At 69.1% G+C, this 51,068-nt stretch carries 43 protein-coding genes, 1 tRNA gene and 1 pseudogene; 17 read left to right on the forward strand and 28 right to left on the reverse strand.

Annotation, left to right across the window (positions count from 1 at the left end; all coding sequences use genetic code 11):
• Positions 1 to 119 (forward strand): annotated as a pseudogene (locus tag ABZ896_RS26750) (NUDIX hydrolase); the annotation flags it as partial.
• Between the two features lie 7 nt (positions 120 to 126).
• Here ABZ896_RS26750 and ABZ896_RS26755 read toward each other — a convergent pair.
• From ABZ896_RS26755 to ABZ896_RS26800, 10 genes are all read right to left on the reverse strand, one after another.
• Positions 127 to 690, reverse strand: a complete 564-nt coding sequence (locus ABZ896_RS26755) for an HD domain-containing protein (RefSeq protein ID WP_360934137.1) — start codon at positions 688 to 690, stop codon at positions 127 to 129.
• 1,088 nt (positions 691 to 1,778) lie between these two features.
• Positions 1,779 to 2,444: a hypothetical protein gene (locus ABZ896_RS26760; RefSeq protein ID WP_360934140.1), complete on the reverse strand. Its 666-nt coding sequence runs from the start codon at positions 2,442 to 2,444 to the stop codon at positions 1,779 to 1,781.
• 445 nt (positions 2,445 to 2,889) lie between these two features.
• Positions 2,890 to 3,924 (reverse strand): phosphotransferase, encoded by a 1,035-nt coding sequence (locus tag ABZ896_RS26765; RefSeq protein WP_360934143.1) that lies wholly within the window; start codon positions 3,922 to 3,924, stop codon positions 2,890 to 2,892.
• 64 nt (positions 3,925 to 3,988) lie between these two features.
• Positions 3,989 to 4,873 (reverse strand): aminoglycoside phosphotransferase family protein, encoded by an 885-nt coding sequence (locus ABZ896_RS26770; RefSeq protein ID WP_360934146.1) that lies wholly within the window; start codon positions 4,871 to 4,873, stop codon positions 3,989 to 3,991.
• 188 nt (positions 4,874 to 5,061) lie between these two features.
• Positions 5,062 to 6,489, reverse strand: coding sequence for a glutamine synthetase family protein (locus ABZ896_RS26775; RefSeq protein WP_360934149.1), 1,428 nt, complete (start codon positions 6,487 to 6,489; stop codon positions 5,062 to 5,064).
• Positions 6,489 to 7,928 (reverse strand): amino acid permease, encoded by a 1,440-nt coding sequence (locus tag ABZ896_RS26780; RefSeq protein WP_360934257.1) that lies wholly within the window; start codon positions 7,926 to 7,928, stop codon positions 6,489 to 6,491. The genes ABZ896_RS26775 and ABZ896_RS26780 overlap by 1 nt, the downstream gene beginning before the upstream one ends.
• 176 nt (positions 7,929 to 8,104) lie before the next feature.
• Positions 8,105 to 9,106: a hypothetical protein gene (locus ABZ896_RS26785; protein ID WP_360934151.1), complete on the reverse strand. Its 1,002-nt coding sequence runs from the start codon at positions 9,104 to 9,106 to the stop codon at positions 8,105 to 8,107.
• Between the two features lie 210 nt (positions 9,107 to 9,316).
• A complete protein-coding gene (locus tag ABZ896_RS26790; protein WP_360934154.1) occupies positions 9,317 to 9,511 on the reverse strand; it encodes a hypothetical protein in 195 nt (64 codons plus the stop codon).
• Complete coding sequence (locus tag ABZ896_RS26795) at positions 9,511 to 9,951, reverse strand: hypothetical protein (RefSeq protein ID WP_360934156.1); 441 nt, start codon at positions 9,949 to 9,951, stop codon at positions 9,511 to 9,513. Before ABZ896_RS26795 ends, ABZ896_RS26790 begins: the two co-directional genes overlap by 1 nt.
• A 109-nt stretch (positions 9,952 to 10,060) precedes the next feature.
• Entirely contained in the window at positions 10,061 to 11,299 is a 1,239-nt protein-coding gene (locus ABZ896_RS26800; RefSeq protein WP_360934159.1) for a helix-turn-helix transcriptional regulator, read from the reverse strand.
• A gap of 425 nt (positions 11,300 to 11,724) precedes the next feature.
• Between ABZ896_RS26800 and ABZ896_RS26805 the strand changes: the two genes are divergently transcribed.
• The gene (locus ABZ896_RS26805) at positions 11,725 to 12,531 is read left to right on the forward strand and encodes a haloacid dehalogenase-like hydrolase (RefSeq protein ID WP_360934162.1); all 807 of its coding nucleotides are present in this window, start codon (positions 11,725 to 11,727) and stop codon (positions 12,529 to 12,531) included.
• Here ABZ896_RS26805 and ABZ896_RS26810 read toward each other — a convergent pair.
• The 3 genes from ABZ896_RS26810 to ABZ896_RS26820 form a co-directional block, all read right to left on the reverse strand.
• Positions 12,509 to 12,976 carry a PPC domain-containing DNA-binding protein gene (locus ABZ896_RS26810; protein ID WP_360934165.1) on the reverse strand — a complete coding sequence of 156 codons (468 nt, stop codon included), beginning with the start codon at positions 12,974 to 12,976 and terminating at the stop codon, positions 12,509 to 12,511. The genes ABZ896_RS26805 and ABZ896_RS26810 overlap by 23 nt on opposite strands.
• 33 nt (positions 12,977 to 13,009) lie before the next feature.
• Positions 13,010 to 13,987 carry an asparaginase gene (locus tag ABZ896_RS26815; RefSeq protein ID WP_360934168.1) on the reverse strand — a complete coding sequence of 326 codons (978 nt, stop codon included), beginning with the start codon at positions 13,985 to 13,987 and terminating at the stop codon, positions 13,010 to 13,012.
• A gap of 84 nt (positions 13,988 to 14,071) precedes the next feature.
• The gene (locus ABZ896_RS26820; RefSeq protein ID WP_360934171.1) at positions 14,072 to 15,607 is read right to left on the reverse strand and encodes a helix-turn-helix transcriptional regulator; all 1,536 of its coding nucleotides are present in this window, start codon (positions 15,605 to 15,607) and stop codon (positions 14,072 to 14,074) included.
• Positions 15,608 to 16,513: 906 nt separating this feature from the next.
• Here ABZ896_RS26820 and ABZ896_RS26825 point away from each other — a divergent pair.
• The 9 genes from ABZ896_RS26825 (at position 16,514) to ABZ896_RS26865 (ending at position 25,327) form a co-directional block, all read left to right on the forward strand.
• Positions 16,514 to 17,518, forward strand: a complete 1,005-nt coding sequence (locus ABZ896_RS26825) for an NAD-dependent epimerase/dehydratase family protein (RefSeq protein ID WP_360934174.1) — start codon at positions 16,514 to 16,516, stop codon at positions 17,516 to 17,518.
• Complete coding sequence (locus ABZ896_RS26830; protein ID WP_360934177.1) at positions 17,515 to 18,228, forward strand: phytanoyl-CoA dioxygenase family protein; 714 nt, start codon at positions 17,515 to 17,517, stop codon at positions 18,226 to 18,228. The genes ABZ896_RS26825 and ABZ896_RS26830 overlap by 4 nt, the downstream gene beginning before the upstream one ends.
• The gene (locus tag ABZ896_RS26835) at positions 18,225 to 19,268 is read left to right on the forward strand and encodes a glycosyltransferase family 2 protein (RefSeq protein WP_360934180.1); all 1,044 of its coding nucleotides are present in this window, start codon (positions 18,225 to 18,227) and stop codon (positions 19,266 to 19,268) included. Before ABZ896_RS26830 ends, ABZ896_RS26835 begins: the two co-directional genes overlap by 4 nt.
• Positions 19,265 to 20,323, forward strand: a complete 1,059-nt coding sequence (locus tag ABZ896_RS26840; protein ID WP_360934183.1) for a glycosyltransferase — start codon at positions 19,265 to 19,267, stop codon at positions 20,321 to 20,323. The genes ABZ896_RS26835 and ABZ896_RS26840 overlap by 4 nt, the downstream gene beginning before the upstream one ends.
• Positions 20,324 to 20,340: 17 nt before the next feature.
• Positions 20,341 to 21,552: a polysaccharide pyruvyl transferase family protein gene (locus ABZ896_RS26845; RefSeq protein ID WP_360934186.1), complete on the forward strand. Its 1,212-nt coding sequence runs from the start codon at positions 20,341 to 20,343 to the stop codon at positions 21,550 to 21,552.
• A gap of 109 nt (positions 21,553 to 21,661) precedes the next feature.
• Complete coding sequence (locus ABZ896_RS26850; RefSeq protein WP_360934189.1) at positions 21,662 to 22,684, forward strand: NAD-dependent epimerase/dehydratase family protein; 1,023 nt, start codon at positions 21,662 to 21,664, stop codon at positions 22,682 to 22,684.
• Positions 22,681 to 23,436, forward strand: a complete 756-nt coding sequence (locus tag ABZ896_RS26855) for an HAD family hydrolase (RefSeq protein ID WP_360934192.1) — start codon at positions 22,681 to 22,683, stop codon at positions 23,434 to 23,436. The genes ABZ896_RS26850 and ABZ896_RS26855 overlap by 4 nt, the downstream gene beginning before the upstream one ends.
• Positions 23,433 to 24,332, forward strand: a complete 900-nt coding sequence (locus ABZ896_RS26860; RefSeq protein WP_360934195.1) for a glycosyltransferase — start codon at positions 23,433 to 23,435, stop codon at positions 24,330 to 24,332. Before ABZ896_RS26855 ends, ABZ896_RS26860 begins: the two co-directional genes overlap by 4 nt.
• A complete protein-coding gene (locus ABZ896_RS26865) occupies positions 24,329 to 25,327 on the forward strand; it encodes a glycosyltransferase (RefSeq protein ID WP_360934198.1) in 999 nt (332 codons plus the stop codon). The genes ABZ896_RS26860 and ABZ896_RS26865 overlap by 4 nt, the downstream gene beginning before the upstream one ends.
• Before the next feature lie 10 nt (positions 25,328 to 25,337).
• Here ABZ896_RS26865 and ABZ896_RS26870 read toward each other — a convergent pair whose 3' ends face one another.
• The 3 genes from ABZ896_RS26870 to ABZ896_RS26880 all read right to left on the reverse strand — a co-directional run bounded on the left by ABZ896_RS26870 (position 25,338) and on the right by ABZ896_RS26880 (position 27,553).
• Positions 25,338 to 26,168 carry an RNA methyltransferase gene (locus tag ABZ896_RS26870; protein WP_360934259.1) on the reverse strand — a complete coding sequence of 277 codons (831 nt, stop codon included), beginning with the start codon at positions 26,166 to 26,168 and terminating at the stop codon, positions 25,338 to 25,340.
• Between the two features lie 196 nt (positions 26,169 to 26,364).
• A complete protein-coding gene (locus ABZ896_RS26875; RefSeq protein WP_360934201.1) occupies positions 26,365 to 26,931 on the reverse strand; it encodes an ATP-binding protein in 567 nt (188 codons plus the stop codon).
• Positions 26,932 to 27,331: 400 nt separating this feature from the next.
• On the reverse strand, positions 27,332 to 27,553 hold the full coding sequence (locus ABZ896_RS26880; protein ID WP_360934204.1) for an integrase: 222 nt from the start codon (positions 27,551 to 27,553) through the stop codon (positions 27,332 to 27,334).
• Between the two features lie 90 nt (positions 27,554 to 27,643).
• Here ABZ896_RS26880 and ABZ896_RS26885 point away from each other — a divergent pair, with 90 nt between their 5' ends.
• Positions 27,644 to 28,282 carry a helix-turn-helix transcriptional regulator gene (locus tag ABZ896_RS26885; RefSeq protein ID WP_360934207.1) on the forward strand — a complete coding sequence of 213 codons (639 nt, stop codon included), beginning with the start codon at positions 27,644 to 27,646 and terminating at the stop codon, positions 28,280 to 28,282.
• 1 nt (position 28,283) lies between these two features.
• Positions 28,284 to 29,924, forward strand: a complete 1,641-nt coding sequence (locus tag ABZ896_RS26890; RefSeq protein WP_360934210.1) for a tyrosine-type recombinase/integrase — start codon at positions 28,284 to 28,286, stop codon at positions 29,922 to 29,924.
• 19 nt (positions 29,925 to 29,943) lie between these two features.
• Here the strand turns inward: ABZ896_RS26890 and ABZ896_RS26895 are convergent, their stop codons facing one another.
• From ABZ896_RS26895 to ABZ896_RS26905, 3 genes are all read right to left on the reverse strand, one after another.
• Positions 29,944 to 30,975, reverse strand: a complete 1,032-nt coding sequence (locus tag ABZ896_RS26895) for a fatty acid desaturase (protein ID WP_360934213.1) — start codon at positions 30,973 to 30,975, stop codon at positions 29,944 to 29,946.
• Between the two features lie 139 nt (positions 30,976 to 31,114).
• On the reverse strand, positions 31,115 to 32,023 hold the full coding sequence (locus ABZ896_RS26900; protein ID WP_360934216.1) for a hypothetical protein: 909 nt from the start codon (positions 32,021 to 32,023) through the stop codon (positions 31,115 to 31,117).
• Between the two features lie 65 nt (positions 32,024 to 32,088).
• Positions 32,089 to 32,856: a GntR family transcriptional regulator gene (locus tag ABZ896_RS26905; protein ID WP_360934218.1), complete on the reverse strand. Its 768-nt coding sequence runs from the start codon at positions 32,854 to 32,856 to the stop codon at positions 32,089 to 32,091.
• 117 nt (positions 32,857 to 32,973) lie between these two features.
• Here ABZ896_RS26905 and ABZ896_RS26910 point away from each other — a divergent pair, with 117 nt between their 5' ends.
• The 4 genes from ABZ896_RS26910 (at position 32,974) to ABZ896_RS26925 (ending at position 35,698) form a co-directional block, all read left to right on the forward strand.
• On the forward strand, positions 32,974 to 33,237 hold the full coding sequence (locus tag ABZ896_RS26910; RefSeq protein ID WP_360934221.1) for a hypothetical protein: 264 nt from the start codon (positions 32,974 to 32,976) through the stop codon (positions 33,235 to 33,237).
• A complete protein-coding gene (dapF, locus tag ABZ896_RS26915; protein WP_360934224.1) occupies positions 33,237 to 34,118 on the forward strand; it encodes a diaminopimelate epimerase in 882 nt (293 codons plus the stop codon). The genes ABZ896_RS26910 and dapF overlap by 1 nt, the downstream gene beginning before the upstream one ends.
• Before the next feature lie 271 nt (positions 34,119 to 34,389).
• A complete protein-coding gene (locus ABZ896_RS26920) occupies positions 34,390 to 34,968 on the forward strand; it encodes a hypothetical protein (RefSeq protein ID WP_360934227.1) in 579 nt (192 codons plus the stop codon).
• A 13-nt stretch (positions 34,969 to 34,981) separates the two neighbouring features.
• On the forward strand, positions 34,982 to 35,698 hold the full coding sequence (locus ABZ896_RS26925) for a hypothetical protein (protein WP_360934230.1): 717 nt from the start codon (positions 34,982 to 34,984) through the stop codon (positions 35,696 to 35,698).
• Positions 35,699 to 35,919: 221 nt separating this feature from the next.
• Here the strand turns inward: ABZ896_RS26925 and ABZ896_RS26930 are convergent, their stop codons facing one another.
• The 9 genes from ABZ896_RS26930 to ABZ896_RS26970 form a co-directional block, all read right to left on the reverse strand.
• Entirely contained in the window at positions 35,920 to 36,558 is a 639-nt protein-coding gene (locus ABZ896_RS26930) for a hypothetical protein (protein ID WP_360934233.1), read from the reverse strand.
• Positions 36,559 to 36,811: 253 nt separating this feature from the next.
• A tRNA-Thr gene (locus ABZ896_RS26935) sits at positions 36,812 to 36,885 on the reverse strand.
• Between the two features lie 107 nt (positions 36,886 to 36,992).
• A complete protein-coding gene (locus ABZ896_RS26940; RefSeq protein ID WP_360934236.1) occupies positions 36,993 to 38,558 on the reverse strand; it encodes an alpha/beta hydrolase in 1,566 nt (521 codons plus the stop codon).
• Between the two features lie 155 nt (positions 38,559 to 38,713).
• Entirely contained in the window at positions 38,714 to 39,922 is a 1,209-nt protein-coding gene (locus ABZ896_RS26945) for a DNA polymerase III subunit delta' (RefSeq protein WP_360934239.1), read from the reverse strand.
• A 201-nt stretch (positions 39,923 to 40,123) separates the two neighbouring features.
• On the reverse strand, positions 40,124 to 43,321 hold the full coding sequence (gene tmk, locus ABZ896_RS26950; protein ID WP_360934242.1) for a dTMP kinase: 3,198 nt from the start codon (positions 43,319 to 43,321) through the stop codon (positions 40,124 to 40,126).
• Positions 43,322 to 43,445: 124 nt separating this feature from the next.
• The gene (topA, locus tag ABZ896_RS26955; RefSeq protein ID WP_360934245.1) at positions 43,446 to 46,277 is read right to left on the reverse strand and encodes a type I DNA topoisomerase; all 2,832 of its coding nucleotides are present in this window, start codon (positions 46,275 to 46,277) and stop codon (positions 43,446 to 43,448) included.
• 246 nt (positions 46,278 to 46,523) lie between these two features.
• The gene (locus ABZ896_RS26960) at positions 46,524 to 46,721 is read right to left on the reverse strand and encodes a hypothetical protein (RefSeq protein WP_360934248.1); all 198 of its coding nucleotides are present in this window, start codon (positions 46,719 to 46,721) and stop codon (positions 46,524 to 46,526) included.
• Positions 46,722 to 46,934: 213 nt separating this feature from the next.
• Positions 46,935 to 49,592: a protein kinase gene (locus ABZ896_RS26965; protein WP_360934251.1), complete on the reverse strand. Its 2,658-nt coding sequence runs from the start codon at positions 49,590 to 49,592 to the stop codon at positions 46,935 to 46,937.
• 165 nt (positions 49,593 to 49,757) lie between these two features.
• The coding region (locus ABZ896_RS26970; RefSeq protein WP_360934254.1) for a methyltransferase at positions 49,758 to 51,068 on the reverse strand (1,311 nt) is incomplete at its 5' end.

The following is a 51,068-nucleotide window of genomic DNA, read 5'->3' on the forward strand; positions in this document are numbered from 1 at the left end:
ACGAGGCCGACGGCGTGCGTTGGGTCCTCCCGGAAGAACTCGACGGCCTCGACATCCACGCCAGCATGCGGGAGCAGATCGGCCACTACCTCTCCGGCGAATACCCCTACCTGGGCTGAGCCGGGCCTATACCGTCAGCCCGGCGGCCTCGGCTCGCGCCTGCACCCGCGCCACACTCTCGTGGATGCCGGGTGCGGCCCGACGGATGAACCGCCCGACCACACTGTCCGTGCCGTAGCGACCGAGGATCTCGTCGATCCGCGCGTACGCCGTCGTCGGTGATCCGTCGGGAGTGGTGGTCATGTCGCAGTACACCAGGGCATCCACCAGGACTTCGTCGTCCAGCTGCGGAAACTCCGCCTCCAGAATCTCCCGCAACCAGCGCTCCTCGGCTTCGAGCAGAGCGAAGGAGTGGTTGGCCACCAGCCGCATGACCCGCTCGTCCACCCCCGGCACCGTCCGCAGGTGACGAGCCCCGTCCAGAGGGTGGAAGCCTGTCAGCGCCACGGTCGGCGCGTATCCGACGTCGTGCAGCACCGCGGCCGCGACCAGCGTCTCGGCGTCATCTCCCAGGACCGGAGCCAGCGACTCGGCGCGGGCCGCCACCCCGCGACTGTGAGCCCATCGACGAGGCAGAGGCTCAGCGAGCAGGGACTCCGCCAATTGGTACGCCCAACCGACCACAGCCATGACAGCGAGCGTACCTGCTGATCACACAGCGGAGCAGGGATCAAATGTGTCGAGTCCGTAGTCGGTCTCACATCGGGAGGTCGCGCCTGACGGGAGACCATGAGACCAAGGGTTGTCCCGTAACAGCCGATCACTGAACAAATCCTATGAATCCCCACATAGATCTAATTGCTCAATCTTAACCGGTTTATGCGGGTTCGGCGTAACGTGAAAGGTCTCGTAATAGCTGTACGAATTAAACGCACTCGCATCCGCAACCTGCTCAAGACTGTCCCGCCTACGCACCCAATCGACCCCACCGGCATCAACGAACAAAAGATAGTCAGTGGCCATTAGCGCTCCGGATGGAACATCCAACCGAATTCTTTGACCTCCCTCGTCCCACACTTTAGAACCTGAAAGGTTGACACTCTGCAACGCGACTTGAGAACAAGGAGGCAAGGTTCCCAGGAGCACCCGGAGGGACGCTCTCAAGGGTGGTCCGAAGCCGTCATTATTTTCTTCACCAGGGAATACTAATTCAACGTGAACTTCAACGCTTGACACCGGGTCGAGAGATCGGTTCATAATTGTTATTTTGCGACTCCACGGACTGCCAGGGCCTTCCCCCAAATACGAGCTAACCTTCACTGCTTGATCACGCTCTTCCCTTCGCGCATCTTCACGGGACTGGGAGAGCTGATCCTCTGAAACCAAGGCCCCATAATAGGTAGCAATTCCGGTGAAGACGATTCCGCCAACAGCTGCCACTCCTGCAAGAACCGTCCCGAGCTGCACCCACCAATTAAGACTGCGCCATCCCCCGCGTCCAGTATCTTCGGCATCCTCCCTCTCCCGCGCGCGGACAGTTTGCGGCCGTGGCCGTCTCCGTGCCACCCTCAGCCTTGCCTGTCTCCCTGTATCGCCCCTCAACGCTCTCCCTCCCTCTCGAAAAACGGGCGTGACGGCCCATACGCCTTTTCTGTACTGCTCGCCAGTGGGGCGCCAATGCAGGCATCACAACGAAGGGCGGCGTCATTCCGCCGCAGCTCGCGCCCGACTGCCGCCCCATTATCGACTGATAACTCGGCTCATTTTGTTAGTCGTTGTTAGAAACCATGGATCTCGGCTGGTATGGAGTGATTGCCGTTCACCGTTGCCTCGCCGACCCTCAGCGACACCGAGAATTTTCCATCAAGGCGCTTTGATCGATTAGTACTTCCCTTATCGACCGGGAGAGTCACTGAGACGTGGGTGGGGGTGGGGCCGCCTCCACCCCACCCCCACGGATCGGAGGAGTCACTGACCACATGGAACCTCTTTGGGAATTCGATATGGATGAGCGTCGATTGCTTTGCCGACAGGGGGACGTTAGCTGGAAACTGGAATTCGAGGACGCCCTCCGCGCACCTCATGTCCAGCCGTCCTGTTGTTTCATAAGCGTATCCGTCTGAGTCCTCCACTGCCCCCTCGACTTCTTGGCGCCCAGCATCGTCAATCCGCGTGACCTTGATGACATCCATGATTCGATAGAAGGGTCCTTGGTCGTGGCACCCATGGACGGCCCGGTTCGCGAAGGTGACCCGTAAGCCAATCTGCTGAAGGGCATACGGGGTTGAAGAGTCGTTCAGGACAGCCACAGAGGCTCGGAACGTGGTCTCCTTCTGGGCTACCGAGATTCCTTGGATTTGCACGTCGTACGCGGCGTCACTGAACCCGAGAACGTCATGGCGCAGCGGCCTCCCGATGGTGGGGGCGAGCGGTATGGCGATCATGGTAGTGATCGTGACTAAGCCAACTGCCGCTGCGGCGATGCGCCAGCGGCGTCGCACACGCAGGGAACCGGCATCATCGCGAAGAGTCCAGGGAAAGATCGCTAGGCCAAGGGCGGAGCAGGCGATTGCGATCATCAATGCGATTGCCGATGCTGGGCGTTGTTGTGAAGCCGCGACCACTACTGATGTCAGTGTGCCGACTGTTGACAAAGCGATTACTGTCCAGTCGACACCGTTTCGCGGCACGCTCATTTGTACGCCCCCGTATTACGTGTTCCAGAGGGTGAATTGTGGCGTGCTCGAAGAGTGCCGTCTATCCCCTGTCGTGTCGATACGCCATTTCCGTGGGTGCGATCTTGCGCCAGTCTGGGGTACCAACTGCCGTGCATGCCGAACGCCTGGCTCGGGAGCGATGACTGCCGAGCCGGGACCCGAATTCGATGACTCACGCTCCTCCGAGGACGGTGAGCTCGTCTTCGAGGTTCTCAAGCTCACGGAGCAGGCGGCGGATCGCGACTTGGCGCTCACCCCAATGGCGTTTCAGGTCCTTCTCCGCCTCCGCTGACAGGTCGTACTCCGCGGTCGTGGCTCCGTAGAGACTGGACAGCATGTACAGCAGCGCGATCCGAGCGCAGGCGCGCACTTCCCGGATCGGGAGGCTGGGGTGCTCCGAGCGGTAGGCCCTGACCATCGCCAGGGCGCACGCAGCCCACTCGGGGCTGGTCGCGACGGTGCGCGGGTCGAACGCCGCCCTCCCCAGCTCCCAGGCCGGCGACGCGCCGGCGCAGCGGAAGTCGATGACGCCGGTGACGGCGTCGGCGAGGACGATCAGGCTGGTACGGGTCAGGTCCGCGTGCAGTGCCTGCTCCTCCAGTGTCTCGGGGAGGCGGGCTCGCAACCGGGGGACGTGGGTGCGCAGATCCTCACGCCGCTGGTCAAGGTCAACGCGCAGTTCGTCCAGACGGTCGTGGCCCTGGCGCCTGGCCCTGGCCATCACGGTGTCGCATCTGGCCACGGCGTCCTCGACGGACTCGGTCCGCCAACGGGTGTGCTGTACGCGCCTGGGCATCGGATACGCGGCGAGGGCACGGTGCATGCGCCCCATGACGACGCCGATGTGCTCGGCGAGCGGGATCGTCATCGCCGACGTGGTTACCCGACCTGGAGCCTCGTCGACGACGGCCCATGCGCTGCCTCCCGCGATGGTGACCAGGTTGTCGTCGGCATCGGGCCACACCCGCGGCACGGGGATCCGCGCGGCCCGGCAGTACTCCGACATGTCCCACGCGTTGCGCGCCGGGTCCAGGTCGGCCATCGAGCGGTACTGCTTGACGAACAGCCTCAGCCCGTCGTCCGTCAGGACTCGCCGGTTGATGGTGTCCGTGCCCATGTGCACCGGTTCGACGACAGCGGCGACCAGCCCGTACCTCTCTTCCAGCACTTCGGCGGCCAGCGTCTCGCCCCAGCCTGTTGCGTCCATTCAGATCACCGACCGCCGTGCGCAGGGGGACACTGGTCCGCGCCAACCGTTCCGGAGGAGGCGTTCACACACGCCACCCGCTCCACACGCTCTTGCCGGTCTCCAGGCGCAGGTTCTCCAGCATGGTGCGCGCCTCGTCGACCAGTCCGCTGTCGCGCTGCCTGATCCCCCAGTCCAGGCAGTCCAGCGCGTCCAGAGCCCCGTACGTCCGGCACGCGATCTGTTCCTCTTCGGTGAGTGGGCGGCCGTACCCGTGGTGGAAGGCGGCGTTCAGATCGGGGCGGTTGCACAGGACCCGGTAGCGCAGGCGACTCAGGTCGCGGTAGGCAGCGGACCGGAGTTCTGCGCGTTCGAAGTCGATGACCCGCAGTCGCTGCTCGGTCTCGTCCCACATCCAGTTCTTGGGCATGAAGTCGCCGTGCTGCGACACCAGGGGCAGGCGCGGAGGAGCCTCCCCGGCGAGCACGCGCACCATCGCGCGATCGTGTTCCGGCGCGTTCCCCGCCGTACGGTCCAGCAGTCGGGCGACCGCCTCCTCCCACGCCTCCTCGGCCGCTTCCAGCGTCGGCTCGTCGACCGCCGCGGTGTGGAACCGGGCTAGCAGTTCGCCGGCCTGTTCGTAGGCCGCCCTCTCCTGCTCCGCCGGCAGACGCAGCGTGTCGAGACCGCGGCCTGGCACGGCGGTGACCAGGACGGTAAGGGTCTGCGTGTCCGCCGCCACCAACTCCGGTGCGCGGCCCGCACCCAGGGCCACGGTCCACTTCTGGTACGCGTCCACCTCGCGCCGGTGGAGTTTCGGACCCGCATGGATCTTCCCGAACCACCGTTCACCGCCAGGTCCGTTGACCTCCCAGAGAGAGGGCCGGACCTCACCGGGCCGGGGGTGCTCGGCGACCACGGAGTACGTGTCGGTCGCCGCCTCCACCAGGCGGTGGAGTGCGATGGGCATGTCGGTCACGGTGAGGCCTTCCGCTCGCCAGGCCGCCCGGCTACGCCACGTTGAGTGACATGCCGGACGCCCTCAGTGTCCTGTTGTGGGTGGGTAGCTTGGCAAGGGCCACTGACAGTGCGGCCTGACCTGCTCATCTGCGGGTGAGTACGTCAGGGACCCGGAGATCCTTCCGGTCGAGGAGCGGGTCAGGCGCGCGCCAACCACCGCTGCCGCTCGGCATCAGTGACCAGGCCGTGATGGTGGTCGATCTCCAACTGGGCGAGGTGGGCGTAGTGGGCGACCACCTCGGCGCCGAGAGCGTCCTCCGCGAGGGCGCTGTTCCGGAAGGCGTAGAGCGCGTCCTGGAGCGTGGACGGCACCGCCACACCATCCGCTTCGTGGGCGTTACCCGTTGTGGCGACGCCGAGGACGAGATGGCGCTCGATGCCGTGGTCGACGGCCGCCAGGGCCGCCGCCAGGGCCAGGTACGGGTTGGCGTCCGCTCCCGGTACACGGATCTCCAGGTGCAGGCTGTCGCCGCGCCCGACGACACGGACCGCGCAGGTGCGGTTGTCGTAGCCCCACGTCATCGTGGTGGGCGCGCACGAACCGGACACGAACCGCTTGTAGGAGTTGATGTTCGGCGCGTACAACGGGGCCAACTCCGGCAGGGCGTCGACGAGTCCGGCGACGGCCTGGCGCGCGATCCGCGAAAGGCCGCCGTCGCCGGGCTCGTTGAGCTGGCTGACGCCGCCCCTCCACAGCGACACGTGCAGGTGGAGGCCGCTCTGTACGCCGGTTTCCGGAGCCGCCATGAACGTGGGCGCCAGCCCCGCGCTCGCGCCCAGGACCCGGACCGCGTGCTTGAAGAGCAGGTGGCCGTCGCAGGCGGCGAGCGCCCCGCCGTACGGGAAGGTGACCTCCACCTGTCCCGGGGCGCCCTCGGTCTTGATCGCCTCCAGGGGGAGGCCGGCCCCGGCGAGCGCGCGCTGTAGGCGGCGGAAGAACCGGTGGGCCCCCGGCGGGTGGTCGAGCGCGTAGTCGAGGTTCTCCGTCGTCAGCGGCCTCAGGCCTCGGGATCCGGATTCGGCGGCCTCCGCGTACGTGCCCTGGTAGAGCAGGAACTCGGTCTCCAGGCCCACCTTGACGTGCAGGCCGTGCCGGGCCAGACGCGTCAGCTGCCCGTGGAGGACCTGGCGGGGTGCGACCTCGATCGGTCTGCCGTCGTGGTGCACCGCGTCGCCCAGCACAACGGCGGTCCCCTCCATCCAGGGCAGTGTCCGCAGCGTCGACAGCGCCGGGCTGACGGCCAGGTCCTGGTAGCCGGTCTCCCACGAGGCCAGCGCGAAGCCGGGCACCGGGTTCATGTCCACGTCCGTGGCGAGCAGGTACGCGCAGAACTCGGCTCCGCCATGGGCGACGTCCCTGACGAAGTGCCGAGCGTCGTACCACTTCCCCTTCAGCCTCCCCTGGAGGTCGGGGGTGGCCAGCAGGACCGTCCGTATCCGGCCCGCCTTGACCAGGTTCCGCAGGTCGGTGAGGGACAGCTGCCCCTCCGAGCGTCCGCGCGGCGAGGAAGTGCGCCTGGTGGCGAGGCGTGCGACTGATCCGTTGTCGGAAGATGTCTCAACCATCAGACGACCTCGTCCTCGTAGGTGCTCGCCGAACGGTCGAAGTTCTCGGCGGGTACCCCGTACGACCGCTTCCCCTTGAACCGCCACGAGATCCAGGCCAGGACCAGGACGGAGACCAGCGCGACCGGTGCGTAGTTGAAGGAGTTGACGTTCACCAGCGCGTCACCCTCGGGACGGGTCTGCGGCAGGCAGAAGAGCACGGTCACGAAGCCGACCCAGACGACGGCAGCGGTGCCGACCGCCACGCCCCACCGGCCGAGGTTCCACGGGCCAGGCCGGAACAGGTGCCGGTTCTTGATCCGGAGGTAGATCGGTATCGCGTAGGCGGGCGTGATGCCGATGACGTTGATGCTCGTGATCGCCGTGTACGCGGTCGTGCTGTACAGGCTCGGCAGCGCGAGCACGAAGGGCACGGCGACCGAGAGCCATACGGCGGCGACAGGGGTCTGGGTGCGCCGGCTCAGGCGGCGCCAGGTGGTGGAGAAGGGGAGGGCGCCGTCCCGGGAGAACGCGAACACCATGCGGCTGGCGGAGGCGAGGCCCGCGTTCGCGCAGAAGAGCTGCGCCACGATGATCACCAGCAGGAGCGCCTTGGCGGCCGTCGGCCCGAGGGCGTCGAGGAAGATCTGGGCGGGCGGGACGCCGGTGGCGCTGCCCATGGTCCCGGCGTAGTCCTGGATCGCGAACAGCATCCCGGCGAGCAGTACGAAGCCGACGACCCACGACCAGAAGATCGAGCGGACGATGCCCCGGGCGGCGCTGACCTGCGCGTGCTCGGTCTCCTCGGAGAGGTGGGCGGAGGCGTCGTAGCCACTGAAGGTGTACTGGGCGAGCAGGAGTCCCAGCAGCCCGACGTAGAGGGGGTTGCTCCAGCCCGTGTGGTTGGTGAACTCGCCGAACACGAAGCTCGCCGGCTGGTGGTGGGAGGGGACGAGTGCCAGCGCCCCGACGATGACCGCGACGCCGCCGAGGTGCCACCAGACGCTGATCGAGTTCAGGATGCTGACGAGGCGTACGCCGAAGAGGTTGAGCGTGGCGAGGAGCAGCAGGATGACCCCGAAGATCATCAGCGTCCGTTCGGGGGTGGGGGTGAAGCCCCACTGGAGGTTGAGCCAGGCGCCTGCGAACAGGGCGGTGCCGTAGCAGCCGCCGGCCATTCCTCCCATCAGACCGAGGAGGTTGAGCCAGCCGGTGCCGTAGCCCCAGCGGGGACCGCCGAGCTTGCTGGCCATGAAGTACAGGGCGCCGGACACCGGGTAGGCGGAGGTGACCTCGGCGAGCGCCGCTCCGACGACCAGCACCATCAGGCCCACTAGGGCCCAGCCCCACAGCATGACGGCCGGACCACCCGTGACGAGCCCGAATCCGAAGAGGGTCATGCAGCCGGACAGGACGCTGATGATGGAGAAGCTGAGCGCGAAGTTCCCAAACGGCCCCATTCGTCGGGTCAGCACGGGCTCATAGCCGAGTTCCCTCAGGAACGCGTCATCGGACTTCTGCCTCTGGGCGCGGTGGTGTTGAGCTGATCGGGACACGGACAACCTCCGAAGAAGTGCAGGAGTTGAAAAATCGGTCAGGTTCATGCCAATAGGGCTGAATGGGCACCGGCAGGCGATCACGGGTGCGGCCCTGCGCGGGACCTGCGCCTCCGGGCGTAGGAGAGGGACTCAGCGCGGGCCCGAAGCAGCAGGGCCTCACCGGGGTCCGCCGCTGCCGCGCCGTCGTGCACCGAGGCCCAGGGCTCACGCGCCGCGTAGGGACCCATGACCTCGAACACCTCTGCCGCTTCGACGTACTGCTGGCCGGCCCACAACGCGTAAGCGAGATGGTTCAGATCGGCCACCGAGCAGAGTTCGGGAGGCGTCTTCCGAAACCAGTCGTGGAGAGCGTTCAGGGTGTACTCGATCGCGGGCTCCTCAGCCCACTGTCGCCGCCACAGCGGATCCACCCGAGCTCTACGCTGCTCGATCTGCGCGTACGCGGGCAGAAGCAGCAGCGGCGATCCGACGGGCCGCTGCCCTGCCACCGAACGGCCGAAGTCGACGACGGCCGCCAGGGACGAACCTCGCGGGCCGTCGAGGGAGAGCAGGAACTGCAGGACACGGTGGTAGGCCTCACGGTTGTACGGATCACGCTGGTCGACCTCATACAGGAGCCTCCAAGGACCGCTCGGCAGCATGGGCTCGGCGGACCTCATCCGGTGTTCCTGCCGCGACTGCCGTGTGTCGACCTGGGCGAGGGCAACCAGGCACACCCACGGCACGGGATCGTACGGAGCACGATGGGCCGCCAGCAGTGCCGCACGCCTTGCCCGTGTCTCGAACTCCAGGGTCCGCGGGTGCCGTTGGCGGTGGGCGCGCAACGTCCGCTCGACCGCGACACGAGCGGCCATCAGCTGCGCGTCGTAGCTGCCGGGCTCCTCTGCGAGCCAGACGTCGACCACGTCCGAGCGGGCCGCCGCCACGGCCAGCAGCTGAGTGCGGGATGTTCGCAGCGTCCAGTGCGTGCCCGTCTTCCCCAGCAGCTCTCGCGCCGGCTTCCAACGCCCCGCGCTCAGTTCGACCAGGGCCACACGGAGGTCGTCGTCGTGACCCGCCGGGTGGTAGACGAGACGCATCAGAATGCCTCGGCGCGGACCGAGCGCTGCCCGTGGTCGGGATCGGGACCGTTCGTCCGGTGCGCGCGAACCGAATGGGGGGACGTGCTCTTCGAGTTGGACGTGAATGTCATCGAGGTGCCTCAGGCAGGTTGGGGGGAGGGGCCGCGAAGTGGTGGGGCGGACCGGCGGCCGAGCGGGAACGGGAACTCGGAAGCCGAGTCGGTCTCGCTAGAAGCGAATCTGGCCGATCATGTCGGCGACGCCGGTCATGAACCGGTTGATGCTCGGGGCCATGGACGTGCTCGCCAGGAAGAACCCGAAGAGCACGCACACGACCGCGGGGCCGGGTTTCACGGTCTTGCTGCGGATCAGAAGGACGACGACGATCCCGAGCAGCAGCACGAGGGAGATGCTGAGAGCCATCAGGAGGTCGCTTCCTCCACGGGCCCTCGCCGCTCCCGGCGAGCCTGACCCAGCGCGCGGCGAAGGGCATCGGCCGACGTCAGCGTTCGGGGGCCTCGGGGGAAGACGTGCCAGTGCATCCCCGGAGGCGACGTGCTCTCGGCGGACGGCACGACGACGTGGCACTTCTGTCCCAGCGCGACAGTCCCCGGTTCCTCCCAACGGGCCGCCGTGCCCACGGGGACCAGGAAGTACAGCCGGGGCTCCGGCCCTCCGTGGTCCAGGATCACCGGGCCGAGCGGTTCGTCACCCTCGCCGAGGATCTCGATCGCACGTCGGCCCACAGCCTCCACGGCGCGTACGGCATCCCACCACTCCCCCGCCGAGCACAGCTCGGGCTCCTCGCCGATGGGCATCCAGCGCGGCGGGTTCGCGCGGGCCGCGGGATTGTCGTCGGACATGGAAAAGGCCTCCTCACCACTGTGTGTGAAGAGACCATTCCATTCGGCAAGGTGTCCTGCGCGGACAGTCTGTCCGTGGGGTCCGTTCGCCAAAGTCCTTGACAGAGGCTCAAGTTGTGCTAATGCCCGTCCAACTCCCAAACGCGGACAGCTCGTTGGAGGGGTGAGCGTCCATCCTGAGCAGTGCGGCGGTGGTCTCGCGAACGGACGGGTGGAACCGTGTGTGGTTGGGTGCGACCTTCCGCGCGCGCTTGAGGTCCGCGAAGGCACCGTCCCGGTCGTTCTCCGCGAGCTTCGCGGAGGCCACGTCGATGAAGTGGTGGCTCGACCGCTCGCCGACGGTGGTGCTGGGCGGCGCCCACTCGCCGCCGGGAACCGGAGACCATTCGCCGAGGCGGGCGAGAGCCTGTTCGGTGTCACCGGTGTCGATCATCGCGTGCACCTCGTGGATGCGGATGTTCGTCGGGCCGAACGACATCTCGTACGCCAGGGAGTCGCGGTTGCCGGCCACGGCCGCGACCTGCTCCGCCTCCCGCAGGTAGTCGTCAGCTCGATCGGAGTTGTTCTCCCGGGCTTCGAGAACGGCCAGCTTCAGCAGCAGCGCGCCGTCGACGGCGAGGGCGTCCTCCGTAAAGGAGCGCTCGGGCTGGAGCCGCTCAAGCTCGGTGCGCAGGCCGAGGAGCTTGCGGCGGGCCGGCGAGTACGCGCCCTGGCGCAGCATCGCTCCGGCGACGAGGTAGCCCGCCGTGAACTGCAGCAGCGGATCGCCGGAGCGGTCCGCCGCCCAACGGACGCGTTCCAACGCCGTGTTGGACAGATCGTGGTGCCCCATCTTGTGGGCGAGGGAGTTGACGGCGCGATACGCGCGCGCGAGGTGCCAGAACGCCTTGGCACGGTCGCCGTTGTCGCCGCCGAGGGCGACGTGCGTCAGTTCGGTGATGATCGGCGGCAGCAGAGGGCCCATCGGGGCGTACCGGGCGTCGCGACGCAGGGCCGCCACCTGGTCGACCTCCGAGGCGAGCACGGGAAGGGACCGCGGAGCGACATCCAGGTCGTCGGGGCTGTCGTAGCAGAGCAGGAGGCGTCGGAGTTCGGGTATGACGGCGTGGACGCCGTCCTCCGCCTCCGGCTCGCCGTAGTACGGCTGGCCGGTCAGGACCTCGGGGCCGAAGCGCAGCGCCTTGGCGAGAGCTAGCACCAGCGAGGGTGAAGCCTTGCGCGCGCCCGACTCCAACTTCTGCACGTAGCTCGGGGAGACCGCGACCTTCTGTGCCAGTTGGGCGGCAGACAGTTTCCGTGTCCTACGAGCGATACGGAGACGGTCTCCCAGCGTCAGGTTTTCACTCATCGGTGGACCTGTCCCTTCGCGATGAAGCACTTCGATCAGAGTACGGATAATGTCCAAGCCTGCGCCCTTGGTCGCCAACTGTTAACAGAGCCGATGGCCGCGCGCCCACGACGCGGATCTACGGAACGGACCCGGGGTACCTCACGGTTCACTCCTGGACATTCGACTGCACAACCAAATCCCGGCATACCAATAGAAAGCGGGCGCAAAGTGAGTGGGGCCGAGCCCCTCCAGTCAAGAGGCGGGCGTCGAACTACCTACGGACAGATTGTCCGCGCGAATCCTGCACGTACCGCAAATCCGCCTTCGCCACCCGACAGCGCACAGTAGCCAGGCATTTACGTGGGCATGCCGAGCCGGTCCGGGCCCCCGTACGCTCGCAGCCGCGGGGTAGCGCTGCCCTGGTGGATGGCAAGGAGTCGGGAGTGGCTGAAGCCGAACGGTCCCTCGTGCTGTGGGACATCGACCGCACGCTGTTGTACGTCGGCGAGATCGATCGGCAGGTCTATCGCGAGACCTTCGCGGAGATCGTCGGGTACCAGGTCGAACGCCTGTCGGCCCGAGGCACGGGGGTCACAATGCCGTTGGCGATCCGCGCGATGCTCCTGGACAACGGTGTTCCCGAAGACCGGGTCTCGGAGCTGCTGCCCCTCATGGTCGAGCTTCTGCCCGAGCGGCTGGCCGCGCACACAGAGGACCTCCTGCGGCACGGAAGACTGATGCCGGGGGCTGTGGCGGCGCTGAGGACGGTTCAGGGCCGGGCTGATCTCATACCGACCGTCGTCACTGGCAACCTCAAAGCGAACGCCGTGTTGAAGCTCTCGACCTTCGGCCTCGATTCGTTCCTGGACATCGAGAGCGGCGGCTACGCGTCGGATGACCATCACCGCCCCGCACTCGTCGGCATCGCGCAGCAGCGAGCACAGGCCAAGTACGGCGTCCTCTTCGACCGCTCCAACTCCGTGATCATCGGCGACTCGCTGGAAGACGTACGTACCGGCAGGGAGGGAGGCGGCGTTCCCGTCATCGGCATCGCCTCCGGTACGACGTCGGCAGCGGAACTCGAACGCGTCGGCGCGGACGTGGTTCTCCGGTCTCTGGAAGACGTGGAGGCGCTGGAGACCGCGATCGCAGAGGTCCTCTCCTCCCGAGCTACTTCAGCGTTGCCGGTTCAGGGCGACGACAGCTTTGGTTCGATTCACGAGGAAATCACTCCGGAGTGCCGAAAGTGAGCACTGGCACGTCGTACATTTCAGGGTTTCGGGGCCGGGTCATGGTCGGTGAGATCACTTCGACGATGAAGAGTTCGCTGAGGAACTGGACCTTGGCACTCAGGAGGTGACTGGTACGGCCGTCGGCCGACTGCGCCTTCAGCCCGGCGGAGACGTGGATGTGCGGCAGGATGCCTCCCGTCTCCGGATCGTGGGCGATCGTTCCAGCACCGAAGGCTTCTACGTTGGTGACATACGTCTTGGCCCAGACCGGGGCGTCCGGGTCTTCGAGCTTTTCGCAGGCGCCTACGATCTCGGCTTCGGCGAACGCACCGATGAACGAGGGAATGTATCCCTGTCGCACTCCTTGATCGCGGCAGAACGCGGAGAGCGCGTCGAAGAAGTCCTCACCGTGGTCGAAGGTGACGCCGAACGTCCGGCCGGTGTTCAGTACGTGGGCGCGCAATGTGGGTCCTCTCGGCAGGGCTGACGCGTGGGGTCACTGTCCGAACGCGACGAACCTCTCAGCGATCGCCTCGGGGGTTGCTTCCTGGGCGAGCAGCGCTTGGAGCAACAGGCGTGCCTGGTACGGACCGAGGTCGCCGGCCGGAATGAGCCCTCGGCTGATCAAGTCCTTCTCAGATCCAGGGAAACCGTACGTTCCGGTCAGGACCGGGCCGTTGCCGACGCGCGAGGCGAGGACCACAGGAATACTTACAGCAAGTCGTTCGAGGTTCTCGACGAGTCGCTGAGGGACGTGTCCCACGCCGAAGGCGGCGACGACCAACCCGTCGCACTGGCCGGACCAGGCTTCGACCAGCGCGCCGTCGTCGCCGAGGCTGACCGCGTAGAGGCCCACACGTGCATCACGGACGGCCGGTGCCAGGGGCCCGAGTCGCCTGGTCAGCGGTGAAGCCAGCCGTACACGGTCCTCCGCGATCCGGCCGATGGGGCCGGCGCCGGGCGACGCGAAGGCGGCCGGGCTGGTCGTGTGGGACTTGCGGACATGCCGTGCCGCGTGGATCTCGTCGTTCAGGACGACCAGCACCCCGGCTCCGCGCAGTTGCGGATCGGCTGCCGCGATGACGGCCGCGTACAGGTTGGCCGGTCCGTCAGGGCCGGCCATGGTGGGGTTGCGCATGGCGCCGGTAACGACGACCGGCTGGTTGTGACCGTGGCGGAGGTCGAGGAAGAACGCGGTCTCCTCGATGGTGTCGGTGCCCTGGGTGATCACGATCCCGTCGACGTCGCCGCCGTCGAGGGCCTTGTCGATCTCCGTGCCGAGCTCCGTGAGGTCGTCGAAGGTGAGCGACGCACCCGGCACCCGGCGGAAGTCGTGTACGCGCAGGTCAATCCCGTGACCATCAAGGCCGGGGACAGCGGCCAGGAGGTCATGGGCGGAGAGAGCCGGCACGACTCCCCCGGTCGCCGGGTCGGTGGTCATGGCGATGGTGCCGCCGAGAGAGTAGACAGCCACCGTTCGCGTCACGCCTGCCATAGCCCCAACTCCCGATCCGAACAACCTGGTTGGATCTCTCCCTCGGAGATCTTTCCGTGCAGGCTATCGGGTCGCCCCCGCGGGGGCGCCAGCCTCGGACCTCAACTCGGCCGCCGCGTACGCACAGGCCCGGTCCAAGGCGTCGAGGCTGAGGTGACGGCTTCGTGGCCTGGCGAGCCCGGTGGTTCCCGCAGTGGCAAGCTGTCCGCAGCGGTGAGTCAACCAAGCTCGGTCAAGGCCGAGATAGTCCGAAGTCGCCGCCAGGCGTTCCCCGGGAGTCGCTCCCACGGTGACGGTATGTGCTCGCGCGTGGCCGGCGATGTCCGCGAAGGTTCGCAGCGAACGCGCTCCGGCAGTCAGGGCGGTCTGGGGCGCGGATTCAGCGCGTACCCAGGTCGCTATAGCGGCCCGGTGGCCGGGCACGAGCGCGAAGCCCTCTGTCTGCTGGAGGTCCGCCTCATCGGTCACCCAGGTCGTGATGCCGTACGACTCCATCAGCGCGATAGCGAGGAACAACAGCACGCGCTCGTACACGGGCGAGGCGGCGACCTCTGGGCGGGGAACGCAGAAGGCCCGTCCGACGCCGCCGTGTGCCCGCTCAGGAGCCATCAACTCGAGGTAGCGATGTTTGTGCTGGAAGAACAGCCAGGTCGCGGCCTCCTCTCCTCGCTGTTCGCGGGTCCAGAAGACCGGATCATCGGCCAGTTCGTCGCGCTGGTCGAGGATGAACCGGGCACAGGCCCACGAGCCGACGAGCATCTGGGAACCGTCGGTGAGGCCACCGACAGTGATCGACTGACGGCCCGCTCCCAACAAGTGCTGTGACGGAACATCCAGTTCTCCATGGAGTGCCGCGTCGTCGCCGAGGACTGCGGAGTCGAACCCTGCCGCAGCCCAGAGGATCCCCAAGGTGAAGTCGTCGAACTCGTAGGCCCCGGGGATGACGAAGGGACTTCCCGCTGCGTCACGGACGCCCCCGCGCGCGTCAATGACGAAGTACCGCCGTATCCCGTCTTCGCTGTGGTGCACGGCGAGCAGGGCTCTGAGCGGCATCCGACTCCATGCCTCGGCCTCCCCGCTCGACGCGAGCCACACAGCGTCGCCCTGTAAGGAAGCGGCTGGCCCAGCCAGCGTGGGAAGCACTGTAGGCGGCAGGTTCCGCCCGGCGGGCAGAAGGAACTGCCCGTGTCCTTCGGCAAGCGTCAGGTAGCTGTCCGCTGTCGGCGACGGCCGGTCCCCGTCGGGCAGTAGGCCCAGGAGCTCACTGGGTACCCCAAGAGCCTCACTCCACTGTGCGAGCTGACGACGGTCACGGATCTTCTTCCGGCCGCGCTCCAGCCGACTCACTTCGGCTTGATCGATGTTGACGAGCCGAGCGACCGCCGCCTGTGAGAGACCGGTGTGTTGTCGGAAGAGCCGCACGACCGTGCCGAGATCCCAGGCGCTGATCGCTGCTTCAACTGCGGGTTCCGCCCAGAACCCACGTTCGACGCGGGGTACTTGACCACCCCTCTGGCAGGGCCCGCACTGCAGTCCTACGTTGAAACGGCTGAGCGCCGCTCGGCACACCGAGCAGTGCCGCTCAACCCCGCGAGCCATCCCGGTCTCACCTCTAGGTGATCAGGCGCATCTCCAGCTGCTCAACGTCCCACGAGACTACTTTGCCGCGGCCGTCGATCACCCAAACACGACAGCCGAAGATCGGCCGCACCAAGCCGGGTTCGTCGGAGAGGAGTCCTTCTCCTCGTTCGTCCTGACGTCCTCGAAAGCAATCCCCTTCGCACCAGGCGTGCCGTCAACACCACTGTCGAGCCAAGCAGTTGGCTCCCATAGCACAACATGCCGACCCGTCAACGTCCCTCGTCCGGGAAACCTGCGGACAGCCTGTCCGCTCACGATGCGTGCGAACTGGGAGGGTCTCCACCACGAGTAGTCCGCATGCGCGAACGAATGGCGGACGGCGAGGGCAGCACGCTCATAAACACTCATAAGCAGGAGCGCTGTTCACCGTCATCGTGGAGTGCGAGCCAGCCGCGCGTGCTCCGCATCTCACGGTGGCTCCCGACGGAGGTGAAGCCGTGCACAGGCAAGGGACCACGTCTGGCAGGGACCAGACGATGACCTTGACGTTCAACACCAGGCGGTCCACGAGGACGACGCGGTTCCGAGGCCTCGGGCCCGGGTGCCGTCAAGGACGATGGCCTGGCCATAAATCGCACTCGTCGTCGGCGTCGTTGAAGCCCAGAGGGTGCCGGCGCTACTCGGTGAAGCTTGGTCAGGCGATGACGCTGTCGTCGTCGAGGTAACTGACTCGGCTTTCGTCGAACCTCCTGAGGAACGACGGCGAACCTCCGGGACTAGCTGAACCTGCTCCTGATCGCTCACCGGGCACTGAGGTTGCACGTCGACCCAGCCCACACCGCTGAGCTCGTCGCACTTCTCGCCACACCTGCTGTGTGGCACAGCCATGCCATCTTTCGTTCATATTGCGAGGAATGAGGCATTATGAGTACCTCCTTATGGAGGCACGGCCCGGACTCGAACCGGACCCCCTTCCGTCGCGCAGTCGTCACCGGCGGCTGTGGGTTCGTCGGTTCGCACCTGTGCGACCTGCTGCTCGACAGCGGTGTCGCGGTGGTCTGCGTGGACAACTTCCTTACGGGGACGGCGGACAACGTCCTGCACCGCCAGCTGGACGACCGGTTCGAGTTGATCGTCCACGACGTCACCGCCCCGATCTCGGTCCCCGGGGAGGTCGATCTCGTACTCCATCTCGCCTCGCCGGCCTCCCCGCGGGACTACCTGCGTCTGCCGGTCCAGACACTTCACGCCGGTTCCCTGGGGACCTTCAGCGCCCTGGAGTTGGCCAGAGAGAAGGAGGCCCGCTTCGTGCTCGCCTCCACCTCCGAGGTGTACGGCGACCCGCTGGAGCACCCGCAGCGGGAGTCCTACTGGGGCAACGTCAACCCGGTGGGGCCACGCAGCGTGTACGACGAGGCGAAGAGGTTCGCGGAGGCGGCGACCACCGCCTACCGCACCGAGCACGGTGTCGACGCCGCGATCGTGCGGATCTTCAACACGTTCGGGCCACGGATGCGCGCGGAGGACGGGCGAGCGGTGCCGACCTTCATCCGCCAAGCGCTGGCGGGCGAGCCGCTGACCGTCACCGGCGACGGCTCGCAGACGCGATCCCTGTGCTACGTCGGCGACACGGTCCGGGGCATCCTCGCCGTCGCCGCGGGCAGCCACCCCGGCCCCGTCAACCTGGGCAATCCCACCGAGACCACGGTCCTGGAGCTCGCACACCTGGTGCGTGAACTGAGCGGGGCCACCGCGCCCGTCGAGTTCATCGACCGTCCGGTCGACGACCCGGAGCGCCGCAGGCCCGACATCGCCCTCGCCTGGGAGCAGTTCGGGTGGAAGCCGGAGACCGATCCCCGCAAGGGCCTGAGCACCACCGTCGACTGGTTCGCCACGCAGCTCAACGACACCGCAGCGAGGGAACGATGACGCAGCACGCACCGCGCCAGGCGAAGACCGCCGAGGCGCCGTCGCAGAACTACCGGCTCGACGACGGAGTACTCCAGGCCCTCCGCACGGACGGCTACGCAGCGTTGCCCCAGAGGATCACGGGGGACGCGCTTGAGGCCCTCCGGACAGAGGCCGACAGCATGATCCTGCGCTTCACCCAGGGCGGGTTCCGCTCGGACGACTACTGGCACTTCACGCCCGCCGGTACGGACACACCGGTTCTCTACCGCGTCCACAACCTGGAGAACCAGGGCTCCCCGGCCGCGGCACGCCTCTACTCCGACGACGGCCCGCTGCACCCGATGGCCGCCGCCATCCTGGGCGGGCCTGTACGCGCCACCGCCTGCGCCATGATCGTCAAACTGCCGGGAGTGGCCGCCCCGGTGCCCTGGCACCGCGACCGGACCAATGTTCCTCCGCACTCCGTGTTCAACCTGAGCGTCTTCCTCGACGACTCGGACGTGGGCAACGGATGCCTTGAGTTCGTTCCGGGCTCCCACCTGGCGCCCGATGCGGAAGAGGCCGAGGCGCTCCAGGCGCAGGGCCCGGTCCGCGCCCTCCCACTCTCGGCAGGTGACATCGCCGTACACGACGTACGCATCGCCCACGCCTCGCGCCGCAACACCTCCCCGAGGATCCGCCGCAGCATCGTCATCGAGTTCGCCCCCGCCGGGCTGGAGCTGCCGTGACCACCCCCGAGTTCACCGGCGAGACTCCCCGGGTGCGGGTGGCCACCATCACGGTGGGCACCAACGAGGTCCGCTGGCTGGAGCGCTGCTTCGCCACCCTCCTGGACAGCGACGTCCCCGGAATCGACCTGACGGTCTGGTACGTCGACAACGACTCCCACGACGGCAGCACGGCCTTCGTCAAGGACCGTTTTCCCGAGATCCGGGTCATCCAGAACGAGAGCAACGTCGGCTTCGCCCGCGCCAACAACATCGGTATGCGCGCGGCCCTCACCGACGGCGCCGACTACGTCTTCCTCGTCAACCCGGACACCCAGACCCCGAAGTCGTTGGTGCGCGAGCTGACCGAGTTCATGGAGACCAAGACCGACTACGGCGTGGTCGGCCCCATGCAGTACGAGTACGAGGAGTCGGGCAGCACCGCGCTGGGCGCGTACAACGACTGGTCGAAGTCCGCCCTGCGCTGGGGCGAGCAGCACGCCTTCGCCGGCGACTGGCCGAACCACCCTTCGCCGGCCAGCCCGCCCGAAGGCCGAGCCCCGAACACCCTGGAGCACGCGTACGTCCAGGGAGCCGCCTTCTTCGTAAGCTCCACGCTGCTGCGCACCGTCGGGCTCTTCGACGAGGTCTTCCACACGTACTACGAGGAGACCGACCTCTGCCGCCGCGCCCGCTGGGCCGGATGGCGCGTCGCGCTCCTGCTCGACGTCGGCATACAGCACTTCGGTGGTGGAGGAACCACGGGCAGCAGCTACCGGCGTGTCCAGATGCGCCGCAACCGCTACTACTACCTCCTCACCGACATCGACTGGCGCCCGCTGCCCATGCTGCGCTTGGCGACCCGGTGGTTGCGGGGCGACCTGCGCGGACACGGCGTGGGCGGAGTGACCACCTGGTGGCGCGGGACCTGGGAAACCGTGGAAGCCGTGTGCTGGCTTGCGCGTCGCGCACCTCTGATCCATGGCCGACGCCGTGCGCACCGCCAGCTCGCCCTGCGGACGGACAGTCGTACGCGACTGCGGGCAGGGAGCGCACGATGACAACAAGACCCCGGATTCTGTTCGCCGGCGTCTTCCACTGGAACGCGGGCTCCAGCCACATGATCGCCGAATACGCCCGTGCTGCCTCGGCATCCGGATGCGAGGTCGGCGTCTCAAGCCAACTGTCGCGTCTGGACGGCACGGTGAACGGCCACCTGCCACTCGTGGACGACATCGCCTGGGCCACCCACCTCGTCCTCGTCTTCGAGGGCAGGCAGTTCCTCTCGGCCCAGCAGCGTGAACTCTGCGAGGCCGTACCGCGGCAGCGGCGGATCATCGTCGATCCCGACGGCCACTGGGGTCCGTACGTCACTGCCGGCGCGGACGACAGCGCGGGCGCGGACACCGTCGAGTCCTGGCACAAGCTGTACGCCGACCTCAGCGATCTGGTCCTGCAACCGCGCACGAGCGAACGCCTTCCCGACGGAGCCGAGTTCTTCAGCTACTTCGGAATGCCGGACATCCACCGGCTCGCCAGCGACGTCCCGCACCCGCAGGCACTCCCGTACGAGCTGCAGTACGTCGGCGCGAACTGGTGGCGCTGGAACGAGATGACCAGCCTCGTCCGGGCCGCAGCCGCAGCCCAGCCGCCGATCCGACGCATCCGCGTGTGCGGACGCTGGTGGACCGGCGACCCGCATCCCGACCACCTCACCGCCACCGCCAACGTGTCCGGCTGGATGCAGGATCACCGTGTCGAGGTGGCGCCATCCGTTCCGTTCGGACACGTGGTCGCCGCCATGTCCCAGGCGGCGATCACGCCGGTGCTGGCCCGTCCGCTGCTCGCGCGGATGGAACTCCTGACCCCTCGCATGTTCGAGACCCTGGCCTCGGGCAGCATCCCCGCGCTCTGGCCGGACCTGGGCTACCTGTCCGCCCTCTACGGCGACGACGTGGAGCTGTTCCTGCTCGACGACGATCCCGCCGACAGCCTCGCCCGGATGGTTCGCGAGCCGGTCCTGTACCGCGAGCGGCTGGCGGCCATCCAGCGCCGAGTACACGAGCGCTTCAACTACCGCGCAGTCCTGGCCGAACTCATCCGGTTCACCCGATGACCCCTGAGAGGTGTGCTGTGTCCAACGTCCTCATCACCGGCATCACCAGCTGCGAGAGCCGCGGCGTCGAGGCCCTTGCCCGCTCCATCATCGAGCAGCTGAACACCGAAGCCACCGACGGAGGCAGCAACGTCACCGTCCTCACCCAGACCCCGGCGCTCGACGCGGAAGCCCTCGCCCCCACCGGCGCCCGTTGCGTGGCCGATCCGTTCGTCGTCTCCCGCTCGTGGCAGCAGCTGCGCCCTCAGGAGAGCCCTGCCGAACTGGCCGCACGCCGCGAGCAGCTCCTCGCGGAAACCGATCTGGTCGTCGCCACCGGGGGCGACCTGCACACCTCGGACTACGGGGTCTCCACGCCGTATCTTCGAGCCCTCACCGCCGCGCAACAGCGGGACATCCCGACGGTCATGATCGGCCAGTCCGTCGGCCCCTTCGACGACCCGGCCGATGCCGCGGCATGGCTCACGGTTGCCGCCCGGTGCCGTCTGCTCACCGTCAGGGAGAGCGTCTCCCTCGGCTATCTCGTGGGCAAGCTCGGCCTTCCCGAGCACCGCGTACGGCTGTCCTCCGACCCCGCCTTCCTGCTGCCGGCAGCCACCGACGAGCGAATATCGACCGTGCTGGGACCGCTGGGGCTCACCCCCGGAGACCCCTACCTCTGCCTCGCTCCCAGCCAGGGCATCACCCGCTTCAGCACCCTGGAGGATTCCCAGCACGCGGTAGGGCTGACGCGACTGGCCACCGCCCTCGTCCGCACCCGGAAGATGCCGGTGGTCCTCGTCCCGCACTGCCACGACTCCCGCCCGCACAACGACGACCGGATCCTCGCCGCCCGCATCGCCGAAGCCGCCGGCATGCCCGAGGTCATGGCCCTGCCCGGCGCGCTGACAGCCTCCGACTACAAGGGTGTGCTGTCACGGGCCGAACTCGTCATATCCGAGCGCCTGCACGCCGCGATCGGCGCACTGTCCGGCGGCGCCCCGGCCGTCGCGATCGGCCACTCGCACAAGTTCAACGGGGTGCTCGCCGAAACCTACGGTGACACGGTCGACGTCGACGGCATCCACGCCGACGTCCGCGCCTTCGCGCAGGACGCCACCGTCATCGACCGGCTCGTCAACGACACCGACGTGACCGCGCTGCGCGCCACCCTGCGGCAGCGGCTCCCTCTGATCACGGATCGCACCCGTTGCGACTTCGCTCAGATCAACAAGCTCCTCGGCGCCTGAACCACCAGTCGCACAGAGCGGTCGCCTGCCCGCCCAGCATCTCGCACGACCCGCTGCCGCCCGCTCCGTGGCAGCAGCGGGACCCCACTCATGCCAAGGGAGTCACGACATGCCCACACATCTGGTGACCGGCGGCGCCGGTTTCATCGGGTCCCACCTTGCCGCGTCCTTGATCGAGCGCGGCGACGACGTCGTCGTCCTGGACAACCTCGACGGCGGCAAGACCGAGAACGTACCCGACGGCGCGACCCTCCTCGTCGGCTCGGTCGCCGACCGGGCCACGGTCACCGCGCTCTTCGACTCCTACTGCTTCGACGGCGTCTACCACCTGGCCGCCTTCGCCGCCGAGGGCATCAGCCACGCCGTCAAGCACCACAACTACTCCGTCAACCTGCTCGGCAGCATCAACCTGATCAACGCCTCGCTGGCCGCCAAGGTCCGGTTCTTCGGCTTCGCCTCGTCGGTCGCCGTGTACGGTCACGGACACGTCCCCATGCGCGAGGACGAGCGGCCCGTCCCCGCCGACAGCTACGGCAACGCGAAGCTCGCCGTGGAGCGCGAACTCGCCGTCACCATGAAGCTGCAGGACCTGCCGTACTTCGCCCTGCGCATGCACAACGTCTACGGCGAGCGGCAGAACATGGGCGATCCCTACCGCAACGCCGTCGCCATCTTCCTCAACCAGATCATGCGCGGCGAGCCGATCAGCGTGTACGGAGACGGCAGCCAGGTCCGGGCCTTCACCTACGCCCCGGACATCGTCGGCACCTTCCTCGCCGCGTCCGACCAGCCGGCTGCCTGGGGCCAGGTCTTCAACGTCGGTTCCTCGCACACCACCACCGTGCTGGACATGGCCCACGCCGTACGCACCGCCATGGGCGTACCCGACCACCCGATCAAGCACCTGGCTGCCCGCACCGAGGTCCACGCCGCGTACACCGACAACAGCCTCGCCCGTAGGACGCTCGGCGACTGGACCGACACCCCGCTCGCCGAAGGTCTGCGACGCACCGCCGCCTGGGCCCGTGAACACGGCCCCGTGGAACCCGAAACCTCCCTCAGCATCGAGAACGACACCGCGGACGAGCCCGAGTGGTTCGCCTGGGCCGCCGGACGGGCGGTCACGTCATGACGGGCCACACCCTGGCCGTCGATGTCGGCGGCATCCTCTACTACGACGAACCCTTCGACCTCGCCTGGCTCCAAGGCGTCTGGGAACTCGCGCGCGCGGACAATCCCACCCTCACCATGGACGCCTTCCTCCAGGCGATGCGAGACTTCTACCAGAACCGCCCGCCCGGATCACCGCCGCCCGGCCTCTTCCCGCCCAACGGCACGAAGAGCTGGCAGAGCGTCCGCGAACACTGGACCTCGTTAGTCCAGCCCATTCCTGGAGCCGTCGACGCGCTCAGCCACCTCGCCGAGGAGTACGAGGTGTGCATCGTCGCCAACCAGCCCCCGGAAGGCCTCGCCGCCCTGCGTGCCCTCGGAATCGAGGAACAAGTTCAGCTCGTCGCACTCGACTCCCTCGTCGGCTACGCGAAACCCGACCCCCGCCTCTTCCAGTGGGCCCTGGACCGGTTGGGCTGGAAGCCGGAACACACCGTGGTCATCGGCGACCGTCCCGACCACGACGCCGCTCCGGCACTCACTCTCGGCTGCTCGGCAGCGATCGTCCACGTCGACAGCGGCTGGAGCGCACCCCCCGGGGTCGCTCCCGAGATCGTGACCGACTACCGAGAGCTGAAAGCCCGACACGGCCGCACAACCGGGGGAAGCACCAGGCACTGCACCATCGCCACCCTCGGGGACCTGGCCGATTTTCTGCGGGCCATCGGCCCCGAAGAACGCAGCCCACGCCCCAGCCAGGAGGTGCACCCGTGACGCTCGGCGCCGGCCTTCCTCTCACCATCGTCATCTGCAGCAACCGACCCGACAGCCTGCCGGGAGCTGTCGCCCGCACCATCGCGGCCATGGGCCCCAGGGACCGCCTCCTGGTCATCGCGGACATGCCCGCCCAACGCCTGCCCGCGCTGCCCACAGACAGCTCGCTGCCTCTGTCCCGCATCCGTGTCATCTGCAACGAGGGAAACCAGGGGCTCGCTCACAGCCGCAACAAGGCCATGAAGGAGGCCACGACACAACACCTCGTCTTCCTCGACGACGACATCGTCCCCGGCACGGAGGCCTTGACGCGGATACGCGATGCCCTGACCGCCGGCGCGCATGTCACCGGGACGAGGATCACCGCTCACCTTCAGGGGCGCCGCCGCCCGTGGTTCCTCACCTCGGGACAGCTGCACTACCTCGGATCCCACGCTCCCGCCCGGCCGGCGTCGATCTGGGGCGGCAGTTTCGCCGTCGACGTCGAACACGCCCGCCTGCTCGGAGTCGGCTTCGACGAACGCCTCGGCCGGATGGGCAGCTCCCTCGCCTCCGCCGAAGACACCACCTTCGTACGGGAGATGACCGCGCACGGTGCGACGGCGACAGTCCTGCACGACGCCGAGGTGCACCACCTGATCCCCTCCCATCGGCTGACCCTGTCGTACCTGCTGCGCCGCGCCTTCTGGCAGGGCCGCAGCGAAGCACGGCGTAACGACGCGCGGCGGGGCATCGGCAAGGAATGGAACCGCAACCGCTCGGGGGACGGCGCCCGTCCGGTGCGGGCCGCCCTCGCCCTGCTCTACACCGGCAGCGTTCTTCTCGGAGTGTGCCGGGAGTCCGTCACACGAAGCCGGACCAGCACCGTCGGTGCCGAGACCGGGAGCGACCGATGAAGGTAGCCATGGTCATCCCGCCGTATCGGTACGGCGCCGACCCCACCCAGTGGATCACGGTGCCGCCCCAGGGCTACGGCGGCATCCAGTGGGTCGTCGCCACGCTCATGGACGGGCTGCTGGAGGCCGGGTGCGAGATCCTGCTCCTCGGAGCGCCGGGAAGCCCGGCCCAGGAGGGCGTCACGGTGTCCGCCGCCGTGGAGACGGACGAGATACACACCGCCGTCGAGGCCTTCGGCCCGGACATCGTCCACGACCACTCGAACACCGCCGCGCTGCCGGCCGGCAACCTCAGACCAATCGTGAGCACCCACCACCTCAACGGCGCGCCGGAGCGCCACACCAACGGCGTCTACCTCTCCCGCGCGCAGCGCTCCGCTGCGGGGTCCTCATCCGCCCCCGTGATCCGGCTGCCGGTCAACCCCGCCAGGTATCACTTCCAGGAGGAGAAGGACGACTACCTCCTCTTCCTGGGCCGGGTCTCCGCGCACAAGGGCGTGCGCGAGGCAGCGGCGTTCGCACACGCGGCCGACGTGCCGCTGACGGTCGCCGGACCGGCCTGGGAGAAGGACTATCTGGAAGCGCTGCTGGCCGACTTCCCGCACACCGTCCGCTACGTGGGTGAGGTCGGCGGCAGCGCCCGTACCCGACTGATCGCGCACGCCCGAGCGCAACTCGTGCTGTCCCAGCCCTGGGGAGGACCGTTCGGCGGACGATGGATCGAGCCCGGCGCCACCGTGGTCTCGGAGGCCGCCGTCAGCGGCACCCCGGTGATCGCCACCGACAACGGATGCCTGCCGGAGATCGTCCCCGGCGTCGGGACGATTCTGCCGGCCGGGCAGATCACCCCCGGTGACGCGAAGCAGGTGCTGGCATCTCTGCCCGCGGCCCAGGCCGTGCGCGAAACAGCGGTGGACCGATGGGGCCACCACACCGTCGCCCGCCAGTACCTGGCGGTCTACAACAGAGCAGTCAGCGGGGAGGCCTGGACGTGACCTCGGCAGGTCACGCTGTGCGCTGCTTCGCCAGACGCTGGCGGCGGGCCTCGTAGAGAACGACGGAGGCCGCGTTCGACGCGTTCAGGGAGCTGGCCGATCCCGTCATCGGAATGCTGATCACCTGGTCGCAGAGCTCTCGCCAGGCTGTGCTGAGGCCTGCGGTCTCATTACCGATGAGCAGCAGGACCGGCTGGGTCAGATCGAATTCCGAGGCATCGGCATCACCGTCCTCGTCCGTGCCGACGACGACAACCGGCCGCCCCTGAGCTCGCTCCTTCTCCAGCCACTCCATGACCTCGTGGTGCGACTGGCTCCGCACCACGGGCACGGCGAAGAAGGATCCCGTGGAGGCACGTACCGACTTGGGGTCGTACGGGTCCGCCGCGTGCCCCGTCACGATGAGCCCGTCGGCGCCGAAGGCGTCGGCCGACCGCACGATGCTGCCGATGTTGCCGGGCTGCGTCGGCCGGTCGAAGACCAGACCGAGGAAGTCGTCGCGAACCTTGATCCGCGAAAGGCTGTCCGGCGCCATCTCGACCACTGCCAGGACTTCCGCAGCCCCGTCGGCCTTCTCACTCAGCTCTGCGAGCAACTGCGGCGCCATCGCGACACGCTCGGCGCCGACTCCGCGCAGTAGGTCCTCGGCCCACCGGGAGAGCGGCCGGCTGGCGTCGTAGAGCAGGGACCGAACAGTCCAGCCGTGCTCTACGGCCATCGTGATCGGCCGTACGCCCTGAACCAGGAACTCCTTCGCACGCCCCCGCTTGGTGCGGTTGTTGAGCAGCGTCTGCAGCTGCTGGAAACGGGCATTGCGGGTCGTGATCCGCTGCACTGCCACCCGTCCTCCAAGCCGAAGATGATCATCGTGCACCCAGTCGTCCAAGCGAAACACGGCTGGGCACCCAGCAGATTACACGGGCTGGTACGTCACCGAACGTGTCCGTCGTTGGACCGGCTTCTCGACTACGGGTGGCAGCGCGCGATGCATCGGGATCGAAGCGGGCCCCAGTGGTCAGCCGTTTCTGATCGCAGCGTCAGGCAGCCTGATGTCGCTCCCCAACGCCGGCCGTGCCGACCGACAACCGCGATTCAGCCGAGGAGCGGATGCGGGTACGACACTCAGTCCGTCTCACGACAGCGTCATCCATGCGCAGCGAAGGCGGCGTATCGGCACCGTCGTTCCGCACGCCCACGGTCGGTGGCTCCGGTGCGATCTCAAACCATGTCGTCTTACCCGTGGCTTCCGGTCGCGTCCCCCACGCGTCGGCCAAGGCGTTCACGAGCAGCAGGCCCCGACCGCTCTCGTCGTCCGGCCCGGACTGAACAACACTCGGCAAGCACGCATCGACATCCGTGACTTCGACACGAAGCCGGTCGTCAGCCAGTTTCACAGCGACGTCGCACGGAGCATCCGAGTGCAGGACGGCATTGGCGATCACCTCGCTCGCCAACAGCTCGACGTTCTCCAGCGCTTGATCCGACAAAGGGAGGCCCAAGTCCTGGACAAAGGCGACGACTTGGCGACGCGCCGCCGGAACTGCGCCGACAGCCGCCGCAACAGTGAATCCGTACGTAGTACCTTCGGGATCGCGACGCGCCATGACGACAACCTCACCTTGGTAGCGGCTTCAGGGATCAGAAGCCTTCCACCCGGCAAGAGTTGTGTGAGGACAGTCTGTCCGTAGGCCCACCACGCAACATGCCTTGACGCCTCGGCACATTGTGATAAGCGACCAGCCCTGATTGAGGCTGCGAGGTTCCATGCCGAGTGAACCGTACCCCGCCGCAGCTCGCGTCAGTCCACTTCCCCAACGATCACGGCGCCATCCGCGGCATTCCGTGCATGTACCCAAGGAGGCGATGCCATTCCATGACTCCAGAGATCCCGCTCATCGTCGCTGACACCTCCTGTCCCGAAGTAGAGAGCACGACGAGAGCCCCCTTCCGGGCCTTCTGACCGCCACACCGCCGCAAACGAAGCCCCCTTCGCTCGGCGGCTGGCTACGGGGCAACTCCGAGGAGCCGGTGAAGGTCTTCGGTGACCACGCGGTACGCGTTGCCGAGCTTGAGGACCGTGACCGGGTACTGGTCCCTCTTCGCCAAGGCGTATCCCGTGCTGCGGCCGATGGTGAGCGCCTTGTTGGCCGTATCGAGGTCGACGGCAACGGGCAGAGCGAGCAGCTCGTCGCGGGTCATTCCCCGGCCAGCCTTAGATGTCGTCATGATGCATTCCGATCGCCTCTGTGTGCAGTGACAGCAGAACATGTACCACGAATGTTGCAGCCACTTATTTTTGAGGCGTAAGTTGTAGCCATGACGAATCGAGACTGGTCGCCGGGCTTCACCGCCCGCGTAGCCGAGCAGATGCGCCAGGCCCGCAAGGCCGCCCGCCTCACCGTGGCGGAGGCGGCACAGGCGTGCGCCGAGCTGGGCCTGGCGGTCCCCAGGACGACGATCACGAATCTGGAGACCGGACGCCGCAACTCGATCGACCTCGCGGAGTTCCTCGTGCTCGCCGAGGTCTACAAGGTGCCGCCGATCAGCCTGCTGTTCCCCTTGGGCACGGACGCCTCCGTCGCCCTGCTTCCCGACCGAGAGGTTCCCACCTGGGAGGCCGTCGCCTGGTTCACCGGTGAGACACCGTTGACCGAGCCCGCGCAACAAGGCTCCGCCCGGGAAGTGCTGGACACGTTCCGCGCCCACAGCGACGCCGTGGCCACGGCTGCCGCGTCGACCCGCCTGGCGAAGGATCGGAGGCGGAAGGCCAGCATCACTCTGGACTCCGGTCGTCGCGAGACCCTTCTGGAAGCCGCTGCCTCGTACGAGCAACTCGCATTCGACGACTGCAGAGAGCTACGGGTCTTCCGCCAGGCGATGCGGGAGCGCGGGCTGGTTCCGCCCGCGCTCCCCGCAGACCTCTCGTTCGTCGACGAACCCGACCCCCAGGACTAGCGTGACCAGCACCACCTCATCCGGCGGCGCAACCACCCGCCGCTGCTCGTGCCGCGACCCGGAAACCGGCAAGAACTACGGCAGGTCGTGCCCCAAACTCGCCAACCGCCGTCACGGCACCTGGGCGATACGCCACGAGCTGACCAACCGGTCCGACGGCACCCGCCGGGAGTTCCGTCGCAGCGGTTTCGAATCCTCGGCCGAGGCGACCAAGGAACTGAACAAGGTCCGTGCGCTGCTCGCCATACCCGACGAGGACGACCCCGCCGGCTATCTCGCGGTCAGCGACATGCTCGAGACCTGCGCCAAGAACAAGGAACCGCTCCCGGACTACGACGAGACACGTCGACGGCTCGCCGCCGGACAGGTCCTCAACCCCAGGATGTCGGTGTCCGAATGGCTCGACCTCTGGCTGAGCGGCAAGAAGCGTCTCCGCGTGGGTGGCCAGAAGCGCTACGAGAGCGACATCCGGGTCCACCTGAAACCCCATCTCGGGGAAGTACGGCTCGACAAGCTCAACGTCCCCCACCTGGACCGGATGTTCGACGCCATCAACGAGACGAACATCGAGATCCAGGAACAGAACGCCCAGAGGCGTGCGGCTCTCGACGAGCTCAAGTCCATCCCCTGGAAGGGCGCCGAGAACCGGGCACGCCGTAAGTGGCTCAAGGCCGCCATCGACCAGATGCCGTCCTTCCGCCGGGTGACCAGCGTCAACACCCAGCACCACATCAGGGCGACGCTTCGCGCCGCGCTCAACACCGCCATCGCGCAGCGGATCATCCCGAACTACAACGCGGCCGAGCACGTCGAGCTGAAGCCCGGCACCAAGCCCAAGGCCCTTGTGTGGACCGAGGAACGGGTGGCCCACTGGCTGGCCACGGGCGAGAAGCCCAGCCCGGTGATGGTCTGGACCCCGGAGCAGACCGGCCAGTTCCTGGACCATGTCGAGGGTGACCGTCTGGATGCCATGTGGCGTCTGATCGCCTTCCGCGGCCTGCGTCGAGGCGAGGGGTGCAGCCCTCGGTGGCTGGACTTCTCCAAGAGGACCAGCTCCCTGGAGATCGCCACCCAGCTCGTCCAGGACGGCTGGGAGGTCCTCGAAGGTCTTCCCAAGACCAACAGCGGCATCCGGTCCGTCGCCCTCGACGAGGAGACGGTGGACGCACTGGAACGTCGCAGGCTCCTCCAGGAAGAGGAGAGGCGTAAGTGGGGCGACGCCTGGAAGGACACCGGCCGCATCTTCACCGAGGAGGACGGCTCCCTCCTCCACCCGGGCAAGATCTCCGACCTCTTCGAGCGGCTCGTCGCCGAAGCCGGACTCCCGCCCATCCGCCTCCACGACCTGCGTCACGGCGCCGCGACCCTCATGCTCGCGGCCGGCGTCGACATCAAGGTGGTCTCGGAGACGCTGGGGCACAGTGATAGCCGCATCACCCGCGACATCTACCAGTCCGTCCTCGACGACCTCGCGCGGGCAGCGGCAGAGGCCGTCGTCAAGCTCGTGCCTCGCGCACCCCGCGCGATCCGCTCGGTGATCGAACAACGTGCGACTCGGGGTGCCCCTTCCGTCGGTGCATCGCCTCGCTGTACGTGCAGGTGCACCTGCGGGGCCGGCCAAGGTGACGCGCTCACCGCATAGCCGGGTCGTCTTCGTCTCCCTATCTGATTGCTGAAGGGAGTTCCTGGGGGTTGCGGGTCGTGGTGGCCAGCGCTCGGCGGTGTCGGTTGATCACTGATCCGTCGCCGAGAAGGAGGCTGTCCGGGGTGAAGTGCGGGGTGTGGAGGTGGCGTTCGAGGGCGGGGAGGTAGTTCCAGCGGATGGCGGGGTGGGCCGAGTGAGCGTAGTGGTGGAGGTCTCCGTAGGGAAGCCACGTGGTGGCGGCGAGCCAAGCCAGTACGCGGTTCGTGGGGTAAAGGCGCAGGCAGCGGCCCGCTTCGGTCCAGGCCGGGGAGCCGGTGCGGGGGTCGGGATCGAACCAGGTGTGTTCGTTGAGCAGGCTCAGCCAGGCGAGTTGGGGGTAAAGCAGGAGACGCGGGACGAGGAGTCCCGCGACCAGCGCGGCCCAGCCACCGGTGACGTAGGCGAGTGCGGCCATGAGGACCAGGGCCACCACGCGGTGCCAGGAAGTGGCGTTGCGCAGGAGGTCGGTGGCTGTGGTGCGGATTCCGGTGGGGGTGAGCGGGAGGACGAGGGCTCGCAGGAAGCGGGCGCGGGGGACGCCGGGGCGTAGGCCCGCGGTGTGGAGTTCGGCGAGGTTGGGGTCGTTGTCGAGGGTGGCGTTGGGGTGGTGGTCGCGGACGTGCTTGCGGTGGCGGACTGCCACCGGGGCCAGCCCGAGGGGGTGGTGGGCGAACGCCTCGGCGAGGAGGTGGTTGGCCCGGCGGGTGCGGGCGAGGACGCCGTGGACGGCGAAGTGGCTGATCTCCTGGAGGTGGCGGAAGTGGACGGCCACCGCGATCGCGGTCACTGCGGCGAACAGCGGTCCTTGGGCGGTGAGCAGCCACCAGCCGGCGATCTGTGTCCACTGGCCGACGAGCAGCAGCGTTGGGGTGAGGTCGTTGGCGCGGGTCCGCTGGAGTGCGACGAGTCCGACGGCATCGGCCCGGCGGGAGCGAGCGCGTGCGAAGTGGACGCGGTCGATCTGTCGCAGGGTGATACCGGCGGCGAGCAGGGCTATGCAGAACAGCATGGACAGTCCCGGGGCGAGCGGAAGGCGCGCGGCTGGCCGCCCGCGCATGACTGTCACGTACCGTAAATCTGTGTCACTAGCTCTGCCAGATGCGGTAAGCACCTCTGGCTGAAAGTGATCTACCTAAGACTCGAGGTCCTCAGAGCTGGTCAACGGCCCGTGTGGCGCGGTCGGCATCCCAGGAGGAGCCGTCGAGGAGGGGTCGTACTCCGCTCTCGTACGACTGGAGGACGGTGACCGCGGAGTCGGCGCCGTGGCCCCAGACGGACTCGAAGCGGCCGATCCAGCGTTCGACACCCTTGAAGTAGACGGAGGACCGTCCGCGGGTGTAATCGGCGTCGCCCTGCTCCTCCTCCACCAGCGCGGCGGCCGAGGAGAGGATGACGACGTCCACGGCCTGGTCCGCGCGCAGCCGGTCGCGTACCGCGAGGCCGCAGGTGACGCCCATCTGCCGGTGCATGGAGATGAGTTCGAGGAGGTTGCGGGCGTAGTCCTCGCGGAGGAGGTCGGCGCGGTAGCAGATGAACAGGCGCTGGATGGTGCCGCCAGCTTCCAGCAGGCGGCGGTTGGCGGAGAGGTATTCGCGGCGCTGGGTGAGCAGGGACGGGTTGGTGGTGAGGTCGGCGGCGAGGATACGGAGCGGGTCGGTGCGGGAGTCGACCAGCGTCTTGACGAGCAGGACCGACAGGCGCGGCACTTCGGAGGCGTAGACCCGCAGGTGGCCGTCGGCGATCTCGCCGTAGTCGGAGATCAGCTCCTGTTCCAGCTGGCCCCGCACCGATTCGTAGTAGAGGGCGTTGTCCATCGCCTTGAGGTTGTTGGCGCGGCGCAGGGTGATGTAGCGGCTCCTGAGCCAGAAGTGACCTGCCGTCAGCCAGACGACCAGGACGGTCTCCACGATGAACAGAGCGTTCTTGACGCCCGCCTGGTCGTTCACCCAGGCGGCCACCGGAACGACGATGCCAGCAAGGCCGATGAAGGCATTGAGGACGGGTGAGATCAGCAGGTTCCTGGCCTGGGTCACCGGGTCCGTGCGTGAGGTGCTCATGACGTAAACCGCCCCCTGGGTCTTTCCGTTCGCTCGCGTTGCGTTGTGGTGGTCCGCGCTTGCCGTTATGGCTGTGGGAGACCGACGGGGAGGTCGTAGGTGATCTCCCACTGGTTCGCCGGGACCAAGAGGTCGGCGGTCTCCACGGCCCGTCCCGAGGTGTCGTAGTAGGTCCGCTCGATCAGGGTGGCCCGCGAGCCGACCGGGGCCCCCAGAAGGTGTGCCTGTTCACGGTCGATCAGGATCGGGCTCGGCACCTCCCGGACGCGGGAGACCTCGATGCCGATATGGGCCATGCGCGCCGGGACGCCCCGGCCGGCCAGGGGACCGCCCTCCGGCAGGACGATCACGCTCCCGGAGGTGATCGCCATGGGCTCCCAGCTCGTCAGCAGCAGCACCGGCCGGTGCTGGAGGAGGAACTCGTAGGCCGTGCGGACGCAGGAAGCGCCCTCCTCGATCCCCAGCCGGGCGGCGATGGCGGCGGGAGCGGGCACCTTCGCCTCGCTGTCCGCTTCCCAGGTGCCGGTGAATCCGGCCGGTGCGACCGCGTTGTTACCCGAACCGGATCCCTGGGTACGCCACAGAGTGTGCCGCTGACGTGACGCGCGTACGTAGGTGCCGGACCCGGCACGACCCTCCAGGAGACCTTCGTCGATCAGGAGTTCCTGCGCGCGACGTACGACGTTCTCTCCGACCCCGCCGAAATCGCGTCCCAGGACCGAACGTGACGGAAGCCTGTGCCCCGGTGGCCACGTGCCGTCAGCGATACGGGCCCGCATCACGTCGGCCACCACCAGGTAGGGAGCCGGGGAAGCCGAAGTCCCGTCGGCCATGCTCCTCCTCGCGCTCGCGCGCCACCCTGTACAGATTGACAAAATTAGTTCACTAGCTGAAAGCTGGTGAACTAGAAGTGCAGAGGGTGATATTCAAGCGAGTGGACGGTGGGGGACGTGGGCAAAGACCGTCAGAACTCCGCTGTCCACGCGCTCGTCGCACAACTCGTCGGCCTGACGGGAACTCACCCCCGCGTCTCCCGGGAGTCCTCCGGCATCCGTATCGAATTCGACGTGACACCAGAGTCGACCCGGCAGTGGGAGCAGATCCTCGGGCTCTTCGAACAGGGTGCGGCCTTCGGGACGACCGACACCGACACGGGACAGGTCGCCTGGATACGGATCCCCGTCGAAGACGACGAAACGGACCCTCCCGCCTGATGCACGGCCGCCTTCTCGATGCCCCTCTTCGGCTCGTCCCCTTCGTCAAGGGACACGGCGCACACAACGACTTCATCGTCGTGCCGGACCCGGAAGGGCAACTCACCCTCACCCCGGCCGACATCACCCGTATCTGCGACCGACGCACCGGGCTCGGAGCCGACGGGCTCCTGCGAGCCGTCCGCACCACCGCCGTCCCGGAAGCCGCCTCGATGGCAGGACAGGCCGAGTGGTTCATGGACTACCACAACGCCGACGGCTCCCGGGGAACCATGTGCGGCAACGGAATCCGGGTCTTCGCCCGCCACCTTGTCGAGGCCGGCCTCTCCCCCGCCGGGGTCACCACCATCGCCACCCGCTCAGGACCCCGTACCGTCCGCGTGCCCGCGCACGGAGACCGGAACAGCACGATCACCGTGGACATGGGACGTCCCCACCTTCCCGGCACGCCGGACGTCGTCGTGACCGTGGACGGACACCGGTGGCCCGCCGTCCACGTCGACATGGGCAACCCACACGCCGTCGCCTTCGTCGACGACCTCACCCACCCCGGCCCCCTCTGCGTCCCCCCGAAGGTCGCCCCCTCCCACGCCTACCCGGAAGGCGTCACCGTCGAGTTCGCCGTCCGCACCGGCCCCCACCATCTCCGACTCCGCATCCACGAACGAGGCGTCGGCGAGACCCAGGCCTGCGGCACCGGGGCCTGCGCGGCCGTCGCCGCCCACCGGCTCATCCACCGACACTCAGGCGCACAGACCTACACAGTCGACGTCCCCGGAGGCCGCCTCCGCGTGGCCACCCTCGGAGACGAATCGATGACCCTCGAAGGTCCCGCGCTCATCACCGCCCGCGGAGTAATACGACTGGATGAACAGAGCTGACATGACGTCAACCCGTGTACAGCAGGTGCTTCGGATTCCCGGAGTCAATGACCTGGCAGGGCGTGTCTTGTAAGCCGCCAACGGCGTTCCAGACGGTATGAGTCCGCAAGCAACCCTTGATGATCTGGTCCTGTCCGTAAGCCAGATGAACAAACTCCTGGCTGAAGTGCTCTCGTCGAGCACACCACGTGCCGTCGCTGCACCCTCCTACTCCGCTGTGAGTCCGCTCATTCCGTCCCAGCGGGCTCGGCGAACGGGCGAGGAGAAGCGGGTGCCCCCGGGGATCACCGCCGTCTCCCGCGACCGCGCCTGGGAGCTGCTCCTGGAAACCGGCGGGAAGGGTGCCAAGACCGTCAGCGATCTCATCGTCGCCCTGCTCGCCGAGGGACATTCCCACGTGACACCACGGAACGTGGCGGCCTGGCTCACCCGCTGGGAACTTCTGGGAAGGATCCAGGCAACCGACAACCGGCCGGCGCCCGCCTACGAGTTGGTGGACAGCGGCCGAGACAGAACGCGGGTGGACCCACGGTTGCTCGTACCGTCCTCTGATGACCCGGTCCCCCTCCTGCTGCGCGCCGCGTACGACGAGATCAGGGCGAGCGGAAAGAAGTGGCTCCACACGCGGACGCTCGCCGCGTCGGCCGGCTTCCGCTCGTACGAGTTCGGCGCCCACCTGGGTCCGCTCGTACGCGCGGTGGGCGTACACCGCCCGGCCCAGAATGTGCGCGAGGTGCCGGGCGGACCGCTCGCGCCGGGATACACCGAGGAGTGCCTCCGCCAGGCAGTCGCCGCGTACGAGGCCGGAGCGACGAAGGCTGCCGACGTGCCCACCGGGCAGGGGGTCTGAAACCGCCGTGCTGATGACCATCGCCCGCGAGTACGCCAAGAACCAGCAGCACAAACGCGATCTGGCAGCCCACCGCCAGGAACAGGAACTGCGCTGGAAGGAAGAGGACCGTGCCGTACGGCTCGCCGCGAGCGCTCGCAATTCCGCTGGTCTCGACGATCACGCGGAGAGCATGCGACGGCTCGCCGGCCTCTCCTACGTGACCCTTCGCTGTCACGAGGACACCTGGACGTTCATCGCTCGGGCTGCCTTCGGGCAGTGGGAACCGTCGTGGACACAGAGCGAATGGAACTCCTACCGCAACGGTCCGGACAGGACTCGGCTGTACCGGTTCACCATCGATCCCAACCTTCCTGACGGCCGCATCCGCAAGACAACCAGCGGCATGCAGGACGTCTTCGTCTCCGGCCACAACCTGGTCCGCATCCTCGACACCCTGCACACCGCAGCCCGGTCCGACGACCTTCCACACGGGTGCCGCGCAAGGACCCTGTACGAGAAGATCGCGGCGATCGCCGCCGCCGTGGACCGCACCCGGCTCACCGCGCAGTCCACGGGGGTCGTCGTCCCCATCGACGACAGCCTCGGCAAGCGACCGCTACCGGAACTCCCTCGAAACCAGTTCCCAGACCGCGCCGCAGCCCCTCCCGTGCAGGCCCCCGGCCAACGCCCGCAGAGACTCCGGGCTTCGTCCGCCTCCGGGACCCCATCTCGCGTCTCGCCTCGCTAGCGACTCGGGGCTCCTCGCGAAGGGCGGGGCCGACCCTCACACCCGGAATCTGTCGTCACCTGGTGAACTCGACGGTCCGGACGGTGTGGAACAACAAACTGCCGGTGGAGACGGTCATCGCCTCCACCGGTGCCGATTCCCGGACAGCCCTACAGGGGAAAGGCGTCGCGCCGGGAGCCCGAGGCTAAATCAGACCACCGGCGTCTCGTCCCATGACAGGGTTATCCATCTGCCTGTTTGCGGAGCCCGCGGGCCAGCGCGGCGTGGTGGCGCATGACGGGGACCGTGCCGACGTCCACTGACTGCTGGCCGTGGTCCTCGCCGCAGGGGCAGATGCTCCATCCGCTCGTCTCGACCTGGTCAGCCACGGCATCCACCAGCTCGGCCAGTTCGTCCAGTACGCCGGCGGAGATCTCCACCGCCCCGTCGGCGTGGTTCCGCACGAGAGCCGCGCCGATCTCGGTAGCGAGGTCCAGGAGGTGAGCCGCAGCCGCTCCGTCGTCGTTGAGGCCGGCGTACTTGCCGGCCTGCGAGGCGGCCATGACCAGGTGGCCGAGCGACTCGACGGGGGCGCTGACCGTACGGTCGTCGACCCGGACCGGCCTCATGGCGTGCGGGCCGGAGATGCCCTGATCATCCTCGCCGGCCGCCTTCATGATGATCTCGGCAACGCCTTCCGGGGTCACCAGGTGGACGGCTTCCGCGTGGTGCATGCCGACCCGCTCGGCCATCGCCTCGACGAGGTGTGCCGCGACGCCCCGCACCGACGTCGCCTCGACTTCGACTCCGTGCGTGAGCAGTACGGCGCCCGTCTGCGCCACCAGGGTCTTGAACGGGAGAGTGTCCAATGGGTCTGCCACGATCCCAGCCTAGAAGCGGATGTTGGAGTATTTCCACAGAACTGACTCGCTCGCCGGAAAGCCTCGCCGGGCTCTTCGACTGCACAACTCCCGCTCCTCGCGCGCACCCCCGCGCACACACTCTGCGCTGATGCGCTCCCCTTGCGCACCCCTTGGATTTCGCGGCACAGCCGGCGGAACAGCTGAGGCCTCAGCAGCGACCCAGAACAAAAGAAAGCCCAGGTCAGCGGCGTCTGACCCGGGCTTTCACAAGAGCCGCCTTCGGGATTCGAACCCGAGACCTACGCATTACGAGTGCGTTGCTCTGGCCATCTGAGCTAAGGCGGCGCGCCGTCCGCACCTATGGTGCGATCAGCAACGTCGGTAAGTCTACACAGTTTCCGGGGGTGCTCCGTACCGGCCCCGGGAGCAGGGCCCCGGGGCCGACCGCACCGCTATGAGCAGCGCTTTCCGTTCACCGGAGGCGTCCCGCGGAGCAGGTACGTGTCGATCGCGGAGTCGATGCAGGAGCTGCCGCGGCCGTACGCCGTGTGCCCGTCGCCCTCGTACGTGAGCAGGCGCGCCGAGGAGAGCTGGGAGGCCAGGGCGCGAGCCCACCGGTACGGCGTCGCCGGGTCCCGCGTCGTGCCGACCACCACGATCGGCGCGGCCCCCTTCGCCTCGATACGGTGCGCCTCCCCCGTCGCCTTCACCGGCCAGTACGCGCAGTTGAGGGAGGACCAGGCCAGGCCCTCGCCGAAGACGGGCGACGCCTTCTCGAAGGACGGCAGCGCCTTCTCGACCTCCTCCGGGCTGTCGAAGGCCGCCGGGAGGTCGAGGCAGTTCACGGCCGCGTTGGCGAACATCAGGTTGGTGTAGCGCCCGTCCGCGTCCCGCTCGTAGTAGCTGTCGGCGAGGACGAGCAGCCCGGCGCCGTCGTTCTCCTTCATCGCCGAGGTCAGCGCCTCGCGCAGCTGCGCCCACGCCCCCTCGTCGTACATCGCCGCGATCACCCCGGTGGTGGCGAGCGCCTCACCGAGCCGGCGCCCGTCCGCGTCCCCCGTGGGGATCGGATGCGCGTCGAGCTTCTCGAAGAACGCCTTGAGGTTGCGGCCCACCTCGGCCGGCGTCGTCGCCCTCCCGCCCAGCGGGCAGTCCGACTGCTGCACGCAGTCCTTCGCGAAGGACTGGAACGCCGTCTCGAACCCCGCCGTCTGGTCGAGGTTCATCCGGCGCGCGGGCAGCGAGGGGTCCATCGCCCCGTCCAGCACCAGCCGGCCCGCGCGCTCGGGGAAGAGCCCCGCGTACGTCGCCCCGAGGAACGTCCCGTACGACGCCCCCACGTAGTTCAGCTTCGCGTCGCCCAGCGCCGCCCGCACGATGTCCATGTCCCGGGCCGCCTCAACCGTCGACACATGGCGCAGCAGCTTGGCCGAGCGCTCCCCGCAACCCTCGGCGAATTTCTTGTAGGCGTCGACGAGTTCGGTGGTCTCGTGCCCGTCGTCGGGGGTGATGTCCGTCTGGGTGTACGTGTCCATGTCCCGCCCGTCGAGGCACTCCACGGGCTCGCTGCGGGCGACTCCCCGTGGGTCGACCGCGACCATGTCGTAACGGGCCCGGACCTCGGCCGGGTAGCCGATCCCCGCGTACGCCTGGAGGTAGCCGATCGCCGAGCCGCCGGGCCCGCCCGGGTTGACGAGCAGCGACCCCAGGCGCTTCCCTGGCCCGGTGGCCTTCTTGCGGGCCACGGCCAGGCGTACGTCCCCGTCGCCCGGCTTGTCGTAGTCGAGCGGCGCCTTGAGCGTGGCGCACTCGAACCCGGGGACCCCGCAGCTGCGCCAGCGCGCCTTTTGCGCGTAGTACGGCGCGAGGGCGGCCGGTGTCGCCTTCGGCAGGGCGGCCAGCGCCACGTCGGCGGCGGAGGTGGCGGAACTCGTCGAGGCCGCGGAGGAGCAGGCGGAGACGAGAAGGGCGGCTGCCAGAAGGGTGCCGCCGGTGCGGAGGGTACGCCGGGTGTGCATCAGGCGAGCGTAACCGCACGCAGTGGATCAGTTGCCCTCCGTACCCAAAAGGGCTCGTACGGGTGACTCCGCGAAGCCTGGCGCCTTCCCATTGACGCCGTGAGCCCCGGCACCTCGCCGTCCCTCTCGCCGGCGCCGCCCGCCGGGCCCCGCCCTCAGCCCGCTCTGAGCGCCATCGTCATCGCCTCCACCGCCAGCAGCGGCGCCACATTGCGGTCCAGGGCGTCCCGGCAGGCCGCGATCGCCTCGATCCGGCGGAGCGTGGACTCCGGGGAGCCGCCGCGGGCGAGCCGCTCCAGGGCGTCCTCGGCGTCCGCGTTGGACAGGGCGACGCGGGAGCCGAGCTGGAGCGCGAGGACATCGCGGTAGAAGCCGGTCAGGTCGGTCAGGGCGAGGTCGAGGCTGTCGCGCTGCGTACGGGTTCTGCGGCGCTTCTGCTTGTCCTCCAGGTCCTTCATCACGCCCGCGGTGCCGCGCGGCATCCGGCCGCCCTGAGCGGCGCCGAGCGCGGCCTTCAGCTCCTCGGTCTCCTTGCCGTCCATCTCCTCGGCGAGCTGCTTGGCGTCCTCGGCCGCCGCGTCGACGAGTTCCTGCGCGGCCTTGAGACAGCCGCCGATGTCCTCTACGCGCAACGGCAGCTTCAGCACGGCAGCGCGGCGCTCGCGCGCGGCGGGGTCGGTGGCGAGACGACGGGCCCGGTCGACATGACCCTGGGTGGCGCGGGCCGCCGCCATGGCCGCGGCCGGTTCGACGCCCTCCCGGCGGACGAGCAGGTCGGCGACGGCCTCGACGGACGGTGTGCTCAGGTTCAGGTGGCGGCAGCGGGAGCGGATGGTCGGCAGGACGTCCTCGATGGAGGGGGCGCACAGCAGCCACACCGTACGCGGGGCGGGTTCCTCCACGGCCTTCAGGACGGCGTTGGCCGACTTCTCGTTCAGCCGCTCGGCGTCCTCGACGAGGATGACCTGCCAGCGGCCGTTCGCCGGCGAGGTGAACGACTTGCGTACGGTGTCGCGCATGTCGTCGGCGAGGATCTGGGTGCCGACGGCGGCGACCGATGTGATGTCGGCGTGGGTCCCGATCAGCGTCGTATGGCAGCCGTCGCAGAACCCGCATCCCGGGGCGCCGCCGAGTGCCCGGTCCGGGCTGACGCACTGCAGCGCGGCGGCGAAGGCACGGGCCGCCTGGTTCCTCCCGGCCCCCGGCGGGCCCGTGAACAACCAGGCGTGCGTCATCTTCTTCGACGCCTCGGGCGGCGGGGTGTCGGTACCGGCCGCGGTGACGAGGGCGTCGGCGTCCCGAGCGGCAGCCCCGAGCTGCGCACTCACCCTCTCCTGCCCGACCAGGTCGTCCCACACGCTCATGGGTCACGCCCGCCTTTCGTCCCGTACGGCGTTGCGGAATCCATTGTGAGGGGTGGCACTGACAACGGGCCGGGCTGATGGGCACGCCCAGCTGTACCCACTGCTTTTAGGGGCGCGGGGCTGTATCGATCTGCGGCTCCGCCGCGTGGGCGCGACCGGCCACGACGAAACCCGCACCCGACAACCCGGCCCCACAAACCCTCAGCGCCGCCGACCATCCCTGTAGTCGTCGTCATGCGGACCGAGCAACTCATCCGCCAACGACGGCAGATCGTCCAACGGCGTCTCCTCGGCCCAGTCCGGCCGAGCCCTCCGCCGAGGCGCCCCCTGCTCATCGACCTGCGGCAACTCCCGCGTCCGCTCCTCGTCCCGGAAGTACCCTGGCGGCACCCGATCCGCAGCCGGCTCCCCAGGCACACGAGGCAGTACGGCGGTCTCGTCCGCAGCCCCCGCCGGAGGCACCGGCGGCAACACAGCCGTCTCGTCCGCAGCCCCCGCCGGAGGCACCGGCGGCAGCACAGCCGTCTCATCGGCGGAACCCGGCGGCGGCACCGGCAGCTCCGCCGTCACCTCGGAGTCGCTCCCATCGGCCTCACCGGAACCGGACCCGGACCCGGACCCGGCGTCAGCCTCCGCCTCCGCCTCGTCCTTGTCCATCCGCACCCGAGGCAGCACAGCCGTCTCGTCCACCGGCCCCCCGGACGCGTTCGTCGGCGTCACCACCGGCGTCGGTACGGTCGCCGCATCCACCCCGGCCGCCCCCGCGACCGGCGTCTTCGGCCCCGCCTCCGCGGCCGCCGCGGCCTGCTCGGCGAGCCGCCGTGCCTCCTCCGCGCGCAGCAACGCCTCCTCGGCCTTGCGCTGCTTCTCCAGCCGCCGCGCCTCGGCCTCGGCACGCAGCCGCGCCTCCTCCTCGGCACGCTTTCGCCGCGCGTCCTCCTCGGCCTTGCGCCGGGCCTCCGCCTCGGCGCGCGCCTTCTCCTCGGCGAGGAGCCGGGCCTGTTCCTCCTCGGCCCGCTTGCGCGCTTCCTCGGCCCGCTGCCGGGCCTCCTCGGCCTGCCGCTCGGCCTCGCGCCGCTGCGCCTCCTCCAGCTCGCGCCGCTTGCGCTCTTCCTCCTCTGCCTTCAGCCGGGCGAGCTGCTCCTGGCGCTCGCGCTCCAGGCGCTCCTCCTCGGCCTTGCGCGCGGCCTCTTCCTCGGCCTTGCGGCGCGCTTCCTCCTCGGCCTTGCGCCGGGCCTCCTCCTGCTCCCGGATCTCCTGCTCGGACAGCGGCAGCATCTGGTCGAGGCGATGGCGTACGACGGTGGTGACGCCCTCGGGCTCCTGTCCCGCGTCCACGACCAGGTAGCGCCCGGGGTCGGCCGCGGCCAGCGTGAGGAATCCGGAGCGCACGCGCGCGTGGAACTCCGCGGGCTCCGACTCCAGCCGGTCCGGCGCCTCGGTGAACCGCTCGCGGGCGCTCTCGGGCGAGATGTCCAGCAGGACGGTCAAGTGCGGGACGAGTCCGTCGGTGGCCCAGCGGTTGATGCGGGCGATCTCGGTCGGCGACAGGTCGCGCCCGGCGCCCTGGTAGGCCACCGAGGAGTCGATGTACCGGTCGGAGATGACCACCGCGCCGCGCTCCAGCGCGGGCCGCACGACGGTGTCCACGTGCTCCGCGCGGTCCGCCGCGTACAGCAGCGCCTCCGCGCGGTGCGAAAGCCCCGCCGAGGACACGTCCAGCAGGATCGATCGCAGCCGCTTGCCGACCGGCGTCGCGCCCGGCTCGCGGGTCACCACGACCTCGTGGCCCTTGGCCCTGATCCACTCGGCGAGCGCCTCGGCCTGGGTGGACTTCCCGGCGCCGTCGCCGCCCTCCAGGGCGATGAAGAAGCCGTTCGCGGCGGGCAGCGTCTCCGGGTCGTCGCCGCCGAGCAGCGCGTCCCGCAGGTCGTGCCTGAGCGGTACGCCGGAGCGGTCGTCGACCTTGGCCAGCACCAGCGCGGCCACGGGCAGCAGCAGCGCGCCGACCAGCATCAGGGTGAACGCGGCGCCGCCGTGCGCGAAGACGAACCTGCCGTTCTCCAGCCGGTGCGGCCCGATGAGCGCCGCGACCAGGGGGGCGAGAAGCGCGCCGAGCGCCACGCACACCCGGACCACGGCGTGCAGGTGCTCCGTGATGCGTCCGCGGCGCTGGTCCTCGGTCTCCTGGTCGAGCAGGGTGTGCCCGGTGTTGGCGGCCACGCCCGCGCCGATGCCGGCCAGCGCCAGGATCAGCAGGACGGTGGTGACGTCCGGGACGAGCCCGGCGGCCAGCAGGGCGACGCCGGTGAAGGCGATCGCCAGCGCGAGCAGCCGACGGCGCGACAGCGCGGGCAGCACGGCGGGAGCCGTACGGATGCCGACGACGACTCCGCCGGTCAGGCCGAGCACCAGCAGGCCGTAGAGCACAGGGCCACCGCCCAGGTCCTTGGCGTGCAGGACGGCGACGGACACGGCGGCCGCGATCGCCCCGGCGACGGCCGCGCAGGCCGGCACCAGCAGCGGGATCGCGCCGGTACGGCCCTTGTCGACATCGGTGCCCGCCTTGGGCCGGCGCAGCCCCTCCAGCGGTGAACGCGCGCGCGGGGTGCGGGTGTCGGGCAGCTCCAGGAAGACCAGCAGGTTCAGGGAGGCGGCGAACAGACCGGCCGCGACGTACGACCCGAGGGCCGCCTGGTGCTGGCCGAACCAGTCGAGGCCGGTGCCCAGCAGGTTGTTGACGAGGGCCGCGGCGACGAGCACGGCGGCCGCCAGCGGGATCGCCGCGAAGGCGGTGCGCAGCGACAGACGGCGCAGGGCGTCGAGGTGGTCCGGCAGCGGTCGTACGGTCGCGCCCTCCGGCGGCGGGGCCGGCAGCAGGGCGGGGGCCGCGCTCTCGCGGCACACCGTCCAAAAGCGCTCGGCGACTCCGGTCACGAAGGCGGTGACCAGGAGCATCGCCAGGGCGTTGTCCGGCGTCCAGTCGATCCACAGGGGCGCGACGATCAGCAGCGCCGCCCGGACGCCGTCCGCGCCGACCATGGTCCAGCGGCGGTCGAGCGGGCCCTCCTGGGAGGTGAGCGCGGTCAGCGGTCCCAGCAGGACCGCGCCGAAGAGCAGGGTGGCCAGAACGCGCACCCCGAAGACGGTCGCCACCGCGAACGCCACGCCTCGGTAGCCGCCGCCGAACGAGCCCTGGGCGATGGCCGCCTGGAGGGCGAGCACCACCAGCACCAGAAGCGCGAGGGTGTCGCCGACCGAGCCCACGAGATGCGCGCTCCACAGCCGTTTCGGCTGGGGCCTGCGCAGCAGGGCGCTGACGGCGCGCTCGCGGGAGTCCGCGGTCAGGGCGTCGTCGGGGGCCGGGTGAGGGGCCGTTGGCTGCTCGGCACTGGTCATGCTTTCAGCCTATCGGCAGCCACCGACAGCCCGGGCGCCCGTCCTGACGTGCGCACGTCCCGACACCAAAGTGATGCCGGGACGTTCGCTTTGCGAAGCCTGAGTGGAGGAACCGGGCCGAAACTCAGTCCTCCGACGCCGCCTTGGCCGCCGTCGCCTTCTTCGCGGCCGCGGTCGTCTTCTTGGCCGCCGTCTTCTTCGCGGCCGTGGTGGTCTTCGCCGCGGTCTTCTTGGCGGCCGTCGCCTTCTTGGCCGGGGCCTTCTTCGCGGGCGCCTTCTTCGCCGTCTTCTTGGCGGGCGCCTTCGCCCGCTTCTCGGCGAGCAGTTCGAAGCCGCGCTCCGGGGTGATCTCCTCGACGCTGTCGCCGGAGCGCAGCGTCGCGTTGGTCTCCCCGTCGGTCACATACGGTCCGAAACGGCCGTCCTTGACCACGACCGGCTTCCCGCTGACCGGGTCCGCGCCCAGCTCCTTCAGCGGCGGCTTGGCGGCGGCCCGGCCGCGCTGCTTGGGCTGGGAGTAGATCTCCAGCGCCTCTTCGAGGGTGATCGTGAAGAGCTGGTCCTCGGTCTGCAGCGAGCGCGAGTCCGTGCCCTTCTTCAGATACGGCCCGTAGCGGCCGTTCTGCGCGGTGATCTCCTGGCCCTCGGCGTCGGCGCCGACGACGCGCGGCAGCGACATCAGCTTGAGCGCGTCCGCGAGCGTCACCGTGTCCAGGGACATCGACTTGAACAGCGAGGCCGTCCGCGGCTTCACGGCGTTCTTGCCGGTCTTCGGAGTGCCCTCGGGGAGCACCTCGGTGACGTACGGGCCGTAGCGGCCGTCGCGGGCGATGATCTGGTGGCCGGTCTGCGGGTCGGCGCCCAGCTCGAAGTCGCCGCTCGGCTTGGCGAGCAGCTCCTCCGCGAGCTCGACGGACAGCTCGTCCGGGGCCAGGTCCTCGGGCACGTCGGCCCGCTGGTGGTTCTCGGAGTCCTTCTCGCCGCGCTCGATGTACGGGCCGTAGCGGCCGACCCTGAGCACGATGTCGTTGCCCACCGGGAACGAGGACACCTCGCGCGCGTCGATCGCGCCCAGGTCGGTCACCAGCTCCTTGAGGCCGCCGAGGTGGTCCCCGTCGCCGTTGCCCGCGTCGGCCGCGCCGCCCGTGGCGATGGCCTCGCCCTCGCCGAAGTAGAAGCGCCTCAGCCACGGCACGGACTGCGCCTGACCGGCCGCGATGCGGTCGAGGTCGTCCTCCATCCGGGCGGTGAAGTCGTAGTCGACGAGCCGCCCGAAGTGCTTCTCCAGGAGGTTGACCACGGCGAAGGACAGGAAGGACGGCACGAGGGCCGTGCCCTTCTTGAAGACGTAGCCGCGGTCGAGGATGGTGCCGATGATCGAGGCGTACGTCGACGGACGGCCGATCTCTCGCTCTTCGAGCTCCTTGACCAGGCTGGCCTCGGTGTAGCGGGCCGGGGGCTTGGTGGCGTGCCCGTCGACCGTGATCTCCTCGGCGCTCAGGGCGTCGCCCTCGGCGACCTGCGGCAGCCGGCGCTCGCGGTCGTCCAACTCGGCGTTCGGGTCGTCGGCGCCTTCGACGTAGGCCTTGAGGAAGCCGTGGAAGGTGATCGTCTTGCCGGAGGCGCTGAACTCGACGTCCCGGCCGTCGGCGGCGGTGCCACCGATCTTGACCGTGACGCTGTTGCCGGTCGCGTCCTTCATCTGCGAGGCGACCGTGCGCTTCCAGATCAGCTCGTAGAGCTTGAACTGGTCGCCGGTCAGGCCGGTCTCGGCCGGGGTGCGGAAACGATCACCCGACGGGCGGATCGCCTCGTGCGCCTCCTGGGCGTTCTTGACCTTGCCGGCGTACGTCCGCGGGGCCGACGGCAGGTAGTCGGCGCCGTAGAGCTGGGTGACCTGGGCGCGGGCGGCGGTCACGGCGGTGTCGCTGAGGGTCGTGGAGTCCGTACGCATATAGGTGATGAAGCCGTTCTCGTACAGCTTCTGGGCCACCTGCATGGTCGCCTTCGCGCCGAAGCCGAGCTTGCGGCTCGCCTCCTGCTGGAGGGTCGTCGTACGGAAGGGGGCGTACGGCGAGCGGCGGTACGGCTTCGACTCGACCGAGCGGACCGCGAATCGCGTCTGCTCCAGGGCGGCGGCCAGGGCGCGGGCGTTCGCCTCGTCGAGGTGGAGGACCTGCGCGCTCTTGAGTTGTCCCAGGGAGTCGAAGTCGCGGCCCTGCGCGACCCGCCTGCCGTCGACGGTCTGGAGGCGGGCGACCAGCGACGACGGGTCCGACGGATCCCCCGCGCGGCCGGTCGCGAAGGTGCCCGTCAGGTCCCAGTACTCAGCAGAACGAAACGCGATGCGCTCGCGTTCCCGCTCCACCACTAGACGGGTGGCGACCGACTGGACACGGCCCGCCGACAGCCGCGGCATGACCTTCTTCCACAGGACCGGCGAGACCTCATAGCCGTAGAGACGGTCGAGGATGCGGCGGGTCTCCTGGGCGTCGACCAGCTTCTGGTTCAGCTCGCGCGGGTTGGCGACGGCGGCCCGGATCGCGTCCTTGGTGATCTCGTGGAAGACCATCCGCTTGACCGGGACCTTGGGCTTGAGCACCTCCTGGAGGTGCCAGGCGATCGCCTCGCCCTCGCGGTCCTCATCGGTGGCCAGGAAGAGCTCGTCGGAGTCCTTCAGCAGGTCCTTGAGCTTCTTGACCTGCGCCCTCTTGTCGGCGTTGACGACATAGATGGGCTCGAAGTCGCGGTCGACGTCCACGCCGAGCCGGCGGGCCTCTCCGGTGTACTTCTCGGGCACCTCGGCGGCGCCGTTGGGGAGGTCGCGGATGTGCCCGACGCTCGCCTCGACGACGTAACCAGGGCCCAGATAGCCCTTGATCGTCTTCGCCTTGGCTGGCGACTCGACGATGACGAGTCGGCGGCCGCCCTTCGCGGTCTCGCTGGTCGGGGACAACTTCGCTCTTCTCTCCGGTCGACGCTGGGGTCTCCCCAGGCCTTGGTTCCCGGGGTCGGGTCATGCTGACGCTGCGGAGTGTGACGGTACATCCCGCCCCCGTGTCAAACGGGAAAAGCCCGCAACGGCCACTCGAACGGTAACCCGACTACCGCCATTCCTGCCGCCCGGAGTACCCACCGGCCTTTTCGAGACTATCCGGAGGGTGATCCCCCCATTACCGGCCGGACGGCTCGTGAGGAGGCCCTAGAGCTGGGTGAGGCACCACGTTCCGAGGGCCAGCGCGGTCAGCGCGGCGAGGGTCGCGACGGTCGCCGATGCGACGGGGCTCACACCGAGGACGACCGGTTCGCGGTGTCGTACACGGATCGCCGTCCACACCAGCAGACAGCCTCCGAACAGGGCGAACACCACTCCCGCGAAGATCGCCGGTCCGCTCTCCATGACTCCCCGTCCCCCTTCCGCCGCCGCCCGCGCGTGTCCTTCCGGTGGAGACTGGCACCCCCGAGCGGCGCCCAGGCGAATCCCGGGTGAACGGCCGGCCGACGCGGCCGCGGAGCACCCGGATCCGGCGCGGAATCCCCGTCGGAACAAGTCCGCGATCCGACCGGGATTCGCCCTCGGGGCCGGCCCTTGGACCGCCTCGCAGACCGCCCGTCAGACCGCCCCTGGCGCGGGTATCCTCCCGGTCGTCTTCTCGTTGTCGGTCCTGCTCACGGTGCAGACGACCTTGGTGAATCCCTTCTTCCAGTCGTCCTCACCGGCTATCCAGCCGTAGACGACCCGCTCCTGCCCCGGGGCCCAGGTCGACTCGAATTTGTTGCCGCACAGCTTGGTCGCGTTGTCGGTGCCCTTCTTGAAGCTCATTCCGGCCGGGGCCTGGGCGATGCCGATCACCTGATCGGTGTGGGGTTTCGAACACTCGGTGAGCAGTGACTTGTAGCTGTCGTCGGTGTCCTGGTAGATCCAGCAGTCGCCGATGCTCATCTGACCGACCCACAAGTCCGTGCCCTGGTCCCGGAAACGGCCCACCTCGCCGCCTATCGCGGCATGGCGCCCGAGTACGAGACATGCCGTACCGCTGTCGGCCGCCGCGAACCCCTCCTTCGTCGGTACGACGGCGTACCCGGCCGCGTCCGGCAGCGCGTCCACCACCGGCCGGCTCAGGTTCGCGCAGCGTTTCGCGCCCTGGGCCCGCGCGTCGGCGAAGTCGGTGGCGGTGTCGACGGCCACGACCTGGCCGTCCGGGTAGTCGTCCGCGCAGTCCACGACACCGAGGTTCGGCGCGGACCTGAACGGCGTCCCCGACCACACCGCCTGCACGCAGTCGCCGGTCTCCAGGGGGGTGTCCAGCCCCACGACATCGCCGTACGGCAGCACGGGCCCGGTGGGCGCGGGCGTCCCGCTCGACGTGCTCGCGCCGGGCGAGACCTTGGTCGCGGCCTCCTTCTTCCCCCCGTCGTCGCCGGTCAACGACAGGATCCCCCAGGTCCCGCCCGCGATGACGAGCACGATCCCGAGGACGAGCGCGACGATCGCGAGCCGCTTCTTGGCGGCGGACGGCGGGGACGGCATCGGCCCACCGGAACCACCGGGCCCACCTGGCCCGCCCGGACCACCCAAACCACCTGGACCGCTCGAACCACCCGGACCGCCCCGACCGCCGGGTCCGACGGGACTGCCCACGACGGTGGGCGAGTTGGGTCCCGCAGGCCCGCCGTACCCCCCGAACGCCGCCGAGCCGCCACCGCCTCCGTAGGGCGGCGGGACACTCGCGTACGGCCCCGAAGGCGCACCCCCGCCCCCGTAGGCCCCCTGCGGTGTCTGCGGACCTCCGCCGCCGTAGCTCCCCTGCGAGCTCTCGCTCCCGTACGACGGCTGCGCCCCACCGCCCGCGTACGGCCCGCCCTGATACGGCGAACCAGGGCTCTGCGCATAGGGGTTACCCGGTTCCGGCCCGTTCGGCACCGGCGGCGGCCACGCGGCGTACGGCGACGCCCCGGACCCGGCCTGCCCAGGTGTTCCGGGGCCGACCCGCCCAGGTGCTCCGGGGCCGGGCCCGGGCACTCCGGCCCCGGCCGCCCCAGGCGTCGGCGGTCCACCGGCCGAGAACCCGCCGGCGCCCGCCTCTCCGCCTCCGCCACCCGGCGTGGCATCGGCGAATCCGCCCGGCCCGGAGCCGCCACCCCCAGGCACACTGTCGACCGGCCCTCCGCCCCCGAAGCCCCCGACACCCGCTCCCGACCCGCCGGCCCCCGGCATGGCCGAACCCCCCGTACCACCCACCGGAGTGTGCGGCGCCCCCGGAGTCGACGGCACCCCAGGTGTGGGCACGCCAGGCGTCTGCGGAGTACCAGGCGTCCCCGGCGTAACCCGACCACCCCAACCGCCAGGCGGATCCGCACCCGCTCCCCCAGCCCCCGCCCCCCATCCCGGCGCGCCGGCCACCCCCCACGTCACCCGCTCCAGCCCCCGCTTCACCGCCTCCGGCGAAAACCTCCGCACCGGGTCCTTGACCAGCAACCCCAGCAGCACCGGAGCGAGTTCGCCGGCGCGGACGGGCGGGGTCGGGTCCTCGCCCAGCAGAGCCGTCAGCGTGGCGTACTCGCCGTGTCGGTCGAAGGGGCCGCGGCCCTCGACGGCCGAGTAGAGCGTGGCGCCGAGCGAGAACAGGTCCGCGGCGGGCGTGGGCGGCTCGCCCCGCGCGCGCTCCGGCGCGAGGTACCCCGGCGTGCCGAGGATCCCCGCCGTGGCCGTCAACCGCGGCTCACGGGACTCGGGTTGGAGCGCGATGCCGTAGTCGGTGAGCAGCACGCGCGCGTAGGGGTCGCCCGAAGCGTCCGGCGCCAGAAGGATGTTGGCCGGTTTCACATCCCTGTGGAGGATGCCGATGCGGTGCCCGGCGGTCAGCGCGTCGAGCACGGCGAGGCCGATCCGGGCCACCTGTGCGGGCGGCAGCGGCCCGGAGCGCCGTACGACCGCCTGGAGGTCCACCGCGTCCGGCACGTACTCCATGACGATCCAGGGCAGCCCCTCGTGCACCACCACGTCGTGCACGGTCGCCACATGCGGATGCCCCCGCAGCCGCGCCGCGTGCCGGGCCTCGCTGCGGGCCCGCGCGATCCGCTGGGCGGGCTCGTCGGCGTCCATCGGCCCGTCCGGAAGCGCGATCTCCTTCATCGCGACCTCGCAGGCCAGTTCGTCGTCGTGAGCCAGCCAGACGCGGCCCATGCCGCCCGCGCCGAGCGTCCGCAGCAGGCGGTACCGCCCGCCCACGACCCTGCCCTCACCCTGATCCGGCGTCTCCCCCGCCATCACGCCTCCCCCCGAACGGGACGGCGCGCCTCCCCCGAGAACGCGCGTAGTTCGTCCCTAGAAGGTAGCTTCGCACGCCCCACTGACAGGAGACCTTTTCGGGGTCAATCGGGCCAGACCAGGCACAGAGGTGTCACGCGGGCGCACCTGCCCCAGGAGGCACGATCACGCCGGCTCCAGGAACCCCTGTTCCACCAGCAGCCGGATCTGCGCGGGCGTGCGGTCGCGCAGCAGTACCGGGTCCTCGCCGACGAGTTGCGCGATGGCGTCCAGGATCCGCCCGGCGCTCAGCGAGCCGTCGCACACACCGGCGAAGCCCGCGCCGACCGTGTCCACCTTGGTGGCCCGGCGCATCCCGCGGTTCTGGCGCAGCACCACGTGCTCGGGGTCCTCGGCGCCGGGCAGCCCGACCTGCTCCTGGACGATCTCGGAGGCCAGCCTGAAGTGGGTCTCCAGCAGGGCCGCGTCGTCGTGCCGGCGCAGGAAGTCCAGGCGCTCGAAATGCGCGCGCACGGTGTCGCCGAGCGGCTGCTCGACCGGGTGCGGCCACTCCTCCACGGTGACCGAGGGCTCGGCGGCCCCCGTCCTGCGCAGGGTGATCCAGCCGAAGCCCACGGCCTTCACCTTGCGCGCCTCGAACTCGTCCAGCCAGGCGTCGTAGAGCGCCTGGTACTCGACCGGGTCGCCCCGGTGGTCACCGGCGTCGCGCAGCCACAGCTCGGCGTACTGCGTGATGTCCTGCACCTCGCGCTGGACGATCCACGCGTCGCAGCCGCGCGGCACCCACGACCTGAGCCGGTCCTGCCAGTCCTCCCCCTCCACGTGCTGCCAGTTGGCGAGGAACTGCGCGAACCCGCCCTCGTTCAGCCGTTCCCCCGCTCCCTGAACGAGCGAGCGGCACAGATCGTCCCCGCCCATCCCGCCGTCCCGGTACGTCAGCCGCGCACCGGGCGAGATCACGAAGGGCGGGTTGGAGACGATCAGGTCGTAGGTCTCGTCGTCGCGGACCGGCTCGAAGAGCGAGCCCTCGCGCAGGTCGGCCGCCGGGGCGCCGGAGAGCGCGAGGGTGAGCGCGGTGATGTGCAGCGCGCGCGGGTTGAGATCGGTCGCCGTCACGCGCGTGGCGTGCTGCACGGCGTGCAGGGCCTGGATGCCGGACCCGGCGCCGAGGTCGAGGGCGGCGGGGACGGCCGTACGCACGGTGATGCCCGCGAGGGTCGTGGAGGCGCCGCCGACGCCGAGGACGACGCCCTCCTCGCGGCTGCCGATGCCGCCCGCCCCGCCGACGGCGCAGCCCAGGTCGGACACGATGTACCAGTCCTCGCCGTCGGGCCCACCGTAGGGCCGTACGTCGACGGTCGCGGCGACCTCTTCAGAGCCCACCCGCACCAGCCAGCCGCTCTCCAGAGCCGCCTCCACCGAGCACATCTTCCTCAGCGCGATGATGCGGAAGTTCAAGGACGCCGGGACGCTCAC

This window comes from Streptomyces sp. NPDC047072 (genome assembly GCF_040643855.1).
Classification (GTDB): domain Bacteria; phylum Actinomycetota; class Actinomycetes; order Streptomycetales; family Streptomycetaceae; genus Streptomyces.

Coding starts and splice junctions, on each gene's coding strand:
- ABZ896_RS26940 (WP_360934236.1), bottom strand. CDS start 38,558: ATGCACACCCGGCGTACCCTCCGCACCGGCGGCACCCTTCTGGCAGCC.
- ABZ896_RS26880 (WP_360934204.1), bottom strand. CDS start 27,553: ATGACGACATCTAAGGCTGGCCGGGGAATGACCCGCGACGAGCTGCTC.
- ABZ896_RS26895 (WP_360934213.1), bottom strand. CDS start 30,975: ATGCTGTTCTGCATAGCCCTGCTCGCCGCCGGTATCACCCTGCGACAG.
- ABZ896_RS26785 (WP_360934151.1), bottom strand. CDS start 9,106: ATGCGTCTCGTCTACCACCCGGCGGGTCACGACGACGACCTCCGTGTG.
- ABZ896_RS26850 (WP_360934189.1), top strand. CDS start 21,662: ATGCCCACACATCTGGTGACCGGCGGCGCCGGTTTCATCGGGTCCCAC.
- ABZ896_RS26820 (WP_360934171.1), bottom strand. CDS start 15,607: ATGGCTCGCGGGGTTGAGCGGCACTGCTCGGTGTGCCGAGCGGCGCTC.
- ABZ896_RS26800 (WP_360934159.1), bottom strand. CDS start 11,299: ATGAGTGAAAACCTGACGCTGGGAGACCGTCTCCGTATCGCTCGTAGG.
- ABZ896_RS26875 (WP_360934201.1), bottom strand. CDS start 26,931: ATGGCGCGTCGCGATCCCGAAGGTACTACGTACGGATTCACTGTTGCG.
- ABZ896_RS26775 (WP_360934149.1), bottom strand. CDS start 6,489: ATGGTTGAGACATCTTCCGACAACGGATCAGTCGCACGCCTCGCCACC.
- ABZ896_RS26855 (WP_360934192.1), top strand. CDS start 22,681: ATGACGGGCCACACCCTGGCCGTCGATGTCGGCGGCATCCTCTACTAC.
- ABZ896_RS26790 (WP_360934154.1), bottom strand. CDS start 9,511: ATGGCTCTCAGCATCTCCCTCGTGCTGCTGCTCGGGATCGTCGTCGTC.
- ABZ896_RS26760 (WP_360934140.1), bottom strand. CDS start 2,444: ATGATCGCCATACCGCTCGCCCCCACCATCGGGAGGCCGCTGCGCCAT.
- ABZ896_RS26780 (WP_360934257.1), bottom strand. CDS start 7,928: ATGGGGCCGTTTGGGAACTTCGCGCTCAGCTTCTCCATCATCAGCGTC.
- ABZ896_RS26945 (WP_360934239.1), bottom strand. CDS start 39,922: ATGAGCGTGTGGGACGACCTGGTCGGGCAGGAGAGGGTGAGTGCGCAG.
- ABZ896_RS26830 (WP_360934177.1), top strand. CDS start 17,515: ATGACGCAGCACGCACCGCGCCAGGCGAAGACCGCCGAGGCGCCGTCG.
- ABZ896_RS26925 (WP_360934230.1), top strand. CDS start 34,982: ATGACCATCGCCCGCGAGTACGCCAAGAACCAGCAGCACAAACGCGAT.
- tmk (WP_360934242.1), bottom strand. CDS start 43,321: ATGACCAGTGCCGAGCAGCCAACGGCCCCTCACCCGGCCCCCGACGAC.
- ABZ896_RS26885 (WP_360934207.1), top strand. CDS start 27,644: ATGACGAATCGAGACTGGTCGCCGGGCTTCACCGCCCGCGTAGCCGAG.
- ABZ896_RS26755 (WP_360934137.1), bottom strand. CDS start 690: ATGGCTGTGGTCGGTTGGGCGTACCAATTGGCGGAGTCCCTGCTCGCT.
- ABZ896_RS26770 (WP_360934146.1), bottom strand. CDS start 4,873: ATGCCCATCGCACTCCACCGCCTGGTGGAGGCGGCGACCGACACGTAC.
- ABZ896_RS26765 (WP_360934143.1), bottom strand. CDS start 3,924: ATGGACGCAACAGGCTGGGGCGAGACGCTGGCCGCCGAAGTGCTGGAA.
- ABZ896_RS26795 (WP_360934156.1), bottom strand. CDS start 9,951: ATGTCCGACGACAATCCCGCGGCCCGCGCGAACCCGCCGCGCTGGATG.
- ABZ896_RS26840 (WP_360934183.1), top strand. CDS start 19,265: ATGACAACAAGACCCCGGATTCTGTTCGCCGGCGTCTTCCACTGGAAC.
- dapF (WP_360934224.1), top strand. CDS start 33,237: ATGCACGGCCGCCTTCTCGATGCCCCTCTTCGGCTCGTCCCCTTCGTC.
- ABZ896_RS26960 (WP_360934248.1), bottom strand. CDS start 46,721: ATGGAGAGCGGACCGGCGATCTTCGCGGGAGTGGTGTTCGCCCTGTTC.
- ABZ896_RS26905 (WP_360934218.1), bottom strand. CDS start 32,856: ATGGCCGACGGGACTTCGGCTTCCCCGGCTCCCTACCTGGTGGTGGCC.
- ABZ896_RS26825 (WP_360934174.1), top strand. CDS start 16,514: ATGAGTACCTCCTTATGGAGGCACGGCCCGGACTCGAACCGGACCCCC.
- ABZ896_RS26865 (WP_360934198.1), top strand. CDS start 24,329: ATGAAGGTAGCCATGGTCATCCCGCCGTATCGGTACGGCGCCGACCCC.
- ABZ896_RS26965 (WP_360934251.1), bottom strand. CDS start 49,592: ATGGCGGGGGAGACGCCGGATCAGGGTGAGGGCAGGGTCGTGGGCGGG.
- ABZ896_RS26900 (WP_360934216.1), bottom strand. CDS start 32,023: ATGAGCACCTCACGCACGGACCCGGTGACCCAGGCCAGGAACCTGCTG.